Source organism: Alteromonas sp. CNT1-28, from assembly GCF_022348345.1.
Taxonomy (GTDB): domain Bacteria; phylum Pseudomonadota; class Gammaproteobacteria; order Enterobacterales; family Alteromonadaceae; genus Alteromonas; species Alteromonas macleodii.
The window spans coordinates 115343-173013 of record NZ_JAKREZ010000016.1; the positions used below are offsets into that span (position 1 = coordinate 115343).

General features: G+C 44.0%; 48 protein-coding genes and 1 pseudogene (2 of these 49 running past the window's edge). 16 read left to right on the top strand and 33 right to left on the bottom strand.

Annotated elements, in window-relative coordinates:
- Nucleotides 1-320, top strand: partial view of an alanine/glycine:cation symporter family protein gene (locus tag MHN02_RS11675; RefSeq protein WP_061485388.1) — the 3' end only. Its footprint begins 1087 nt before the window's first position; the window shows 320 of its 1407 coding nt (coding positions 1088-1407); its start codon lies off the left edge, out of view; the stop codon is at nucleotides 318-320.
- A gap of 172 nt (nucleotides 321-492) precedes the next feature.
- Here MHN02_RS11675 and MHN02_RS11680 read toward each other — a convergent pair whose 3' ends face one another.
- Together MHN02_RS11680 and MHN02_RS11685 are read right to left on the bottom strand one after the other, a co-directional pair.
- Nucleotides 493-1149: a cupin domain-containing protein gene (locus MHN02_RS11680; RefSeq protein WP_239246308.1), complete on the bottom strand. Its 657-nt coding sequence runs from the start codon at nucleotides 1147-1149 to the stop codon at nucleotides 493-495.
- A 115-nt stretch (nucleotides 1150-1264) separates the two neighbouring features.
- Nucleotides 1265-2059 carry an SDR family oxidoreductase gene (locus MHN02_RS11685; RefSeq protein WP_014976145.1) on the bottom strand — a complete coding sequence of 265 codons (795 nt, stop codon included), beginning with the start codon at nucleotides 2057-2059 and terminating at the stop codon, nucleotides 1265-1267.
- Nucleotides 2060-2164: 105 nt separating this feature from the next.
- On the opposite strand from MHN02_RS11685, the gene MHN02_RS11690 reads away from it, so the two are divergent.
- Nucleotides 2165-2509: a helix-turn-helix domain-containing protein gene (locus MHN02_RS11690; protein ID WP_014976144.1), complete on the top strand. Its 345-nt coding sequence runs from the start codon at nucleotides 2165-2167 to the stop codon at nucleotides 2507-2509.
- 11 nt (nucleotides 2510-2520) lie between these two features.
- On the opposite strand, the gene MHN02_RS11695 is transcribed toward MHN02_RS11690, so the two are convergent.
- Nucleotides 2521-3144 (bottom strand): flavin reductase family protein, encoded by a 624-nt coding sequence (locus tag MHN02_RS11695; RefSeq protein WP_014976143.1) that lies wholly within the window; start codon nucleotides 3142-3144, stop codon nucleotides 2521-2523.
- A 92-nt stretch (nucleotides 3145-3236) separates the two neighbouring features.
- Here MHN02_RS11695 and MHN02_RS11700 point away from each other — a divergent pair, with 92 nt between their 5' ends.
- On the top strand, nucleotides 3237-3794 hold the full coding sequence (locus MHN02_RS11700) for an acyl-CoA thioesterase (RefSeq protein ID WP_014976142.1): 558 nt from the start codon (nucleotides 3237-3239) through the stop codon (nucleotides 3792-3794).
- Nucleotides 3795-3863: 69 nt separating this feature from the next.
- Here the strand turns inward: MHN02_RS11700 and MHN02_RS11705 are convergent, their stop codons facing one another.
- Both MHN02_RS11705 and MHN02_RS11710 read right to left on the bottom strand, forming a co-directional pair.
- Nucleotides 3864-6428, bottom strand: a complete 2565-nt coding sequence (locus MHN02_RS11705) for a TonB-dependent receptor (protein ID WP_039225628.1) — start codon at nucleotides 6426-6428, stop codon at nucleotides 3864-3866.
- A 592-nt stretch (nucleotides 6429-7020) separates the two neighbouring features.
- Nucleotides 7021-7191 carry a hypothetical protein gene (locus MHN02_RS11710; protein WP_014949001.1) on the bottom strand — a complete coding sequence of 57 codons (171 nt, stop codon included), beginning with the start codon at nucleotides 7189-7191 and terminating at the stop codon, nucleotides 7021-7023.
- A gap of 247 nt (nucleotides 7192-7438) precedes the next feature.
- On the opposite strand from MHN02_RS11710, the gene MHN02_RS11715 reads away from it, so the two are divergent.
- Nucleotides 7439-7621 (top strand): hypothetical protein, encoded by a 183-nt coding sequence (locus MHN02_RS11715; RefSeq protein WP_014976139.1) that lies wholly within the window; start codon nucleotides 7439-7441, stop codon nucleotides 7619-7621.
- Between the two features lie 161 nt (nucleotides 7622-7782).
- Here MHN02_RS11715 and MHN02_RS11720 read toward each other — a convergent pair whose 3' ends face one another.
- Nucleotides 7783-8334 (bottom strand): carboxymuconolactone decarboxylase family protein, encoded by a 552-nt coding sequence (locus tag MHN02_RS11720; protein WP_014948999.1) that lies wholly within the window; start codon nucleotides 8332-8334, stop codon nucleotides 7783-7785.
- A gap of 149 nt (nucleotides 8335-8483) precedes the next feature.
- Between MHN02_RS11720 and MHN02_RS11725 the strand changes: the two genes are divergently transcribed.
- Complete coding sequence (locus MHN02_RS11725) at nucleotides 8484-9074, top strand: TetR/AcrR family transcriptional regulator (RefSeq protein WP_014976138.1); 591 nt, start codon at nucleotides 8484-8486, stop codon at nucleotides 9072-9074.
- Between the two features lie 77 nt (nucleotides 9075-9151).
- Here MHN02_RS11725 and MHN02_RS11730 read toward each other — a convergent pair whose 3' ends face one another.
- From MHN02_RS11730 to MHN02_RS11740, 3 genes are all read right to left on the bottom strand, one after another.
- Nucleotides 9152-9634 (bottom strand): hypothetical protein, encoded by a 483-nt coding sequence (locus tag MHN02_RS11730; RefSeq protein WP_239246205.1) that lies wholly within the window; start codon nucleotides 9632-9634, stop codon nucleotides 9152-9154.
- 77 nt (nucleotides 9635-9711) lie between these two features.
- Entirely contained in the window at nucleotides 9712-9888 is a 177-nt protein-coding gene (locus MHN02_RS11735; protein ID WP_014948996.1) for a hypothetical protein, read from the bottom strand.
- Nucleotides 9888-11087: an FAD-dependent monooxygenase gene (locus MHN02_RS11740; protein WP_239246208.1), complete on the bottom strand. Its 1200-nt coding sequence runs from the start codon at nucleotides 11085-11087 to the stop codon at nucleotides 9888-9890. Before MHN02_RS11740 ends, MHN02_RS11735 begins: the two co-directional genes overlap by 1 nt.
- A gap of 305 nt (nucleotides 11088-11392) precedes the next feature.
- On the opposite strand from MHN02_RS11740, the gene miaB reads away from it, so the two are divergent.
- The 5 genes from miaB to lnt all read left to right on the top strand — a co-directional run bounded on the left by miaB (nucleotide 11393) and on the right by lnt (nucleotide 17015).
- Nucleotides 11393-12826, top strand: a complete 1434-nt coding sequence (gene miaB, locus MHN02_RS11745; RefSeq protein WP_014948994.1) for a tRNA (N6-isopentenyl adenosine(37)-C2)-methylthiotransferase MiaB — start codon at nucleotides 11393-11395, stop codon at nucleotides 12824-12826.
- A 29-nt stretch (nucleotides 12827-12855) separates the two neighbouring features.
- The gene (locus MHN02_RS11750) at nucleotides 12856-13938 is read left to right on the top strand and encodes a PhoH family protein (RefSeq protein ID WP_239246211.1); all 1083 of its coding nucleotides are present in this window, start codon (nucleotides 12856-12858) and stop codon (nucleotides 13936-13938) included.
- Nucleotides 13935-14411 (top strand): rRNA maturation RNase YbeY, encoded by a 477-nt coding sequence (gene ybeY / locus MHN02_RS11755; protein WP_039225624.1) that lies wholly within the window; start codon nucleotides 13935-13937, stop codon nucleotides 14409-14411. The genes MHN02_RS11750 and ybeY overlap by 4 nt, the downstream gene beginning before the upstream one ends.
- A gap of 116 nt (nucleotides 14412-14527) precedes the next feature.
- Entirely contained in the window at nucleotides 14528-15385 is an 858-nt protein-coding gene (gene corC / locus MHN02_RS11760) for a CNNM family magnesium/cobalt transport protein CorC (RefSeq protein WP_239246214.1), read from the top strand.
- Between the two features lie 106 nt (nucleotides 15386-15491).
- On the top strand, nucleotides 15492-17015 hold the full coding sequence (lnt, locus tag MHN02_RS11765; RefSeq protein ID WP_239246216.1) for an apolipoprotein N-acyltransferase: 1524 nt from the start codon (nucleotides 15492-15494) through the stop codon (nucleotides 17013-17015).
- A 95-nt stretch (nucleotides 17016-17110) separates the two neighbouring features.
- Here the strand turns inward: lnt and MHN02_RS11770 are convergent, their stop codons facing one another.
- From MHN02_RS11770 to MHN02_RS11780, 3 genes are all read right to left on the bottom strand, one after another.
- Nucleotides 17111-17563 carry a DUF3592 domain-containing protein gene (locus tag MHN02_RS11770; protein WP_239246218.1) on the bottom strand — a complete coding sequence of 151 codons (453 nt, stop codon included), beginning with the start codon at nucleotides 17561-17563 and terminating at the stop codon, nucleotides 17111-17113.
- 757 nt (nucleotides 17564-18320) lie between these two features.
- Nucleotides 18321-20459 (bottom strand): phosphate acetyltransferase, encoded by a 2139-nt coding sequence (gene pta, locus MHN02_RS11775; RefSeq protein ID WP_039216253.1) that lies wholly within the window; start codon nucleotides 20457-20459, stop codon nucleotides 18321-18323.
- 50 nt (nucleotides 20460-20509) lie between these two features.
- Complete coding sequence (locus MHN02_RS11780) at nucleotides 20510-21691, bottom strand: acetate kinase (RefSeq protein WP_239246220.1); 1182 nt, start codon at nucleotides 21689-21691, stop codon at nucleotides 20510-20512.
- A 390-nt stretch (nucleotides 21692-22081) separates the two neighbouring features.
- Between MHN02_RS11780 and MHN02_RS11785 the strand changes: the two genes are divergently transcribed.
- On the top strand, nucleotides 22082-22531 hold the full coding sequence (locus MHN02_RS11785; protein WP_039216255.1) for an Hsp20 family protein: 450 nt from the start codon (nucleotides 22082-22084) through the stop codon (nucleotides 22529-22531).
- Nucleotides 22532-22659: 128 nt separating this feature from the next.
- Here MHN02_RS11785 and MHN02_RS11790 read toward each other — a convergent pair whose 3' ends face one another.
- The 9 genes from MHN02_RS11790 to dapB all read right to left on the bottom strand — a co-directional run bounded on the left by MHN02_RS11790 (nucleotide 22660) and on the right by dapB (nucleotide 34166).
- The gene (locus tag MHN02_RS11790; protein WP_039216256.1) at nucleotides 22660-23052 is read right to left on the bottom strand and encodes a DUF3224 domain-containing protein; all 393 of its coding nucleotides are present in this window, start codon (nucleotides 23050-23052) and stop codon (nucleotides 22660-22662) included.
- Nucleotides 23053-23142: 90 nt separating this feature from the next.
- Nucleotides 23143-23682: an NUDIX hydrolase gene (locus tag MHN02_RS11795; RefSeq protein ID WP_039216257.1), complete on the bottom strand. Its 540-nt coding sequence runs from the start codon at nucleotides 23680-23682 to the stop codon at nucleotides 23143-23145.
- 72 nt (nucleotides 23683-23754) lie between these two features.
- The gene (locus tag MHN02_RS11800) at nucleotides 23755-25740 is read right to left on the bottom strand and encodes a methyl-accepting chemotaxis protein (protein ID WP_239246222.1); all 1986 of its coding nucleotides are present in this window, start codon (nucleotides 25738-25740) and stop codon (nucleotides 23755-23757) included.
- Nucleotides 25741-25922: 182 nt separating this feature from the next.
- Nucleotides 25923-26921, bottom strand: a complete 999-nt coding sequence (locus tag MHN02_RS11805) for a hypothetical protein (protein ID WP_239246224.1) — start codon at nucleotides 26919-26921, stop codon at nucleotides 25923-25925.
- On the bottom strand, nucleotides 26918-27919 hold the full coding sequence (locus MHN02_RS11810) for a hypothetical protein (RefSeq protein WP_239246226.1): 1002 nt from the start codon (nucleotides 27917-27919) through the stop codon (nucleotides 26918-26920). Before MHN02_RS11810 ends, MHN02_RS11805 begins: the two co-directional genes overlap by 4 nt.
- 112 nt (nucleotides 27920-28031) lie before the next feature.
- The gene (gene greA, locus MHN02_RS11815; protein ID WP_014948981.1) at nucleotides 28032-28508 is read right to left on the bottom strand and encodes a transcription elongation factor GreA; all 477 of its coding nucleotides are present in this window, start codon (nucleotides 28506-28508) and stop codon (nucleotides 28032-28034) included.
- 117 nt (nucleotides 28509-28625) lie between these two features.
- The gene (carB, locus tag MHN02_RS11820; protein WP_014948980.1) at nucleotides 28626-31847 is read right to left on the bottom strand and encodes a carbamoyl-phosphate synthase large subunit; all 3222 of its coding nucleotides are present in this window, start codon (nucleotides 31845-31847) and stop codon (nucleotides 28626-28628) included.
- Nucleotides 31848-31860: 13 nt separating this feature from the next.
- A complete protein-coding gene (carA, locus tag MHN02_RS11825) occupies nucleotides 31861-32991 on the bottom strand; it encodes a glutamine-hydrolyzing carbamoyl-phosphate synthase small subunit (RefSeq protein ID WP_014948979.1) in 1131 nt (376 codons plus the stop codon).
- Between the two features lie 371 nt (nucleotides 32992-33362).
- Nucleotides 33363-34166 (bottom strand): 4-hydroxy-tetrahydrodipicolinate reductase, encoded by an 804-nt coding sequence (gene dapB / locus MHN02_RS11830; protein ID WP_014976121.1) that lies wholly within the window; start codon nucleotides 34164-34166, stop codon nucleotides 33363-33365.
- 403 nt (nucleotides 34167-34569) lie between these two features.
- Between dapB and MHN02_RS11835 the strand changes: the two genes are divergently transcribed.
- The gene (locus MHN02_RS11835) at nucleotides 34570-35253 is read left to right on the top strand and encodes a cytochrome b/b6 domain-containing protein (protein ID WP_275444903.1); all 684 of its coding nucleotides are present in this window, start codon (nucleotides 34570-34572) and stop codon (nucleotides 35251-35253) included.
- On the opposite strand, the gene MHN02_RS11840 is transcribed toward MHN02_RS11835, so the two are convergent.
- From MHN02_RS11840 to MHN02_RS11850, 3 genes are all read right to left on the bottom strand, one after another.
- The gene (locus MHN02_RS11840; protein ID WP_239246230.1) at nucleotides 35254-37158 is read right to left on the bottom strand and encodes a propionyl-CoA synthetase; all 1905 of its coding nucleotides are present in this window, start codon (nucleotides 37156-37158) and stop codon (nucleotides 35254-35256) included.
- Between the two features lie 189 nt (nucleotides 37159-37347).
- On the bottom strand, nucleotides 37348-39936 hold the full coding sequence (locus tag MHN02_RS11845) for a bifunctional diguanylate cyclase/phosphodiesterase (protein WP_239246232.1): 2589 nt from the start codon (nucleotides 39934-39936) through the stop codon (nucleotides 37348-37350).
- 306 nt (nucleotides 39937-40242) lie between these two features.
- Nucleotides 40243-41505: a hypothetical protein gene (locus tag MHN02_RS11850; RefSeq protein ID WP_239246235.1), complete on the bottom strand. Its 1263-nt coding sequence runs from the start codon at nucleotides 41503-41505 to the stop codon at nucleotides 40243-40245.
- 312 nt (nucleotides 41506-41817) lie between these two features.
- On the opposite strand from MHN02_RS11850, the gene MHN02_RS11855 reads away from it, so the two are divergent.
- A complete protein-coding gene (locus MHN02_RS11855) occupies nucleotides 41818-41970 on the top strand; it encodes a hypothetical protein (RefSeq protein WP_239246237.1) in 153 nt (50 codons plus the stop codon).
- Between the two features lie 116 nt (nucleotides 41971-42086).
- Here MHN02_RS11855 and MHN02_RS11860 read toward each other — a convergent pair whose 3' ends face one another.
- From MHN02_RS11860 to MHN02_RS11880, 5 genes are all read right to left on the bottom strand, one after another.
- Nucleotides 42087-42572, bottom strand: coding sequence for a cytochrome c (locus MHN02_RS11860; RefSeq protein ID WP_239246239.1), 486 nt, complete (start codon nucleotides 42570-42572; stop codon nucleotides 42087-42089).
- A gap of 311 nt (nucleotides 42573-42883) precedes the next feature.
- Complete coding sequence (dnaJ, locus tag MHN02_RS11865) at nucleotides 42884-44014, bottom strand: molecular chaperone DnaJ (protein ID WP_014948973.1); 1131 nt, start codon at nucleotides 44012-44014, stop codon at nucleotides 42884-42886.
- A gap of 200 nt (nucleotides 44015-44214) precedes the next feature.
- Complete coding sequence (dnaK, locus tag MHN02_RS11870; RefSeq protein ID WP_014948972.1) at nucleotides 44215-46143, bottom strand: molecular chaperone DnaK; 1929 nt, start codon at nucleotides 46141-46143, stop codon at nucleotides 44215-44217.
- Between the two features lie 119 nt (nucleotides 46144-46262).
- Entirely contained in the window at nucleotides 46263-46886 is a 624-nt protein-coding gene (gene grpE, locus MHN02_RS11875; protein WP_014948971.1) for a nucleotide exchange factor GrpE, read from the bottom strand.
- Nucleotides 46887-47098: 212 nt separating this feature from the next.
- A complete protein-coding gene (locus MHN02_RS11880) occupies nucleotides 47099-48004 on the bottom strand; it encodes an SEL1-like repeat protein (RefSeq protein ID WP_049586796.1) in 906 nt (301 codons plus the stop codon).
- Between the two features lie 246 nt (nucleotides 48005-48250).
- Between MHN02_RS11880 and MHN02_RS11885 the strand changes: the two genes are divergently transcribed.
- Entirely contained in the window at nucleotides 48251-51766 is a 3516-nt protein-coding gene (locus MHN02_RS11885) for a PAS-domain containing protein (RefSeq protein WP_239246241.1), read from the top strand.
- A gap of 81 nt (nucleotides 51767-51847) precedes the next feature.
- Here MHN02_RS11885 and MHN02_RS11890 read toward each other — a convergent pair whose 3' ends face one another.
- Together MHN02_RS11890 and MHN02_RS11895 are read right to left on the bottom strand one after the other, a co-directional pair.
- On the bottom strand, nucleotides 51848-52741 hold the full coding sequence (locus MHN02_RS11890) for an aspartyl protease family protein (protein ID WP_239246243.1): 894 nt from the start codon (nucleotides 52739-52741) through the stop codon (nucleotides 51848-51850).
- Between the two features lie 200 nt (nucleotides 52742-52941).
- Nucleotides 52942-53070: pseudogene (locus MHN02_RS11895) on the bottom strand (LuxR C-terminal-related transcriptional regulator); the annotation flags it as partial.
- A 272-nt stretch (nucleotides 53071-53342) separates the two neighbouring features.
- Here MHN02_RS11895 and MHN02_RS11900 point away from each other — a divergent pair.
- Both MHN02_RS11900 and MHN02_RS11905 read left to right on the top strand, forming a co-directional pair.
- Nucleotides 53343-54890 carry a S41 family peptidase gene (locus MHN02_RS11900; protein ID WP_239246245.1) on the top strand — a complete coding sequence of 516 codons (1548 nt, stop codon included), beginning with the start codon at nucleotides 53343-53345 and terminating at the stop codon, nucleotides 54888-54890.
- Between the two features lie 180 nt (nucleotides 54891-55070).
- Complete coding sequence (locus tag MHN02_RS11905; RefSeq protein ID WP_239246247.1) at nucleotides 55071-55940, top strand: trypsin-like serine protease; 870 nt, start codon at nucleotides 55071-55073, stop codon at nucleotides 55938-55940.
- A 46-nt stretch (nucleotides 55941-55986) separates the two neighbouring features.
- Here MHN02_RS11905 and MHN02_RS11910 read toward each other — a convergent pair whose 3' ends face one another.
- Nucleotides 55987-56934, bottom strand: a complete 948-nt coding sequence (locus MHN02_RS11910; RefSeq protein ID WP_239246249.1) for an alpha/beta hydrolase — start codon at nucleotides 56932-56934, stop codon at nucleotides 55987-55989.
- 109 nt (nucleotides 56935-57043) lie between these two features.
- Nucleotides 57044-57671, bottom strand: the 3' portion of a protein-coding gene (locus MHN02_RS11915; RefSeq protein ID WP_239246251.1) for a serine hydrolase domain-containing protein. It continues 842 nt past the right edge of the window; only the last 628 of its 1470 coding nucleotides appear in the window; its start codon lies off the right edge, out of view; it ends in the stop codon at nucleotides 57044-57046.

Genomic DNA, 57671 nt, shown 5'->3' on the forward strand with positions numbered 1-57671 from the left:
TGGCAAACTATGCCTATGGCGAGAGTAATCTGCACATGTTCAAGCTAGATAATAAAATAGGCCGTGCAGTTTACACTATTGGTTATTTAGGCATGATTTACTGGGGCGCACAGGCAGCCCTACCTCAGGTATGGGCCATGGCCGATATGGCGTTGGGCCTAATGACGGTGATAAACATCATTGCTATTGTATGGATGACCCCTACCATTGTGTCTATCAGCAAAGACTACTTTAAGAAAAAAGACACCGGCGCAAACATGGAATACAAAGCGGGCGACTGTGAAATACAGGGTAAGTCAGAAGAGGGTATTTGGGATTAAGTCCGGCTTTTACTAGGTTAGTGTTTTAAAGTTAGGTGTTACCGGGCTAACTTTAATCTAGTGAGATTAAACAAAAAGAAAGGCTAACCTCGGGTTAGCCTTTTCCGTTTGTAGCAATTGACCGCAAGTAAAACACTGGTTTTGATTTACCTGCAACAAATGAAGTGGCGGCCTACAACGCTACTGGCAAATGCCCTGTCTTCACCCATATTATTGTTTCCTCATCCACGTAAGGATGATGCTGACTCATATGAGGATTGCGCAACCATGTGCCTTTTGGGTATGCACCATGTTCGTCTTTAAATGTACCCGATAGCACAAAAATTTCTTCACCTCCGAAATGCTTGTGAGGCTTAAATACCTCTCCCACGGGCCACTTAACTAGCGCCACATGTTCATGCTCAAAGTTGTGGAGCGGCATCACTTGTAAACCGCCCTGCCCTTGCAGCCATTGTGCTTTATTTGTATTTACGCGTACTTCACTCAAATCGCGCTTATCAAACTGATTCAGCTTAACCAGAATCACACAGCCTTCTTTACTGAAAGGGCTATGTTTACTGCCTGGCGGGTTACGCAAGTAAGTACCTGCAGGGTAATCACCGTGTTCATCGGAAAACACACCTTCAAGCACCAAAATTTCTTCACCATAAGGATGACTATGCTGCTTAAAGCTCGCGCCAGCTTCGTACTTCACGACGCTAGTTGTATGACCAGACTCTTTTGCTTCACGCTCTAAGGGTTTACGCCATACCGTAGAAGACGGTGACGCCTGCCACTCTTGCATTTGCGTATTAATCGCTAGGCGTTCATCAAAGTTCATATTAAGCATCATTGATAATCTCGTTTTATTTAGAGCAAGCAATTGTTACCGAATAAACGTATACATCATCTCGCTTCGTGTTATTAGAATGAAGACAAAGCAAGATAATGATACGTCCTATTTATTAGTTCCTACCTGCCATTACACCACCATCAATATCTAATACGGTACCGGTAGTCCAATTAGCTCTTTCTGATAACAGATAAAGGATGCCATGTGCCACGTCTTCTGGAGTTCCTATACGTCCTATCGGATGAAACGCATTGAAACCTTCCAATACTTCATCGGTTTGCTCTTCTGGAACGAACGCATTGTAAATAGGTGTTTTAACTACCGCTGGCGATACTGCATTTACACGTATGCCATCGTCGGCAAGTTCCATGGCCAGATGCTGAGTAAGTGAATGCAGCGCTGCTTTTGCCATGGAGTAAGCAGACGAAGGAGTCGCCTTAACGGCCTGCTTAGCCCACATAGAACCAACATTAACAATACTGCCAACACTGTGCTGAGACATTCTTTTGGCTACCGCTTGGGTGATAAAAAATAGGCTTTTATTCAAATCATGATAAACATCATAATCTTCGCATGTATGCTGTAAAAATGGCTTAGGGTTAAAATACCCTGCAGCATTTATTAAGTAATGAAAAGGTACAGCTGCATCTTCTACGTACTTTATTAATTTTTGTACGTCTGCAGGCTTATATAAGTCAACTTGGACAGCGTTTATGCTAATGGTTGAAACATTTGTGAATGTACTTACCGCTTTCACTGCTTCTTCCAGTTTGGAACCATTCTTGCCCACAAGCACAACGTTAACACCTTCATTCGCCAATAACTTAGCGGTGGCAAGACCTATACCGCTTGAACCGCCTACAATTAACGCGTTACGGTTTTCACAAAAATCATTTAAAAGTGACATTTAAAATTCCCTCACTGTTTTCAATTCGTGATAACCTTACGCCTTAGATAACTCCATGAATAGTAAGTATAATTTGGTTCAGTAAGTACTTTTAGGTACATCTTTATGAATTTTAAGGAAAAACAAATCGAGCGAAAAATACCACCTCAAGAAAGCGCGCGCATGGTAGAGACGATTTACGGCTGTAAATGGTCGCTTACCGTTTACCAACTCTTGGCAAATGGCATTAACCGCCCCGGTGAAATGGTGCGTACTGTAGACGGACTAAGCACCAAAGTATTAAATCAATGCCTGAAGAAGAACACGGAATTTGGTATTCTGAAAAAAACGGTGTATCACGAGCTCCCGCCTCGGGTTGAATACCAAGTAACAGAGTTTGGAAATAGATTTTTAGCCGTACTAGAACAAATAGAGGCCTTACAAGAAGACCTCAATAATCTATCGAGATAGCATCGCCAGCTCTATCCCTCTGGTCTTAGCATTTCGAAAAAGTTATCTCGGGAAATAGTGTAATAATCGCCTCGTCCGCCACCACGGGTAACTGGCGCACTTTTCAGCGTGCTGTAAACGCCGTTCTCTATGAGTGACTTATCAATATGTACACCCACTACTTCACCCATGATAAACCAGCTATTCACCTCCTCACCTGAGGCGGTCTTAAGCTGTACCACATCAGTTAGCTTACATTCCATGCTCACCTTACTCGCTTTTACGCGGGGAACGCTTACCACTTCACTTTCTACAGTTTGAAGCCCTGCATGGTCAAATTCACTTTCTTCAGGTGCCAGAGGTTTACTTGTCGTGTTCATTGCATCAATCAAATCTTCTGATACAAGATTCCAGCAAAACTCACCCGTTTCCTGTACGTTTACCAGTGAATCTTTCTTACTGCCTACTACTGAAAATCCGATAATTGGCGGCGTGTAGTTCAACGCATTGAAAAAACTGTAAGGAGCAAGGTTTAACACTCCCGTTTTTGATTTTGTAGAGATCCATCCGATTGGGCGCGGTGCGATGATTGCGTTAAACGGATCGTGAGCCAAGCCATGACCTTCTTTTGGTTGATAAAAATGCGTTTGTGACAAAACCATTCCTTAAAATTTGTGGTAGGGTAAATCTAATACTGATATGAACGCTTATTCGGCGCTTTTCAAGGGCTTAAGATTAAAGGTTGTTTATGACTGCACGTAATGTCGCTTTTTCAAGAACAAGACTGACTGAATTAATGGTGCCATCTTTTGCTAATTTTGGCGGTAAGGTGCATGGAGGTGTCATTTTATCGTTAATGGATAAAGTCGCCTATGCCTGCGCAAGTAAACACGCAGGAGCCTATTGTGTAACCGTTACTGTTGATGGCGTCGAGTTTTTACAGCCTGTTGAAGTGGGTGACTTACTTCACCTCGACGCTACCGTTCATTATGTCGGAAACACATCCTTGGTAGTAGGGATAAAAGTCACTACGGAAAATATAAAAACCAACGAGGTCAAACATACCAATAACAGCTTTTTTACCATGGTTGCCAAAGATGATAGCGGCACACCTGTTTCAGTCCCTGAGCTAGAGTTATCTACTCACCATGAAATGCGCAATTTCGTAACGGCTATACGCCGCAGTAAAATTCGCAAGGAAGCACAAGTTAAGCTGCAACGTGATTACGACGCTTTTATTCCCAAAGAAGACTTTGCGCTTTTAAACGAACATCGCTGTGTAGTTACCTTTGAGAAAAATGACTAAGTAACAGGTACAAAAAAAGCCAGTTGCGTATTAATCAACTGGCTTTCAGCACTCAAGAACCGGTGCTAATTAGAAGCTATACGAGACTTTTCCGTAAACAAAACGGCCTGTAAAACCGTAAGGCGAAAAGCCTGAATACGGGAATAAGCGCGAGAACGTGGTTACATCATCCACAAGTTCACGGGTTGTTTCTGGGTACACATCAAACAGATTGTTAGCACCAACAGAAACGGTAAGTCCTTCTGTTAACGCAATGCGAACGTCTAGGTCTGTGATCCACTCTGACGGAATGATTTCATTGCGTGCTTCAACTGACGATGGGTCTTCCACTTCACCATAACGAGTAGTGCGTAAGGTTGTTGTGTAGCGGTCATAATTCCACGTAACACCTAAGTTAAGTTTGCTGTCAGGCGAAGCCGTTTCGAAGCGACGTAGTTCAACATCATCGAACAAGTTAGCCTGGTCGAAGCCTGCATTTTGCAACACATCAGGTGCATCGATAACATTTGTTACCTCGTTATCGTTAAAGTTAGCACCAGCGTTAAAGTTAAACGCACCATAATCTGACGTATTAAGCGTATAGGTAGAAACGATATCAACACCTTCCGTACGCGAATCTATCGCATTTAAGAAGAATCGAGCCTGATTAGCTCCCGTACCCGCAAGTAGTGCTTCTATACCCTCACCTGATAGGTTGTTAGACAGCACGATACGATCGTCGATATCAATGCGATAAAAGTCTACTGTCAGGTTGAAATCAGCAGTTGGCGAGTAGGTAAAACCTGCACTGTAGTTATTCGATTCTTCTGCATCAAGACCTGGGCTGCCCAGCGCTTGCGCAACATCACTTGACGGCGCAAATGTCCCCGTTTCAGTTGGCTCGCCATCAACAAATACCGTCGCGATTGAGGTGAAGAATTGCTGTTGTAGCGATGGTGCTCTAAAGCCGGTTGATACTGACGCTCGAAGTGCAAATGCATCACTCAGGGTTACACGGTGAGACATTTTCCAATTAAACGTGCTGCCGAAGTCAGAATAATCTTCATAGCGCCCTGCCACTGCTACGTTCCAGTTTTCTACAACGTCAGCTTCTACATCCACATAGAAGCTATAGTTATGACGGCTGTTTTCACCTGCAGATTCTGGTGTAAAGCCTGGGAATACTTGCGAACCAGCAGCACCAAACGGGCCGTCTACCGGGTCAGTCACCACGCCGCCAGGTCCAAACGTACCTTGTATGTAAGACCCTTCTTCACCTGCAGTTATTTCATAGCTCTCATGACGATATTCTGCGCCCATGGCGAAGTTCATTTCGCTGTAGAAATACCCGGTATCTACCAAACGTGACGCGTCAGCATTCACAATTGTGGTGTTGTATTCTAGCGTACCCGCGTCAAACTCAGTTTGACTCGTTGGACCTAAAGACGTGTTTAGGGTGTTGATAACACCATACTCAAGCTCATTACCACCATGTGTTACGGACAAGTCGTAATTCCAAACATCGCCATAGCCCTTAATACCAGCAAGCAGCGACATATCGGTTATGTCAGTTTGAATAGAAGGTAGGAATCCGTCTGGATAAATTTCAACTACGTTTCGTGAATCTTGAGCACGACGGTAAAAGCCTCCGCCTACCGAATCACGAGTGCTGTAGCCTGCGGTAGTATAAAACTCAACGCTATCAGTAAGGGCTTTGCCCGCGTTTATGAACAAGGCGTAATCTTCCACCTCACCATTTCCGTAAACGTGATTGTAGCGGTTGACCGTAAGCTCACGAGGGTCTAGGTTGCCGTCCGCGTCTCGCGCATAGTTTTCTCGCTGGTCGTAGTCCGAACGGTTCGCCTGTCCACGGTCGCGGTATTCACCTGATACGTTAACAAAGCCGTCGTCTCCCCATTCGAAGCCTACGTTGCCGCGAAGGGTAAAGGTTTGTCCATCGGTTACGTCTCTGTCGCTTCCTTCAGCGAATGCTAAATTACCGTCAGCACCAACACTCACACCTTCAAGGTTAGGCACACCGTCCATTGTTGTAACATTAGCACCATACGTTGCCGACACTTCACCGCCTTCGGCAGCATCTTTCAAAACAATATTAATAACACCGGCAATGGCGTCTGAGCCGTACTGAGCCGCAGCACCGTCACGCAACACCTCAATACGCTTAATCGCATTAGCCGGGATAGCGTTTAAATCTACCGCTGAAGAGCCACGCCCCACCGAACCATTTAAATTAAGAAGCGCAGAGGTATGACGACGCTTACCATTAACTAATACCAGCGTGTGGTCTGGTGCTAAACCACGCAGCTGCGCTGGTCGTACGTGGTCGGTGCCATCGGTAATAGATGGCTGAGGGAAGTTAAAGCTAGGCAGTAACTGGTTTAAGATCATGTTGGTTTCAGTGAGCCCCGTTGCTTCTATAGATGAAGCATCGATAATGTCGATAGGTACAGGGGAGTCATTGATGGTGCGACCAACGCGACGTGAACCTACAATTTGGATTTGCTCAACATCTTGCTCATCAACAGAAGCTTGCTCCTGTGCAAGCACTGACGAAGAAGAAAAAGCCATTCCTGCAATTGCAGAAGCAATGAGGGAAAGCTTGAAAGCAGAAGCGTTAAATTTTGCCTGTTGCATTGTGTTGTTCCTGAATTCTTTTAAATTTTACTTTTCGAAGTGTGTAGTTTTGTATTTCGTGAATCAAAAACGCGTTGAAATACAATATCTTCTTTCTGTTGTTGGGGTACTGCTAAACGCCAGATTGTCTGATCAGACTTATTATTATTAGAGATGAAAAGCACGCGGTGCTTGAAGGCTGAGTAAATCACAAAAAGATTCGCTCGCACAATACTAAAGTTGTAATAAATCCTTAATATCGACGACAGGCAGAATTTTGAAGATGAAGCGACGGAATCATCTATTGCACTGGTGGTAAGAGGCGGTAGGAAGGTGCCACCTTCACAAAAGGTAATTTGGACTAGAGTACATGAAACAAAAAAAGCGCTCCGTTCAGAGCGCTTTTCAAACTAAATTTGCACTAATGAGCGCCAAATAGGCGCTTATGCTTTTTTAAGCTTCTTCTTAAGCTTTTTAAGCTTTCCTTCTTGCTTAGAAATTTTCGCCTTAGTTGCTTTAATCGCTTTTTTTAACTCTTTTTTCTTAGCCATGATGTAAATCCTTATCTTTATTTGTAGTGTTCGCTTCACTCACATAACGTTTAGCAAAGCCGCTATTGATCGCCGTGTTTGGCAATAAATTCTCGAATAAAGTGTCTAACTTCACGAGCAGCAGAAGTGTCTAGGTCTTCGCATAACGCGATAAACTGAGCACGCTCTTCGTCGTTGATTCGAATAATCATCTGACTATTCTTTTTCTTCTTTTTATTGTTTTTTTCAGACACCTTAAATCCTTGCAAAAACCAATACGTGCAGTATGTCGTTCAATGAGAATCTGCAAGTACTACCACACTATTCGAATACAAAATGTATAGCCTATGTATATACATTTCAAGGTATTTTGAACTTTTCACCCTTATTTTTCATAAAAGCGTAATGCTAGCGTCACATTAGTGACTTCAGGCTAAGCCAAAGTAATTCCAATATAAATGGAAACAACGAACTTACGTAAAATCAAAAGTGAAGTAGACCATGACACAAACACAATCTATAACTCACCTATCGTGTTTCATCGAAGCAGTAGCTATCGCTAAACAAAATAAATGCAGTAATTGCGACGATTTGAAAACACTGTTGCAGCAAAAGGGATACGAAGAGTTAGTTGCAATGGAAACCGTAGAAGAATTAAGCCCGCAGCTGCCCTTGGCGTCTTAATAGTCGTATTTTGAATAGGAATAGAAAAATGCTGTTTGCGCTTTTTATCTACACACTGTGTAGCCTACTGCTATTCAGCTTTTGCGAGATTGCTCGCAAGCGTTTGAACCAGAAACAAAAAACGGAAGCCTTGCTTCCGTTTTAAAAGAGCTATCAAATGATTATTTAGGCGACCAATCAAATTTTTTGAAAGGTTCGTCTACAGGCGTATCGGCCAAATGATTGGTATAATTACTCATCACTTTTTGCGCCAATATAAGTATGATTTCTAACAATTGCTGATGCTTGTATCCAGCACTGTAAAATGCGTCAAGCTGCGCATTATCAACATTACCTCGCCCGCGAGTTACAGCCAGCACAGTTTCTTTAAGCGTATTCAATTTGCTGTCAGACAGTGTTTCATCGTTTCGCAACTCTTCAATTAGGTCATCGCGCACTTTCATACTCTTAGCAATACCCGTGTGGGCTGGGACGCAGTAATGACACGCGTGCTCTACATTCACAGCCTGCCAAACCACCGTTAACTCTTCTGCATTGAACGATGTTTCTTGCGCTAGTTTATGCAGCACTTGATAGCCTTCAAGCAAAGTCGGCGCTTCTGCCATTACTGCATGTAGATTTGGAATCATTCCAAATGCTGCTTGCGAATTATCAAGTAAAGGCTTTGCTGCTTCTGGCGCACTCTCTTTCGTGTGTAAAGTAAAATCGCTCATGTCACTCTCCTATTGATGTGATCCAAAACTGCAAGCAACGCTTTGCGCTACTCACAACTCGTATGCCAATAATAATAGGTTTACTTGAACGATCGTTCAAGTGATAATTGAACATATGTTCAAAATATTCACGTATAAGGTATGCAGCGATGAAATATGACCACGATGAGATTATAGAAAAAGCCACTACGCTTTTTTGGCAACGAGGCTTTCAGGCGGCTGGCATGCGTGATATTCAGCAGGCATTGGATATGCGTCCTGGTAGTATTTATGCGCGTTTTCAAAGCAAAGAAGGTTTATTCAAACTTGTTGTTGAGCATTATGCAGACAACAGTGCAAAACGTTTAAAGCAAGTCACAGAAGCTCAATCACCTTTAGACGCTCTTTACCACTTTTTTGAAACAGCATTAACTGGCCCCGACGAGCAACGCTACATGCGCCAGTGCTTGCTGGTTAAGTCTATTGCAGAATTAGAACTCATTGGTGATATTGCCAAAAAAGCTGTACTTGAGAGCATGCAAACCCTTAAGGCTGGTTTTAGAAATATTATTGAAGCCTGTATCGAAAAAGGTGAGCTGCCTGAACATACGCCAACGTCAACAGCCGCAGAGTGGCTTCAAAATCAGTTCGTTGGCTTACGAGCGTTTGCCTTACTGCAAGACGATAATCAAACAACTATTAAGATGATAGACAAAGTCATTATCGACTTGAAAGGACAATGGCCACAACAAACACATTAATGTAGATGAAGGCTTACAAAAACTGACGCAGTGCATTTCATGAAAATTGCCGTGAAACCAGTTGGATGAGCCCTTGTTTACTTAAATAAGCGGTTCGGAATGAACCGATTAAACCAAGTGGAAAAACCATTTTTGTCCGTTTTCATATTAATGTAGGCTCGCTTTACCTCAACCCACTGTTCCTGGTCAACAGTCACTTTACCATCAGCAAACGGTACATATAGCTGATCGCCTTCAAAGTGGGTTCTAAATTCTAAGTAAAAGTCGCCGTGTAACTCCTCAAGTAAGGCATCGGACTCCCCCAATCCGTTGGGGAGGAAGTAATGAAACCGAGTGAGAATAAGGCTTCCTTCAGCACTTAACTGGTAACTGCCTGCATAGCCATCCCAGCAGGCAGATATCACCTCAACCTTTTCAGGGTCAGGTTTACTCTTCAACTGATAAAAGTGTTTTTCGCCTTCGTCTGCTGGATGCCCTTGCCAAATATAATAAAGGCTATAGCCTTTTAGATTAACCCACGGACATTGATTGGAGAACCCTTGCGAAAATTGTACGGTCATTCCTTTGAACCTTTGAAAAAGTGAATTGATTTGAGTTCGGCAAGTGGCTAGATTTTGTTTTTAAACCTAAGCAGCAGCTAAGAGAACAGTAACCGCAACAACTGGGCGATAAGCAAAATCCCCATTAAGGGCCAAATCCACTTAGCCCATTTCGCAGCATCCTCATTACTGATTCGCATTTTAGAGCGTTCTATTAGCGGTATAATCAATGCTAGCGCACCAAATAACACCGCCAGTAAAATTAACACTTCCATTATCGTAACCCTATCGCATATTTGAGCACTTCTTGTTTAGCAGGCTCTATGCGCTGCGCCACAGAAAGAAGCTGGTTTCTTATCCATTTTATGGGGGCAACGTCATTGCTAAACAAGGTATAAAACCCATCCATTGCCGTCATCATCACCAAATTATCTCGCTTTCGTGGCTTTTCATAATTGCTGATAAGCCTTTGAGAAAATACTTTATCGGTTAGCGACAATGCGTTGTCGCGACCGAATGGCTTGAATTCAGCACACACAGAAAGAAAGGTTTCTACATCTTTAAAACCTAAATTAACACCCTGTCCGGCAAGCGGATTAATAGTGTGTGCTGCATCACCAACTAACGCACAACAGCCTTTCACATAGTGATTGGCATGAGAACGGGTAAGCGGAAAAATCGCTTTATCAATAACCGAAAAGCTATTGCCATTTCTGGTCAATTCGTCTGGAAACGTTTTAAGAATTTCACTTTCAAGTTGGCTCGCTTTTAAACTTTTAATCCGTTTGAGTTCGTCAGGCGAGTCATACCAAACCAGCGAAGCGAAGTTATCAAACATAGGTAAAAAGGCTTTAGGGCCACTCGATGTAAACTGCTGCCAGGTTACAGGTTCAACGGCGTTCTCCATCTTTATAGTGATCCCCATCGCCTGCTGCGCATATTGCCAACCTGTGGTGCCAATGCCCGCCGCCTTTCTTACCTGAGAGTTTGCACCATCTGCGCCAACAAGCCAGCTCGCTTCAATGGTTCTGCCATTCGAAAGGCTGACCTTAGCCGTATTCGTTAATTGAATATCTTGCACCGTTTGTCCGGTAATGAGCTCAACATTGTCAAACTGCTTTAATGCGTGGTGACACCCCAGCTGCAACAATCGGTTTTCCACAAAAAAGCCTAGCTGGGGCATGTCGATACTTTGTGCGGTAAAGTCTGTTCGATGGGCTGGGTCGTCCCACACGCTAAGGCCTGTGTAAGGTTTAACACGCATGGCGGCTATGTGTTCCCAAGCGCCAAGGGCTTTTAACAACGTTACCGATGCTTCGCTGATGGCTGAAACCCTTAAGTCAGGCCCCGTCTCAGCGTTAAAAGGTGCTGGTAGATACGGCTCTATCACTGCTACCTTAAACTGCTGCTGAGCAAGTCCCAACGCAAGTGCAGCACCTACCATACCGCCGCCATTTATACAAAAATCGACCATTTACTCTCCTTAAAACACGCACTTGCATTATGTCTTAAAACACAAAGCGCTGTGAAGTAAAACGTAGAACTGGCTTGCCCTAGATCAATTCTTAACGAATCGTCTCAAGATACTGGGAATATGCTTGCATAACAGGTAAAATATGCGGCTATTTTGAACATCTTCCTGTAACTGACATTATCAGTGTTTTTTACGTGGTGATTTAAGCGCCTCACGTAAAATAACATTCTGGCAGCCACCTTTTCTAAACAAGGGTGAAACTGCTCTCACTTACAGGAACACTAACAGGTTATCGAATAGTTGTTATGACTAAAAAGCTGTATATCAAAACCTGGGGCTGCCAAATGAACGAGTACGACTCGGAGAAAATGGCAGACTTACTAGACTCAACGCATGGCTACAGTGCTGCAGAAAGTGCTGAAGAAGCCGATGTTATTTTGCTTAACACATGCTCAATTCGTGAAAAAGCACAGGAAAAGGTGTTCCACCAGCTGGGCCGTTGGAAAACACTTAAGCAAGATAAACCTGAACTTATTATCGGTGTGGGCGGCTGTGTAGCCTCTCAAGAAGGCGATACTATTCGTCAGCGCGCGCCGTTCGTAGACTTAGTTTTTGGTCCACAAACACTGCACCGCTTGCCTGAAATGATCAATCAGCTTCAGGGCGGCGCAAAGTCAGTCATTGACGTTAGCTTCCCGGAAATTGAAAAATTTGACCGTTTACCTGAACCACGTGCTGAAGGTCCAACGGCGTTCGTTTCAATCATGGAAGGCTGTTCAAAATACTGCACATTCTGTGTTGTGCCTTACACCCGCGGTGAAGAAGTAAGCCGTCCTGTTGACGACGTGTTGCTTGAAATCGCTCAGCTTGCAGGTCAAGGCGTGCGTGAAGTAAATCTTCTAGGTCAAAACGTTAACGCGTATCGCGGTGAAAATTACGACGGTACAATTTGTCGTTTCTCTGAGCTGCTTGAATTGGTAGCGGCCATCGACGGTATCGACAGAATTCGTTACACCACCTCACACCCGGTTGAATTTACTGATGACATTATAGAAGCATACGCGTCTATTCCGGAGTTAGTAGACCACCTACATTTGCCTGTTCAAAGCGGCTCTGACCGTATATTGAACTTGATGAAGCGTGGCCATACAGCAATCGAATACAAGTCTAAAATGCGTAAGCTGAAGAAAATTCGCCCGAACATTAGTTTGTCGAGTGACTTCATTATTGGTTTCCCAGGTGAAACAGATGCCGACTTTGAAGCCACCATGGATTTGATTCAGGCAGTCGATTACGACCTTAGCTTCAGCTTTATTTACAGTGCTCGCCCGGGTACGCCTGCTGCCGACGCAGTAGATGACGTAAGTGAAGAAACTAAGAAGCAGCGTCTTCACCTACTACAGCAGCGTATTACGCAACAGGCTCTTCGTATTGCTCGTCACATGGTTGGCACAGAGCAGCGAATTTTGGTTGAAGGTCCGTCAAAGAAAAACCCAATGGAGCTTTCGGGACGTACTGAAAATAACCGTGTAGTGAACTTCGAAGGCACACCAGACATGATTGGCGAATTCGTTGATGTAAACATCACTGACGTATTCACTAACTCATTACGTGGTGAAGTTGTGCGCAGAGAGAGCGAAATGGGCTTGCGTGTTGCCGTTTCGCCCCAATCTATCATGGCAAAGCATCAGGCAGATCTGCCCGATGAGCTTGGCGTGGGTCAATTTAACCCAGCCTAAATACATTTTATAGCGAGGAAAAAAGTAGCTTGAGTACATTGGTTAGTAACGAATTTGAATTAGAACCGGCAGATAGCAAACGTTTGTCGAGTTTATGTGGCCCCTTTGATGACAACATTAAACAAATTGAGCGCAGGTTAGGGGTAGAAATTACCTACCGAAATAACGCATTCAAGGTGTTGGGTGAACCGCAGCAAATAAAAAGTGCCAGCGAATTACTTAAGCTTCTTTATATAGAAACTCAGCCTATTAAGGGCCGTATTCCCGAGCTAGAAGCAGAACAAGTTCATCTTGCCATTCAAGAAGCCCGCGTTATTGAAAAAGACGCAACAGACGGCTATGGCAAAGAAGTCAATATTAAGACCAAGCGCGGTGTGATTAAGCCGCGTAACCCTAACCAAGCGCAATATGTGGCGAACATTGTAAACCACGATATTACTTTTGGTATTGGACCTGCCGGAACGGGTAAAACCTACCTAGCCGTTGCCGCTGCTGTGGATGCACTAGAGCGACAAGAAATTCGCCGTATCTTGCTTACCCGCCCTGCGGTAGAAGCTGGTGAAAAACTCGGCTTCTTGCCCGGCGACCTTTCACAAAAAGTTGACCCGTACCTTCGTCCGCTTTACGACGCCCTATTTGAAATGTTGGGCTTCGAGAAAGTAGAAAAGCTTATGGAGCGCAACGTGATTGAGGTTGCACCGCTGGCCTATATGCGTGGTCGAACACTGAACGATGCCTTTATTATCCTGGATGAAAGTCAAAACACCACGGTAGAGCAAATGAAAATGTTCTTAACCCGTATTGGCTTCAATTCAAAAGCGGTGATCACCGGTGACATCACGCAGGTAGACTTACCTCGCGGTGCAAAATCAGGTCTTCGTCATGCTATTGAAGTGTTAAGTGAAGTGGATGACATTTCATTTAACTTCTTTAACGCTGAAGACGTGGTTCGTCACCCTGTGGTTGCGCGTATCGTTAGAGCCTATGAAGTGCACGATGCTGAACAAGAGCGTCTTCGCAAAGCACGTAAAGAAGAAGCGTTGCGACTTCAACGTGAACAAGCTTCTCAAGACGATAATGCCACGCAAACGAAAGACGACAACGCATCGTGAGTGCCATTATTGATGTGCAGCAAGCGTTTGAAGGTGACGAGGCCATTTTGTCGGCCATTCCCTCACCTTCGGAACTTGAGCTTTGGGCTAACGCCGTGCTCAATTACGAAGGGTTAGCTGAGCAAGAAGTGACCATTCGCTTTACTGACGAAGCCGAAAGTCAAAGCCTTAACCATGAATACCGAGGAAAAGATAAACCCACAAATGTTTTATCTTTTCCGTTTGAAGCGCCTCCAGGTATAGAAATAAACCTTTTAGGCGACCTGGTTATTTGTGCCCCCGTTATTAGTCGAGAAGCCGAAGAACAGCATAAAGACGTAAGCAACCACTACGCGCACATGACTGTTCACGGGCTATTGCATTTAATGGGTTACGACCATATTGATGATGCGGAAGCTGAGGAAATGGAAAGCAAGGAAATTGATATTCTTGCGCACCTTGGCATTGCTAACCCTTACGAATCTATTGATTAACAATTCAATATAAACCATTGTTAGTTAAGTACTTTAACACTTAATAACAATAAAACATTGACGGCCAGCAAGAACCATTTTAACGTTGGCGTTGAACTAACAATTAAACGGACATTATGAGCGACGATAATCCTCACTCTACCAACGGCTCATCAGGCAAGAGTTGGTTAGATAAACTAAAAAATTCAATTTCTGGCGAGCCGAGAAGTAAAGAAGAGTTAGTATCGGTTATTACTGATGCTGAACAGAACGAAATCATAGACCCACAAACCCGCGAAATGATTGAAGGGGTTATTGGGGTAAATGAAATGCGAGTAAGGGATATCATGATCCCTCGCGCTCAAATGACCACCATCGATGTAGAGCAAAAGGTAGAAGAGTTTTTACCTGTAATGCTTGAATCTGCTCACTCCCGTTTCCCCGTTATCAGCGAAGATAAAGACCACATCGAAGGTATTTTGTTAGCAAAAGATCTTTTAGCTTTTGCATTTAACGCGGAAAAAGAATTCAACCTTCGCGATATTCTGCGCCCTGCGGTTATTGTCCCAGAAAGCAAACGCGTGGACGTTCTGCTTAAAGAGTTCCGTCAGCAACGCTACCACATGGCCATTGTTGTAGATGAATATGGCGGTGTGTCTGGTCTAGTCACGATTGAAGATATCCTTGAAATTATCGTGGGTGAAATTGAAGACGAATACGATACGGAAGAAGATGGTACCGATGATATTCGCCCGTTAAATAAATCAACATACTCTGTTAAAGCCTTAACGCCGGTTGACGATTTTAACGAGTTTTTTGAAACCAAGTTTAGCGAAGAAGAAGCCGACACTATTGGCGGTATTGTGCTGAAAGCGTTTGGTCATATGCCTGAAACCAATGACGAAATCACCATTGACGACATTCAATTTAAAGTGACTAACTCTGATAAGCGCCGACTTATCCAACTTAAGGTTTCAGTGCCTTCGCTCGAATAGTGAAGTAACGCAAACTACGCCTGTTTCAGCATAGGGCAGCATGATTTTATTCGTGCTCACCCTATGTTGACGTAACAACTCTATTAACCACGATCAGATGACTCCTATGCTGAAACGGTTTACTCCCCACCTTCTTCTTTTACTAAGTGGTGCAAGCTTAACCCTTGCTTTTGCTCCCTTTAACATGTGGCTTTTGACTATTCCTGCACTTGCCCTAGCTATACGTCAGGTGATAAAGCTCAAACATCGCCCGTTTTTAGCCGGATGGCTGTTTGGCGCAGGCTGGTTTGGGGCTGGCATAAGCTGGGTTCATGTGAGTATTGCCGACTTTGGCGGCCTTCCTCTTATTGCCTCTGTCGCACTCATGGCATTGCTATGCGGTTATTTAGCGCTATACCCAGCACTTGCGACGAAGTTCACTGCAAAATATTTTTCGCCACAGCTGTGGCCTATGGCACTTCCCTTTTTCTGGATTGTAGCTGAGTGGCTTAGAAGCTGGATGTTAAGTGGTTTTCCATGGCTATCGTTAGGCTACAGCCAGTTAGAAAGCCCGCTGTCTGGCTTTGCACCTATTATTGGCGAAACGGGAATAAGCGCGCTTATCGTTATTAGCGCTACCCTATTTGCGTTAATACATAATAAACGAACTTTTGCCAACGCAGTGCTGGTTGCACTGTGCTTATTTACCAGTGGCTATCTGCTTAAACAGCATACTTGGGTTACCCCAAACAAAACTTATTCTGTAGGCATGGCGCAGGGAAATATTGCGCAAAGTTTACGTTGGGTGCCGGAGCAAGATGGCCCAACCATGGACACCTACTGGAATTTAACCGAAAGCTTGTGGGATAACGACCTGATTATCTGGCCAGAAGCGGCTGTTCCTAAGCTTGAGCCTTTGGCACAACCTTATCTTGCTAAAGTTAATGAAAGAGCCTTTCAAGAGAACACCGCACTTATTACCGGCATTGTTAACTATAACTGGGAAACCGACGAAGCGTGGAACAACCTCATTGTGCTAGGTAAACGCACGCCAGATGCTACGTATCCTGATTACCAATACTTCCACAATAACCGTTTTTCGAAGCACCACCTGTTACCTGTAGGTGAGTTTGTTCCTTTTGAAGATTGGCTTCGCCCACTCGCCCCCCTTTTCGACTTGCCTATGTCGTCATTCTCTCGCGGTGACTATCAGCAGGCGAATCTTGTAGCTAATGGCATTCACCTAGCACCTGCTATCTGTTTTGAAATTGCGTTTCCTCACCAAGTAATGGAAAATGTATATGAAGATACAGACATGATCATTACCGTGAGCAACGATGCGTGGTTTGGGCACTCCCATGGCCCAGCTCAGCATTTGCAAATAGCACAAATGCGCGCGCTTGAGTTGGGTCGCCCTGTTGTTAGGGCAACAAACAACGGTATTACGGCCTTTATAAACCACCAAGGCGAGGTGACAACACGCTTGCCACAATTCGAAGCGGCAAGCATTACCGCCCCGGTAATGGCCACAACCGGGTTTACGCCGTACTATCACCTACAAGATTTAGGGGTATGGATAATTGTTATTATGCTTCTGTTTGCGGCAGTAGTTTTGAAAAGTCGACGCGCGAGTAATTTGGACAGTGAATAAAAACTAAAACGCTGCCGTTTGGCAGTGTTTTTTATGTTTTGCCTTTTTGTTCACTATACCAGTGTTGCTTCTGCCATTGAATCGACCAGAATTCTCTAGACACTTATTTTGCTTTTAAATGTTCTCCCAGCAAATAGTAATAGAAGCGAAATGAGAAACATCAAAAGGGTGCTTGGTTTAACACCTTTCTCTAGCACTCCATAAACAGGATAAACAGCTGGATAAAAAACTTTCACCTTCTTGCCAGCCCCGTATTTCTTTAGCTCTTCCACGCTAAACGTTCTATTTTTAAGTTGGAGCCTCGAATTGAGTGAAACGATATCTGAAACATACTGAATGTCGTCAACGCTGTAAGTGAACTCTATTTGCGCTTCATCAACATAGCTACTTCCAGTCCTCACTCTAACTCTATCGGACGACAAAACTACCCCTTCAGTCTCAGTAAAAAAATAAGACGCTATACCTGCCAACACCCCATAAGTAGAAAGAGGTAGAAGAAACAAATTGAGGAACAAGCATGCTGTATAGAGCTTTTTATACTTAACCATCTTCTTAAAAAATAAGTTAATTAATCAGGGGCCGTGAAGCCAGAGTCGACCACGCCATGGTTTCTTTATCTAAGAATGGCGTTAAAAATGCAATTATTTTTCGTTTTAGGCAACTGTTCTTGGATACAACAAATTTGTTGTATAAAAGCCTGCTTTGCCTCTTGAGCCGTTCAATATGCTGTTTTTTTGTTAAACGACATATTCTTTCTTACTCTTGCTTTGCCCCAAGACTAATTGCATTAGGCCGCTAAAAAGTCAGTAAGTAAGCCAGCAACTAACTAAATAATTACTTGAATACCAGTATCGGTATAGATTGCCTTCTTACTTATTGTGTCGGGTAATGCCATTACGCAAAACATGAAAGCCGCGTAAAACAGTTCCATTTTCAGGCACGAAGTGTGAAACCACCTCCATATTGGAAATGCTATGGTAAGCAACAAAATGCTTGTGATATTCCACAAACAAGGAATGATGTTATGACAACTCTGGCAAACATGCTCAAACCAACATCCAAAGGCGTTTCTTTTCGACCATAGCAAGCCGTTGTGAATGGTATTGCGGTGCAGGCAAGGCACATACTGCTTTTCCATTAGGGGAGAATCACTTTGTTTATCAATCAGCGAGACTTTAGGTATGCGCTGGCCAAGGACGAGTTCGTTAAACACTTAAATTCGAAAAGCATTCAGTAAACATTAAAACAAGGGCACCACTACTGGACGCCCTTGAGTTTACATTAAACATAAGTACCGACAAAAATTTAATTACCCGCGGCCTGTATTGCTGTTAGTGCTATGGTAAAGACAATATCATCAACCAGCGCACCACGACTCAAATCGTTTACTGGTTTTCTCATTCCCTGAAGCATTGGGCCAATGCACACTAAGTCGAAGCTACGCTGCACCGCTTTATAAGTCGTGTTACCCGTATTTAAATCTGGGAAAACGAATACGTTTGCTTTACCCGCAACCGGGCTGTTTGGTGCCTTGCTCCTACCTACACTTTCAATGGCCGCAGCATCGTATTGAAGCGGGCCGTCGATAAGTAAATCAGGGCGCAGCTCTTGCGCAATTTTAGTCGCCTCACGCACTTTTTCTACGTCGCTGCCTGCACCTGACGAGCCTGTACTGTAGCTGATCATAGCTACTCGTGGCTCAATGCCAAACATCTGCGCCGATTCAGCAGACTGAATGGCTATGTCGGCTAGCTGCTGTGCGTTGGGGTCAGGGTTGATTGCACAGTCGCCGTAAACCAAAACTTGATCAGGTAGTAGCATGAAAAATACTGACGATACTAACGAGGCGTTTTCAGCTGTTTTAATTAACTGTAGCGCCGGGCGAATAGTGTTCGCAGTGGTATTGACTGCACCTGATACTAATCCGTCTACGTCATCCTGCTGAAGCATCATTGTGCCTAAAGTCACGTTGTCTTCTAGTAACTCTTTAGCAACTACTTCAGTAACGCCTTTATGACCGCGCAGTGCCACTAAACCTTCGACATAGTCATCTTTTATCTCACCAGGAGAAAGTATTTCTACTCCATCGCTCAGTACTACACCTTGCTGCTCTGCTATACGGCGAATCTCTGTTTCATCGCCAATAAGTACTGGGCGCGCTAAACCACGCTTAGCACAGATAGAAGCCGCAACAACGGTCCTTGGCTCATTACCTTCAGGTAGCACAATGCGTTTATTTACCTGCCTTGCACGGTTAGTAAGATAGAAGCGAAATGCTGACGGTGATAGCTTTTTCTGGCGAGAAACTTTTTGCGTTAGTGAATTAACCCAACTCGCGTCTAAACTCTCCGCCGTGTGAACCATCACTTTCTCAATACGCTGGCTGTCATCAACCGGTACTTCTTGATTGAACGCGTGAAGTGCTTGGGCTGTTTGCCATGTATTTGAGTTTACAAGCATGACAGGCAGGCCCGTTTCCATGGCTTGGCTGCACAGCGCCATAATGTTTTCATCGGGCTGATAGCCACCGGTAAGTAGAAGCGCGCCTAGCTTAGTGCCGTTTAACGCCGCTAAACAGCACGACACAAAAACATCGTTGCGATCGCCTGACATCACAAGTAGTGCACCTGGCCTCAAGGTGTGGGTCATATTGTGAATTTCGCGCGCGCAAAAAGTGACGCTACTTAAACGTCGCTCAGCCAACTCGCCTTCGTTAAGCAAAATGGCATTAAGGTGCTTTGCAACGTCGGTAGCGCGAGGAGACACTAAATCAGCACTCCAGTCGATGGTGCCAAGTAAACTCAACCCTTTCTTGAAAATAGGTAAGTCGCGCAGCGCCTGTGTACGTTCTTCGTCGTGCTCTGGCGCTTCTATAGCACCGATATCGGCACGAAGTCGACCATGTTCATCAAAAGGCGCGTTAACCTTATTGAAGATACAGCCAACTACTTTTTGACTTTTGTGGCCGCCATAGGTGTCTACAACGATTTCAAGACGGTGATTAATATCCGTGGTCGGCTCATTACCTGGCACCGCCACGAAGACGATGTCTGCATCAAGTGCACGACTAATTTCTAAATTGAGGCGCTCGGCATAAGGATGATGTCGCGTGGTTACTAGCCCTTCAATAACCGTCACCGCATCATGAACACTTTTTTCTTCAAAGCGCTCAATGATCTCTTCTAAAAGCTCATCGGTGTTGTCGCTACTGATCATTCGCTCAACGTATTCAAGTCCGAACGGTTCGATTGGCGATACGCTGGCGTGATGCGCAATTATTGCGGTAGAACGCTCTTCCCCGTTGTCACCTTTGCGCGGTTGCGCCACGGGTTTAAAGAAGTTGAGCTTTATGCCTTGTTCTTCGATAGCACGAACAAGACCCATGCTGACCGTAGTTAGGCCCACACTGGTACCTACGGGGATCAACATAATTTTGCGAGACATAGTTACTCCTGCTATTGCCAACACCTACGCATTGGCATTGCTAATTGAATTTAAGCGAAGGTTGCAGCTTCAGCCGCAATTACCCATTCTTCATTAGTTGGTACAACATATACGGCGGTTGATGATTTATCGGTGGTTATCTTTCCACCTCGACCAAATCGCGCGTCGGTATTTCTTTGCTCATTTAGGCTAATTCCGAAGTGAGCGAAATACCCCATAGTCGTTTCTCGAATAAGCGACGAGTTTTCTCCGATACCACCGGTGAAGACGATAGCGTCTAGTGTTGGCACGGCTACCATATAACCTGCAATGTACTTTGCTAAGCGATAACAGAAAATTTCAATTGCCAGTAATGCACCTTCATGGCCTTCAAGCGCTGCATCTTCAAGAGTTCTGCAGTCGTTACTTAGCTCTGAAATACCGAGCAAACCAGACTGCTTGTTTAATAAGTCGCTGATTTCATCTGCTGTCTTCCCAAGCTTTTTCTGCAAAGTGCCAGGCAGGCTTGGATCTAAATCACCACAGCGTGTGCCCATGACTAAGCCTTCAAGGGGAATGAACCCAAGACTTGTGTCTACCGCTACACCCTTTTCTATCGCCGATACACTGCAGCCATTGCCTAAATGCGCGCTGATTATGCTGGTATCTGAAACTGGCTTTTCAAGTATTTTTGCCATGCTATCAAGTATGAACTTGTGGCTGGTACCGTGGAAGCCGTAACGTCTAATGCCGTGCTCACGATAAAGCGACATAGGCAACGCATAGATAAAGGCTTTTTTTGGTAATGTTTGGAAGAAAGACGTGTCAAAAACGACTACGTGAGGCAGGTCAGGGTAAGCCTCTTGCGCCGTGACGATCCCCTTTAGGTTCGCCATATTATGAAGCGGAGCCATGCTTGCATAATCTTCAATTGCTTCGAGTACGCTATCATCGACAAGTGCAGCCTGCTTAAACTTTTCACCACCATGAACAACACGATGCCCTATTGCGATAGGCTTAACGCCCGTACTAGCGATAACTTCTGAAATTGCGCTTAACGCTTCGGTATGGCCAGCTTTTTCAGGTAGTGCACGTTTTTCTTTTTTGCCGTTTAACTTGTAAGACAAACTAGCATCACTATTACCTAGTGCTTCAGCAATACCAGACAGTCCAGCCTCTCCAGTGTCAGCGTCAATTATCGCGAACTTTACGGACGAACTGCCGCAATTTAAAACTATAACTTCTTTCTTCATTTTTTAAATTTACAAATAAAAGTGGTAAGACATTTTGCTTAACCAAATTGTAGCATTTATAAACAACCGGATTGGTTAAACAATTGCTAAATGTTTTATAAAAATTATCGCATACACTTATTTTCTATAGGGTTTTATAGCAAACTTTCGCTAACTCACGGCGTTCAATCTCTACCAAAGAAATTTTCATCAAATATAATTTATTTTTTTCAATAACTTAGATTAAATATGCAATTATTTTCTAAAAAATTCACCTTTCTTCCTTGAAAAGTATTTAGGCCATTCCTATATATGTTTTGTCGGCGCTGAAAGGTCAGGTCGACAAAACCGCCGCCGCAAAGTCGGGGCATTTAAATTTTAAACATATTGCTTAATTTTGAGGATATGACTATGCGTACTATCGATCTATCTCCACTTTATCGTTCATTCATTGGTTCTGATCACCTAGCATCACTTATAGATGCGGCATCTCGTGCTGAGAAGCAAAGCACTTACCCGCCATACAATATTGAGTTACTTGGCGACGACAAATACCGTGTAACCATGGCCATTGCAGGCTTTAGCAAAGACGACGTATCAATTCAGGTTGAAGAGAACACGTTGACCATTACTGGCACGAAGAAAACGGAAGCGGAAAATAAAGAAAACACAGAGCGTAAGTTCTTACACAAAGGCATTTCAGAGCGTAACTTTGAGCGTAAATTCCAGCTTGGCGACCATGTAAAAGTACTGGCCGCGGATATGGAAAATGGCCTATTACATATCGATATGGAGCGAGTCATTCCTGAAGCCAAGAAGCCTCGTCAAATAGAAATTGGCTCTCGTTTACTTGAGAACTAATAAGTAGTTTCTTGGTTTGTTTCCCAACTTTTAGCGGCGCCTTAGGGCGCCGTTTTTTTGCCTTAACACGTAGCAGTAAAGTTACAAACGCTTGCATGCTAAGCGTTAGCTACCTAATCACTAACTACTTAGGCATCAACTACCTCAAGGGTGTAATTAGCTTTACCCGACTCTCCTGACTGAAAGCGTCCTAGAAAGGTCTTCCCCGCGAGTTCTCCCGTTGCAGAGCCTTTGATAGATTCGAAATTGCTGCTAGCAATACCGCTTTCAAACTTACCGTTGTGCTGAAAAGTAACAGTACCACGCAAGCCGTTGATCACGCCGATAAAGGTTTCAAAACCCGTAAATTTGGCGGACATCTGCGATTGATAAGACATCAAGAACTCAACACTTGACTCACCGCTCATGTCACCAGAGTACACCTGCTTAATGCTAGCGTGTGACAACTTAATCCCTTCAGCTTTTTCACTAAGTGTGTCTTCATCCCATTGGGTAATGGAGAAACTTCCTTCAATTGTCATCAATATCCCTTTTTTATTAGCGTTGTATTAAATTTACCTACACTATCCTCTTGTGCAGAAAAAGACAGCCTGAGAATTGTAACAGTGCATTTAAATAAACCCTTTAAGCATGGCTAAACCCAAAGCATTACAGGTACTCGCGTCCTTAATTTCGCCAGTTTTAATTTTCTCTTTTAATGTATTCAAAGAAAGTGAGACTACGCGCAGGTCTTCCTCTTCTGCATCTAGCTTTTGTGTACCTTGAGTCAGGCCTTTTGCCACGTAAATATGGTATCCCTGGTTACAAAAGCCGTATGCAAGATATTGGAATCCAACATACTCCATTGACTCAGCGGTTAAGCCGGTCTCTTCTTTAAGCTCACCTTTTGCTAGCTCAACCGGGTCTGCGCCGGGATTGTTTTCCCATGCTCCCTGAGGAAGCTCTAGTTGTCGCTCTTTGATGGTATAGCGGTACTGCTCAACCATATACACGGTATCGCCTTCAATCGGCAAAATAATGGCAAAGTCTGGCTTTTCAACTACGCCGTAAATACCCTCGTTTCCACTACTGCGACGAATTTTGTCTTCCCTTACGCGAAGCCATTTGTTTTCATAAACTACTTTTGAATCAAGCGTTTCAATATCTGCCATCGTCATCCTTATTAATGAACGCAAGTATGTTAATAACGTCACTCAATAAACATAGTGGCCGATGAAAAGTACTCAGTCAATTGTGAAATTAGCAATCGTTCGACTAAGTAAAAGATTATTCTCTTTCATTGAACTAGATAATTTTGATAACGCTTGAGACAACTCCACTTCATGCTTTGCTGCAGCTTCAACATCAACAATGTCTTTTGCTACTTCTTGTGTTGTGACTGACTGCTGCTCTGCAGCCGCAGACATATTGTTGGCCATAAGCTCGACGTTAGATGCGGCATCTTTTACTTTTTCAGCTGTCTCTCGTCCCCTTCCAGTTATTTCAACCGATTTTTTCACTGCCGAAGCGCTTTTATTAACGTCTTGGACAACAACCAAACTTGCTTGTTGAAGCGACGCGAGCAGTGTAGCTATTTGAGCAGAAGCATCTCGACTATTCTGTGCTAGTTTGCGAACCTCATCGGCAACAACCGCAAATCCTCTACCATGCTCTCCAGCACGTGCCGCCTCTATTGCAGCATTCAGAGCCAATAGATTCGTCTGATCTGACAGAGTGTTAATAGTTTCGAGTATGCTACTAATGTCAGTCACTTGCTTTTCCATAGCCGCAGCATTCACCTCAACGTGTGTCATATCATCTTCTAAGAGCTTCATCGCCATTCTTATTGATTCATTAATATCAAAAGCCTCTATTGCCAATTCATCTAACGATTTACTCGCAGCTAATGTGTCAAAGGCTGACTTCGCAATATCGGTACTGGTTACCGATATTTCTTCTAGCGCTGACGCGATATTAAGTGACCGTTGTTGCGTTTTACCTGCATCGTGTACCATTTCAGTGCAGGATGCTTCTAATTCCGATGATAGACGCGAGCTCGCTTCAATTGATTGCTCTAACCCTTTGATTACATCTTTTAGTGCCAATATCGTAGTATTAATTGCTACAGATACCCTTCCCAACTCATTTTGCATCGGCATCTCTACATCAACTGTTAAATCCCCATTTTCGGCAATTTTCGAAAGATTTTGAGTAAGGCGCGTTAGTTGAGTATTGAGAATGTACAGCAGCGTACGGTAGATAATTGCAATGACCACAATGCCAACAGAAATAATGATTAGCGTTAGCACTAGGCTTAACATGGCGTTCCTGTGCATTCGTTCCGCATTCTCGTTTACTTTTTCCCAGATATTATCAAGTATCGCTTTTACCTCTTTAATTTGCGACGTTGCAGCGCTAAACCAATCGCTGCTTGTTGGAAGGGAGTTAAAGTCGACTGCCCCCGAGCTAAGCTTTTGTAAAGTACGCTCAATCGTTTTTGCATTATTTGATGTCATAGCTTTTGTGAATTCAGCATTGCTCTCATGAGACAAACTATTTTCTAGCTTTCCTGCAAGGTATTGCGCCTCTTGTTGATACCCCCTCAGTTCACTTATTGCAATGTCACTGGCTTCACGTTTCGCTATCGCACCATTAACTTTCCCTCGCAGTTGCCCTAACCGCTCTTTTAATTGGGCTAAAAGAATAGCATTAGACAACTGTTCTTTTGAAGCTAAGCTATTGACATATATAGTTAATGCATTTGCAACGTTCAGCGCAGATGCATTAAGTGAACTGTAGAACGCGAAGGCTCGAGAACCTTTTTGACTATCTACCTCTCTTCTTAAGGCGTCTTTTTCACGTAAGTAACTGATGAGTGGATTAACGATTTTAACTACTCGCTCGCTGTACACATCAGTATTTTGAAGCAACGACATTACCTTTGAGGCAGCGTCATCTGCATGTTGACGCTGCGTATACACTTTTTCTTTCCCCTGTACCGTTGGGTTACCTAAGAAACCTGCTGTCAAGCCGCGCTCTACCGCATGATGATGGGCCACTGACTCTACAGCAGCAATAAGCGTTATAAGATGGATATCAGTTGCGGCCGTATTGGTAACATCTAATGACCGCTTGATATCTTTGAAAGATAGGTATGAAACACTTAATAAGAGAATGCCCGCGCCCAACACAGACAGTTGTAATATAGAAAATCGTTGTAGCAAGCGCACTGATAGAGCTCCATGTAAACCGTACTGCTCAATAGAGAGGATGAGGAAGGATTTACCTCCCGTTACTGCCTAATAAATAGACTGCTCACTTCAGTATAGAAAACAATTAAATAAGCGCAAACAGACATTGCGTTCAGTGCCTTTCTCGGCAAATACATGTAGATCACGACAAGCGGTATGAACTAAACCATCTTTGAAATTTCAATTATTTCTTGCAAGTACTTATCCACCAATGCCCCAATTACCCATGAAAGCGGCACTGAAAATACAATTGCGATAGTCTTCATACCCTGCGGAATATCGATCGCCCATTCAGAAACAGCAGAAATTTGCTGTTTTGAATTAATTAACGAACTCAATTTGCGCAGACGGACAGGATCGTCGGTTAGGCGCCTTTTATGTTGCTCGTTAAGCAGAAACAACGCTTTAATCGAATCATTTATGCGCAGAATAGCGAGGGATTTTTTCTTTGCAATACATCTTTGCACTTTATGAACAGGTAGATACAGGAAATAAGTAAGCGCTACAAATACGCACGATACGATGACTTTATCGATTATTGGCACGTTAGTGCCCAGCCAAAAAATGGGGATTAAGCTTAGGGACAATGCGCTTACAATCGCATTGGAAATAACCAGATCAGACAAATGCTTAAATTTTTCTATGCCAAAAAGGTCAATAAGCCTTTCATTCAAAAAGTGCAATAGTGCAAAGCGGGTTACAAACAACAAACAAAAGAGTGTGCAGATAGCATAACGCCAAAAAATTAAGCCTAATACACTTAAATACCACGACAATGGTTCTGCATCAAACGACAATAAACCTTCAGATAGCAGATAGAATACTGTTACCATCCCCCCACCGATCCAGCTGAATTTTCGGCATTTTGAAAAACCATTTTGTAGTCGCAACATCATTGTTTGGTGTTTCATTTCACCAGGGTACTTACTTAGGAATTCACTAAAGCACTTAACTGCACGCTGGTATAGATATCTATTGATATATATAAAAAAGACAATCATCAACCCAAACGCAAGCGCAGCGTTTCGTTGCCTAACCCCAAGTGGAGTGTCTAGTCGCGCCAAGTCAAATGCACCAAAATAATGTGCGCAAGCAAGAATACCAATACCTGTAACAGCACAGGTTGCTATAGTCGAATATTGCCGCGCTACTATATTCATAAAATAACCTTTATCAACTGACTCATAAGACCTGCGCCCGTCCACGACAGCATTGGAAGCAAAATAAGAACAAGTATTTTTAGCGTAAACGGTAGCGTTAATGGCCAGCTTGGTGCCCGTTCCATTTCAGTTCGTACCGTTAACAGATCTGAAATAAATTGCAGACGAGTATCGTCATCGACTAAACGTCTAGTTTCACTAACACGCTTTTCAGGTGAAATTTCTGTTTTCAAACTGTCGTTAATTCTAGCTAGCGCCAATGAGCGCCTTTTCGCTACTACACTGTGTACTTCCCAAATAGGTTGAAATAAAAGCAAAACTATTAGTAGAGATATGACCGACAACAGCACAGCATCAGTGACGGGAACTTCAACAAACAAAAATGTTATTGAGTATAACGCCAGTAAAATCGACGAAAGGCAAAAATTGTGCAGTACCAATTTACACAGTGGCATCATTTCTTCCATTTCAAACAGTCTTACTCTGAAGTGCTTTTGCAAGTGACGCTTAATAAACCGTAATACGATGATGTTAGAGCTAAATAGTGACAACCCCGTCAACCACATAGGAATTGCCTGTAGAAGTAAAACGACTCTTTTGGGCTGCTCTGTAATTTTATCGGCGATACCTTGGGAAAATACGTAGCCGCTTGAAACAAGAAGCGCACAAACAAAAATATAGGGGAATGCTTTTAACAACTGAGAAAGAAAGGTAAGTCGTAACGTTTCTGCCAGTCTCACTCTTGATTTTTTTCTACGGTGAGACAACAGAAAAGACAAGTAAAAAGCTGAACTATATAAAGTTTTGTAAGAGGCCCACCATGCAAAGGCGACGAGAAGTGGTGCGATCAACGCGGTTGCTGCGTCTCGGGCAGCTAGAGAAGTAACCTGAAAATCAAACGAGATGAAACCAAGGTAGTAATTTACGCCCAGCACTATAAATAAGTACAATATGGGTAATATAAGATGTGCTTTGTACAAACGTCCGTGTTGTAGCATGCTTGTAGATATTTTGCGCCAGTCAATGTGTACATTATTTATACAACACTCCAGCTACTTACACAAATAAAAACGCCGAGCAGTTGCTCGGCGCTTCTGTGTAATATGAGGGTTAAATATACTCGACTTCGATGATTTCAACTTCAACCGCGCCGGCTGGCGTTTGAATAGTTACCATGTCATCAAGCTCTTTGCCTATTAGACCACGAGCGATAGGTGAATTAACCGAAATCAAGTTGTTCTTAATATCAGCTTCGTCATCACCAACAATACGGTAGGTGGTTTCTTCATCGGTATCGACGTTTAGAATGGTTACGGTAGTACCGAAAATAACCTTACCCGTATTTTCCATTTTGGTAACGTCGATAATCTGTGCATTTGATAGCTTGCCTTCAATATCTTGAATGCGGCCTTCACAGAAGCTTTGCTGCTCACGGGCCGCGTGATATTCAGCATTTTCTTTTAAGTCACCATGTTCACGTGCTTCGGCAATAGACTCGATAATACGTGGGCGTGTTTTGGTTTTTAGCTCATTTAATTCGTCACGCAGCATTTGAGCGCCGCGCGCTGTCATTGGATACTGACTCATGAATACCGTCTCACTTAGCTAGTAATTTAAACAGAAAAGTGCGCCGCGAAGGCGCACTTTTTATTCGTTCACACAAATGTAATATTGCTAGGATACCTCGTATCCTAGCGTATGTCATTAGTGTTTGAGTCTAGCGTGTAGTTCTTGAACTGACGCCACTTTATTGCGGTCATCAGCAGACTTAGCACGGATAGTTGCGAACGCTGCGTTCATTGTCGTGGTGTAGGTTACCTTGTTTAGCAAGGCTTCACGACGAATGTACACTGAGTCGGTGATGGCTTGACGACCTTCTGTTGTATTAATCAAATACGCGTATTCGCCATTTTTGATTGCATCAACAATATTAGGGCGGCCTTCAGACATCTTATTAACCACAGTACTCATGATGCCTGCATCATAAAGCTCGGTAGCCGTACCGCGGGTAGCTTCAATGCTGAAGCCCGCTTCGACTAACGCTTTTGCCAGTGCGATCATACGAGGCTTGTCGTTATCACGTACTGAAATAAGCGCTTTACCTTGCTTAGGTAGTGGCGCACCCGCACCTAAGTTAGCTTTAGCATAGGCTTCTTCGAAGGTATCGCCAACGCCCATTACTTCACCCGTAGAGCGCATCTCTGGGCCTAGCAGTGGGTCAACACCTTGGAACTTAGCAAATGGAAGCACCACTTCTTTCACAGAGTAGAAAGGTGGAATCACTTCTTCTGTTACGCCCTGCTCGGCTAGGCTCACGCCAGCCATTACACGTGCTGCAACTTTAGCAAGAGGGACACCCGTAGCCTTAGAAACGAATGGAACGGTACGTGCTGCACGAGGGTTAACCTCGATTAGGTATACTTCACCATCTTTAATCGCAAACTGTGTGTTCATCAGACCGACTACGCCAAGTTCAAGCGCCATGGCTTTAACTTGCTCGCGCATGACATCTTGAATCTCTTTTGAAAGCGAGTGTGGAGGTAATGAACACGCAGAGTCACCAGAGTGAACACCCGCTTGTTCAATGTGTTCCATGATGCCGCCAATCACTACGTCTTTGCCGTCGCAAATAGCATCGATATCAACTTCTATAGCATCATCCAAGAAACGGTCTAGCAATACTGGCGCGTCGTTGGACACTTTAACCGCTTCATTAAGGTAACGCTTAAGATCTTTGAGGTCATACACGATTTCCATCGCACGACCACCTAGCACGTAGCTTGGACGAACCACTAGCGGGAAGCCAATCTCTTCAGCCATAGTTAGCGCTTGCTCAACGTTAGTTACCGTGGCATTCGCAGGCTGCTTGAGGTTAAGCTTGTTCACCATTTGCTGGAAGCGCTCACGGTCTTCAGCACGGTCAATCGCTTCTGGTGAGGTACCGATAACCGGTACACCCGCCGCCTCTAGTGCACGAGCAAGTTTAAGTGGCGTTTGACCACCATATTGCACGATAACGCCTTTCGGCTGCTCTTTAGCAACGATTTCAAGTACATCTTCCAGCGTTACTGGCTCGAAGTACAGACGGTCTGATGTGTCGTAGTCGGTAGATACTGTCTCAGGGTTACAGTTAACCATAATGGTCTCGTAACCGTCTTCACGCATTGAAAGCGCCGCGTGAACACAGCAGTAGTCGAACTCAATACCTTGACCAATTCGGTTTGGACCGCCGCCCAAAACCATGATCTTGTCTTTGTCAGTTGGCGCTGCTTCACACTCTTCGTCATACGTTGAGTACATGTAAGCTGTACTGGTAGAGAATTCTGCTGCACAAGTATCTACACGCTTGTAGACAGGAGAAATACCAAAGTCACGACGGGTTTCACGAATATCGCTTTCTGCCACTTTGGTTAGCTCAGCAAGACGCGCATCAGAGAAGCCTTTACGCTTAAGTGCGCGCATAAAGTCAGCATCAATACCCGGTAAACCAAGCTCTGCTACTTTAGCTTCAAGAAGAATAAGATCTTCAAGCTGTACAAGGTACCAGCGGTCGATATTGGTAAGGTTAAATACCTCTTCAACCGTCATGCCCATACGGAATGCATCACCGATGTACCAAATGCGCTCTGCACCAGGCTGACGAAGTTCATAAACCACTTTATTGCGTGATTCAGGGTCTTCAAGGTCAACCATTGGGTTAAGGCCTGTCGCACCTACTTCAAGACCGCGAAGGGCTTTTTGCAGTGATTCTTGCTGGTTACGGCCAATGGCCATCACTTCACCTACCGACTTCATTTGAGTAGTCAGTCGGTCGTTAGCACCGGCAAACTTCTCAAAGTTAAAGCGTGGGATCTTAGTCACTACGTAGTCGATAGACGGCTCGAAAGATGCTGGCGTTAGGCCACCTGTAATGTCGTTTGCTAATTCATCTAGCGTATAACCTACCGCAAGTTTCGCTGCTACTTTCGCAATTGGGAAACCTGTTGCTTTCGAAGCAAGCGCTGATGAACGCGATACGCGAGGATTCATTTCGATGATTACTACACGACCAGTTTTCGGATCTACACCGAACTGTACGTTTGAACCACCGGTTTCAACACCAATCTCGCGCAGTACAGCCATCGCTGCATTACGCATTAGCTGGAATTCTTTGTCAGTCAGGGTTTGTGCTGGAGCAACTGTGATTGAGTCGCCGGTATGCACGCCCATAGGGTCGAAGTTTTCGATAGTACATACAATAATGCAGTTATCTGCTTTATCGCGCACTACTTCCATTTCGTACTCTTTCCAACCTAGCAACGATTCATCAATAAGCAGCTCGTTGGTAGGAGAAAGGTCTAAGCCACGGTGACAAATTTCATTAAATTCATCAATGTTGTACGCGATACCGCCGCCGGTTCCACCCATGGTGAAAGACGGACGAATGATACAAGGGAAGCCGATGCGGCTTAGTACATCGTGCGCTTCATCCATGCTGTGCGCGATTTCCGCACGTGGACATTCAAGGCCGATGTTTTTCATTGCTTTGTCAAAGCGCTCGCGGTTTTCTGCTTTATCGATTGCATCTGCCGTTGCACCGATGAGCTCACAACCGAACTCTTCAAGTACGCCGTGCTTGTCTAGCTCTAGCGCACAGTTAAGCGCAGTTTGTCCACCCATTGTAGGTAAGATGGCATCTGGACGTTCTTTTTCGATGATCTTGCGAACCACTTCCCAGTGAATAGGCTCGATGTAAGTCGCATCTGCCATTTCTGGGTCGGTCATAATGGTTGCTGGGTTAGAGTTAACCAAAATAACACGGTAGCCTTCTTCTCGAAGGGCTTTACACGCTTGCGCGCCTGAATAATCGAATTCACAAGCCTGGCCGATAACAATAGGGCCAGCACCAATGATAAGAATACTTTGTATGTCGGTACGTTTTGGCATAGCGGGCTAATTCCTACTGCTTGTGTTGTTCAATAAGTTCGATGAAGTGGTCGAATAACGGTGCCGCTTCATGAGGACCTGGGCTGGCTTCAGGGTGACCCTGGAAGCTGAACGCAGGCTTGTCGGTGCGGTGAATACCCTGCAGCGACTTGTCGAACAACGAAATGTGAGTTACTTCTAGGTTATCTGGCAAGCTAGACTCATCAACTGCAAAACCGTGGTTTTGGCTAGTGATCATAACTACATTGCGCTTAAGGTCTTTAACCGGGTGGTTTGCACCGTGGTGACCAAACTTCATCTTCACTGTCTTCGCACCACTTGCGATAGCAAGTAGCTGGTGACCAAGACAAATACCAAATACAGGCGTACCGGTTTCGACGATAGTTTTGATTGCGGTTACTGCGTAGTCACATGGCTCTGGGTCGCCTGGGCCATTTGACAAAAATACACCATCAGGATTCATGGCTAGTACGTCTTCAGCAGGCGTTTGCGCTGGTACTAACGTAACTTTACAACCGCGGTCAGCTAGCATGCGAAGAATATTATTTTTAACACCGTAGTCAAAAGCAACAACGTGATATTTGAACTCGCTTGGTGTTACATAACCTTTACCAAGTTCCCAACTGCCTTCTGTCCATGTTTTTGGCTCAGTAATACTTACTACTTTTGCCAAATCCATGCCTTTAAGGCCAGGGAAAGCTTTTGCTTGCGCTAGTGCGCTAGACTCGTCTAATTCATCAGAGCAAATAATGCAGCCGTTTTGTGCACCTTTGTCTCGCAAGATACGCGTTAAGCGACGTGTATCAATGTCGGCAATACCCACAACGCCTTTCGCTTTAAGGTATTCAGACAAAGTTTGCTGTTGACGAAAGTTACTAGCAACAAGAGGTAGGTCACGGATGATTAGACCTTTCGACCAGATTTTATCTGCTTCGACGTCTTCTTCGTTAGTGCCGGTGTTGCCAATGTGTGGATAAGTAAGGGTGATGAGTTGTTCAGCGTAGGATGGGTCGGTGAGAATTTCTTGATAGCCGGTCATGGAAGTATTGAAAACGACTTCCCCAACGGCGGAGCCTGTAGCGCCTATCGCCGTACCTTTAAAAACAGAACCATCCTCTAACACCAAAAGGGCAGAATTAGCCAAGTCAACCTCCAGATTAAGGATAACTATGTGTTTGTGCAGTTTTCTGCACAAACCCCACAAAAAACGGGAGTTATTGATAACAATACATCCCGTTTTACGATCTTTGCAGCTAATAAAACCGCACTCTTCAGCCATTTTGGCGGCCTCAGAATACGAAATTCTGGCAAATTCCGGCGAGTATACATCACTGACCGAAAATGGCAAATTTATTTGTAATAATTTACTAAAATACCGCTTATACCACGATTTTTGCGCAGAACCACCGAAAGTACGGCTTATTGCTCATTTAAAGTGCAACTTTAGTTTAACACTTTGATAACGCCCTCAAGCTCGCCTGCTAATTTAGCTACAGCATGCTGGCATAAAAACGCCTATAGCTTTAAATCAAGTACATCAACCATGGAGTATAGACCAGGTTCTTTTCCATACAACCACTTCGCTGCATGCACTGCGCCTTTCGCAAAAGTAAGTCGACTTGATGCCTTGTGCGTAATCTCCAGGCGCTCACCAATATCTGCAAATAAGGCTGTGTGTTCACCGACAATGTCTCCGGCTCGAATTGTTGCGAAGCCAATAGTACCTTGGTCGCGTTCAGGCTCTTTTCCTTCTCTGCCGTATACAGCGCAGGTTTTTAAATCACGGCCCAATTCGTCAGCAATGGCTTCACCAATGGCCATGGCTGTACCAGAAGGCGCGTCTTGTTTAAATCTGTGATGTGCTTCTGTTATTTCGATGTCAGCCGTTTCACCCAGCACACTTGCAGCTTGTCGAACTAGGGAAAGCATTAAATTTACGCCCACACTGTAATTAGCCGCAAATACGATAGGTATATGCTTTGCTGCTTCGTCGAGTGCCGCTAACTGTGAATCGTTTAATCCAGTAGTTCCAATAACAACAGGCATTTTATTTTTAACGCACCACGTAAGATTACTTTCAATAACCGAAGGCAGGGTGAAATCGATCATTACATCTGCATCATTACCACTTAAATCTGATAGCGCAGTACAATCAACGTCTTTTTTGCCAATGCCCGCAAGTTCGCCCACATTTAGTCCAACCCAAGGTGAATCATCGCGTACCGTTGCCACGCTAAGTTGTGCATCGTCACTTAAATCTAGCGCTTCAACTAAAACCCGTCCCATACGCCCGTTGGCGCCAAATAATCCTACTTTCATTTTTTCGTTTTACACTTTTATAAACCTTCAACTGTGAGGCATTTTGCCAAATGCCGTCACTATTGCAATGTGAGATTCATATTAAATAGGCATAACAAGGAATCGGTAAGATTTAACTACTACCAATCTGCATAGTTCTTTGCCAAAACTTCAAGCTCGGATGTAAAAAAATTCAGTACACGATGCTTAGGACATGTTGAGCTTTACTGCGCATTTTTAATGCAAAGATCAACATGTCCTAATTGCAACACTAAGACAAACAGAGGTTTTCTGCCGTTGGGCCTACTTGTTTTATAGAGTAAGTTAAGCGACGCTATGGCAATTAACAGATGACCGAGTACTTATTCGTCACCGCTGAACGGCAAGTGTGGATAAGTCAGAATACAACCCAACTAAATTTACTATGCAAAAAACTCTTATATGGGATATTCCCACCCGGCTTTTTCACTGGCTTATTGTAGCGAGCCTTTTAGCGCAATATGCAACAGTTGAATGGCTTGAAAACAAAGTGCAATGGCACTTTTACATTGGGTACTTCACCTTATTCCTTATCGTTTTCCGCATAATCTGGGGATTTGTTGGTACGCAACACGCGAAGTTCAGTAGCTCTATTACTGGTCCCAGAAAGGTTTTCAATTATATAAAAACCTTATTTAATAGGCAGTCCGAACCCGCTATTGGCCACAACCCTTTAGGCGGATGGTTTGTCGTCGTTATGCTAGTGTTGCTTACCATACAAGCGGTATCGGGATTGTTCATGACCGATGATATTTTCTTAGACGGTCCCTATCGCCAGTTAGCCGGAGAAGAAACATTAGCGCTAATGAACACTCTGCATCACCTTGCCTTTGATGTGTTACTTTACGTTATCGCACTTCATATAGGCGCGGTAATATTTTACAGCGTGTATAAGAAGCAAAAATTGGTTCCTGCCATGGTGCATGGCAATAAGGAGTCAGCAACAGCAGGTATTACTGACTCGCGAATTCTACGTGCTTTTGTTGTGGCGCTCATCGCCGCAGCAGCTGTATATGTGGCTATTGAAGTATACCCGCCAGCTCCACAGGCAGATGAATATTACTACTAGCTAAACAGCCGTGGGCTTGTTGACCAAGCCCTTCTCTCGCATGAGCGTCTCAATCTCACTTACGCTTGACGGATCATCGATGGTTGAGGGTACGGCAACAGATTCATTGGCTGCAATTTGACGCAGCAGTTTGCGGAGTATTTTACCTGACCGGGTTTTGGGTAAACGATTGACGACGATGGCTCGCTTAAAGCACGCCACTGGCCCGATTTTATCTCGAACCCGTTGAACCAAATCTTGCTCAAGTGCCTGTTCATCAACGGTAACGCCGTCTTTTAGCAGTACCAATCCAACTGGCAATTGCCCTTTCAGTGCATCATGGATGCCTATTACACTACATTCAGCAATGGCAGGATGTCCTGCAAGCACTTCTTCCATTTCACCGGTAGATAACCGGTGCCCGGCAACGTTTATGACATCGTCGGTGCGACCCATAATAAATACGTAGCCATCTTCATCTACGTACCCGTTATCTCCGGTGCTGTAATACCCTTCAAATTCTCGTAAATAGCCATCAACAAACCGTTGATGGTCTTGCCAAATCGTTGTCAAACAACCTGGGGGAAGCGGTAACTTGATAGCAATAGCGCCTTTTTCACCGGTTACTTGCTGTTCATCAGCACCTTGCAATACCTTTACGTTAAATCCAGGCGTAGGCACGCTTGATGAACCGGGTTTCGTGGCCAATGGTTCAAGCCCCATCGGGTTTGAACAAATTGGCCAGCCAGTTTCGGTTTGCCACCAATGGTCGATAACGGGAACACCAACCTTCTCGCTCGCCCAGAAATATGTTGGCGGATCTAGACGTTCACCCGCCATAAATAAGGTACGCAAGCTCGACGTATTGTATTTAGATAAAAACTCAGCATCAGGGTCCGCTTTTCGTATCGCTCTAAATGCTGTTGGAGCTGCAAAAAGCACATTCACTTTGTGAGACTCTATCATACGCCAAAATGCACCGGCATCAGGAGTGCCAATGGGCTTTCCTTCGTACAGTACCGTCGTTGCGCCTTTTATGAGCGGGCCATAGACAATATATGAATGACCGACCACCCAACCAACATCCGATGCAGCCCAAAAAATATCGTTCTCACTAATACCGTAAATCGCGCCCATTGAATAATGAAGAGCAACCGCGTGCCCGCCATTATCTCGAACGACCCCCTTGGGTTTACCGGTTGTACCTGAAGTATAAAGAACATAAAGCGGGTCAGTTGCATCGACGGCAACAGGAGAAGCTGGCACGCTAGCTTCAACCAGAGAGAGCCAATCGTGGTCAGTTGCTTCATTTAACTCAGCAATTAGCTGAGGGCGTTGATACAACACGCATGCCTGTGGTTTGTGCTCTGCCAATGATATTGCTTCATCAACAAGAGGTTTGTACGGTAGAACTTTATTGCCTTCAATGCCACATGACGCAGTAACAATAACTACCGGTTTTGCGTCATCTATTCGTACTGCAAGCTCATTTGCGGCAAAGCCACCAAACACCACAGAGTGCACAGCCCCCAAACGAGCGCAAGCAAGCATCGCGATCACTGCTTGCGGGATCATGGGCATGTAGATAATCACGCGGTCGCCTTTCGTCACACCCAAGCGGGATAAGCCGCCTGCGAGCTCGGCAACACGGTTCAGTAGCTCTTTGTAAGTAAAGTGCTGAGTGGTTTGTGTAACAGGTGAGTCATAAATAAGCGCGGTTTTATCGCCACGACCATTTTTTACGTGATGATCAAGCGCTAAATAGCTGGTGTTAAGCTGCCCTCCCCTAAACCAGTCGAAGTAACCATTATCTGTAGGTTGGCATCCTTTTTGAGGAGGTTGAAACCACGCTAGCTTTTGTGCTTGTTCTAACCAAAACTCATCGGGGTGCTGGGTCGAGGCAATGTATTCATCTTTATAAGTCATAACCATGTCCTGAGTAGGGTTTATCTTCACCCTACGATAGTTACATGACATCTACTAATAAGACTTCAGGCGTAGATCGACTAACAAATTGATTTACATAAATTTAAACTTTACCTCCCTATTTGATAACAAGAGGTATCGAAGCGGTTGTTTCAACGCATACTTGAATAAGCCCTCAACTGAGTAAGGTTAACTACCTTCTTTATATTGCTTCTCACTAATTTTACTTTTCCAATCATCTACACTCATGGGTTTATCTAAGTAATATCCCTGAAATGCTCCGCAACCACATGCCTTAGCTTGATCTAATTGACCCGTTGTCTCTATTCCCTCAGCTACGGTATTTATGTGTAACGCTTTGGCCATGTTGCAAATACTTGTAACCAATAATGTTTTTTCCTGCGAGCCTTCCATCGCTTCGACAAATACTCTGTCTACTTTCAGTTCGGTAATTGGCAAATCTTGAAGATAATTTAAATTTGAGTCACCAAGGCCAAAATCGTCGATAGACAAACTAAACCCTTGTTCCGCTAACTCTCTAACGCGACGTTGAATAACGCTCACCCCTCTTATCAATGCACCTTCAGTGAGCTCTAGAGTTAAATTTTTGTGTGACACGCGCCACTTATTTACTATTGCGACGAACTTCTTCACAAAATCAGCTCGCGCTAAGTGCTTTGCACTGATATTAACAGACAACTTAGTGTTAATTTTCTTTGACTGGCATTCACTAAGTAACCCGCAGGCTTCGTTACACACCCACAGCCCGAGTTCAGCAATAAAATCATTCTCTTCGGCAATAGGAATGAATTCAGAAGGGCTTACTGTACCCATATGAGGATGCTTCCACCTTAACAACACCTCTGAGCTTATAACGTTCTTCGTTGCATCGTATTGAGGTTGAAGCTCAATATATAACTCGTTGTTAGAAATAGCCCTGCTCAGAGAGTGTTTAATGTAATTGTACCGCTCGATATCAATTGCATTAACATGAAAATACTCGTGCTCCGACTTAAAAGTAGAAGTATTTTTTACCTCTCTTAAAGGTTTTCTCGACAATAGTTCTTTTATCTTTTTAAACGAAAAATGCTTCGTTGGAACCGTGCAACTTATGGTTTGCGTTTCAATACTTAAGAGGCTGTTGTGCAGGGTTATTGGCGCTAGCACGTGATCGTGGATAAGAATAGCGCAATCGTGTGCAGCATTTAGAGACTGTGCTTCTTCACTAAAATATTGATGAAGATGAATATAAAAAGCACCTCTCTCACATTTGAATATACTGGCTGAATTGCGCTTGTTAATTTCGAATATGCGAATGAAGCGACTGGCCAAAATTCTCAGAATATAGTCTATCGTTGGCTCCCCAAACGCATTTTCGTATTCTTTTATGTTACAGATAGCAACGCGCATAAACGTGGCAAATGGTTTTGATGACTTGTCGTCATGAGCTTTATCGCCAAGGTATCGCTCAAATTGGTGTAAGTTCGGAAGACCTGTCACCGTATCGATTAAAGCGAGTTGTTTGTAATGCTCAATTTCGTGGTTTTGATTAGTGATATCGCGCACTGAGGCGATAATTAATTGTTGATTATGTACAGAGCATTTCGACAAATTAACTTCACAGGCAATACGTTTACCATTTTTATGGCGAAGACATTCGTTTACCGAGCCATTTTCGCTACACCATGCTAAACCCGCTGGTATGTTTATGAAACAAGAAGGCGCATCGGTATTTTGCACCTTGGTTGATATTAATTTTATATCTTGCCCAATCAGCTCTTCGGGCTCAAAGCCTAATATAGAATAAACGCGTTCATTTGCAGTTAAAATAGTGCCATGTTCATCTATGCTTAACACCACGCTATCCACATTATTCAATAAACTGGTCAGATAATCTGTGTAGTTATGTTGTGAATCCGATAGACGCTGTATTTCCGTTTCATCCTGCACTGCGCCATAAAGCCGGGTTAATTTAATTCCGCTAGCATTTCCTCGCTGAACCTGTAAGAACACGGTTAGTTTTATACTTTTTCTGCGACCTTGCTTGTCGTGAAATTCAAAGTGCTTTACGAACTCTCTATCTTCTTTAAGCGCTTTAAAAACGCGCTGCTTTAAGTCTCTTCTATCACTCGAGGTAAGCATATCGAGCACTTCATTAAGGCCGACGCTTTTTACACGAGGTAAGCCTAATAAGGCTTTCATCACCTCAGTCAGAGAAAGTACGCCTGTGAATCTGTCAATCTCCCACGCGCCCACTTTAGAAATTGAACTCACCTCTTCTAACAAGGCAAGCTGTTCGGATAACTTGTCTGAATAGGGATGACGCGCCAGCTCATATTGGTAACTAAGCTCTACTTTTTGGCGCGTAATATCTATCAATGTATGTTGTAGAGGGCTCAATACACTGTGGCGTACAAAAGTGAGAACAACACCCATTACTTCATTTTGCATATCTCGCACGGTAGCAACTACTACATAGCTATCAGCATAATGTTCGAGTGAAGGGGGAAAGATAAAATCTTTGCAAGGTATTGGAGCGCTCAAAGGTGTAAGCGGGAGCATGAGCAATACATGTGAAGGAAAAACAACACTCTCGGCTTCTAATGATAGGTGGTTTACGTCGCAAGATAATACCGTTGCTCTTCCATTGCTAGGGTTTACCGAGGCAAGTAATATACACAGAGCCTCTGTTTTCGTTCGACTTTCATTGAGCAACACAGAAATGTTTTGCTGTGTTGTGCGCATGGTTGACAACATGCGTTCACTGCGTAAATCCATCTAAGCAAACCTTTTGATATCTCTTCGAATTCAGCACAAACGATAGCAGCACGACAATAAAAGGATGAAAAGTTGTGTCGTGGTTTTAAGCGCTTTACAAGTTTTGCTGTTTCAGTTGTCTACGAGCTGTTTTATATTTTTTAAAAGCAGGACCTGCGAAGATTGGGTACCTAAACGCGTACCTTCAGTCGAAGAAAATTATCGCCAAGCCTGAGTGTTTAACATAGCCAAGAATTGTACAAATTTCCAGCAAAAAACCATTGAAACGTTTCGAACCCGTGGAAAGTTCTTATTATTACGAATTAACTATTTGAAATCCGGGATAGTACTTGCGAGCTCTTTTATCTGAACAGGATCTAACACTACTGAGCTTAGCGCGCTAGAAACAGTTTGCGTGGGAAGTGGTGTATTTTTGCTAAAAAATTCACGGTCACGCAGCTTGAATTTACGCGTTATTGTCGGATACAAGTAATTTTCTGTCAGCCAAAGGACTGCCGCTACTTCTGGACCCGCCGCCATAAGCCCCGCAGCAAAAAAGCCTACGCCAATAGCGACCCTCGCGACTGCAGATTCCGATTGCTTTTCACCAAACAACGATGACAACTGCTTCGAATAGGCACGAGCCTCAGCAGTTAAACACTCTTCTGTACCTTGCCCAGAAAAATAGTCATCTTGAGCTTGACGGTATGCTCTCAACTGTTTGCCGACATCGCTAAACGGAGATACTAGTTCCGCCCATTTTGGCCCGCTATTCATTGATATATTTTGCGGTACACGCAATCCGGGTATTGAAACGTGCTGCATTTGTAACTCTTGATCTACTTTGGATAAATCAGCAAACGTTGAGCTAAACCGTGTTTCGACCAAAATTTGCTGTTTCGACAAAGATGTCTGGCTGCCCAAGCAAACACCGAAATTGTAGTGATACGCCTCACAGGCCAGGTGCATCATAGCTAGACGCCCTTGATGGTTATCAGCTAAGCACTCAGTGACCGCAGACTCCCAACGGGTTCGGGTAGCCTCTTTGTCGTATCGATTTGATTGTTCATACAAATCAAACACTCGTCGCCACTGGTCATGACTGACACTGCCAATTGATAAGTCTTCTGGTGTGCGTTCAGCCAACCGCATGATCATTTGATCAAAGCCATGACTGATGTGTTTTTCTGGCCAAGGTATAAAATTATCCGTTTCTTCTAACAGTGGCTGCCACTTACGTAATTCTCGCTTCAAACTTGGCCATTCGGCAGAATTTTTCAAAACGTTGAAACTGGCAACACCTTGATCCGCCATTTTCTCTGGTAAGGAGACTAAATCGGCGTTCCGCGATAAGATCCTTACAAAACCTTGCTCGATTAGTGACGTGAGCGGAGAACAACTGGGGTTTAGAATAGCTTGCCTTGCCGCACTATTATTAAGTAAATACCCATCATTGATAAGTATCTTCTCTCCTAATATAGCCTTCCTCACTAGCAATTGATTAAAGTAGTTTATATCAGCGTCGAATTGCCAAGGAAAACGCTCTACAACATCGTCCAATGTACCTACATACGTTGGCGAGGGTCGCATCTTATCTCCATATTAAAAACCTGTTGTTATACCAATCCGCATAGATCATTGCCCACTCAGAAGGCGCTGGCAAGTTTCCTAGCAAAGCGTGGGAATGCAGGAATGGCTGTTCCCTTTCAAATTCCCAGAATGAAGCTAGGAAGCTTTTGATGTAGAACCACTATACCTGCGGTAACACGCCGCGATTACGAACATTTTAACTCTCGCTGAGTGGGTAATGATCTATGCGGATTGGTATTAAGCACTTTCGAATATACCACAGCGTATGGGTCTTAACGATGTACTCTTGTAGATACGTTCTACAAGGCAATAATGAAGTCAATTTCTGAGGTGGCTAAGTGTGTGGCGATGCCTGATGCTTATTACCTACAAAGCCCTGGACGAAAAAGTACACTGCTGTTTGAGGAAGGTTGCGAGTCTGCGCTTCAGCGCCATTCTCAATTTATCTATATGATTGAATTATAAAATACTAATTAACACATCGAAGTATTAATCGAGGTTTTGGGTCAGTAAAATGCAATAGGCACATTCTTACTGACCCGATATTAGAGCGCTTTCACGTGTTGAAAAACAAGCTTGGGCTAGTCCTTCTTATAGTCGTCATGGCATGATTTACAGCTTGCACCAATTTTACCGATTGCACCTCTGTACGCGCTTTCATCACCCGCTTTAACAGCTGCTTGAAGCCCTTGCGCTGCCGTTTTAAGTGCCATCACTTTCTTTTCTACATCTGAGAAATTTTCCCAAATTTCATCTTTTGCGCCAGTTTCAACCTCAAACTTACGGGTATCAACTGATAAATAATCGCCCATCATGTCAGCAAGTTGTTCTAGACGTACGGCATTTGTTTCCATAACGCTTTCGTCAAATGGTAGAGCACCTTTTGCCATGCCACCTAACGGTCCCATGTTACTGCGTACTAACTGAAAAACGGCCTGGCGATATTGTGTTGCAGCTCCCGCGTGTTTTTCTGACGTTGCTTCTGTCACGTCAGCAGCTAATACCGAGCCTGATAAGATTGCGCCTGCCGTGGCAGCGCTCAGTAGCAATTTACTTGAAAATTTCATGCCTGTTCCCTTGTTAGGTAAATATTATTCATTGGTCTCAAACGGGCTTTTAAGCCTTGTAATCAACAAGCTAAAAGTCCCGATACTTGGGTTATCGTGACGAATAGTCGGATGATGCGCAAGATTTTTAGCGGTAAAAGTAAGTAAAGAAAAGACTAACTCCCCCTTTCCTTCTTAAAGTGAGCACTTTCTATTACAAATACCAATCTGCATGGATAATTGGCCACTCATAAGAGCGCGTTTAAGTGCCTTTCAAAAATAAAAAAGCCCTCAACTGAGGGCTTTCAAATGAAGTATGTACTACTAAGCAATTAGTTCGTTAAGTCGTCAAAGAACTTTTTAACGCCGTCAAAGAAGCCTTGCGCTTTCGGGCTATGCTTACTTGACGCTTTACCCATCGACTCTTCAAGCTCTTGAAGTAGTTCTTTTTGGCGAGATGATAAGTTTACTGGTGTTTCGACCACAACCTTACACATTAAGTCGCCCATGGCACCGCTTCGCACTGATTTAACACCTTTACCACGTAGACGGAACATTCGGCCAGTCTGCGTTTCAGGGCTGATTTTCAGTTTTACTTTTCCATCTAGCGTTGGCACTTCTAGCTCGCCGCCAAGGGCTGCCGTAGTGAAGCTCAACGGTACTTCACAGTACAAATTGTTGCCATCGCGCTTAAAGATATCGTGCTCACGTACGTGGACCTGAACGTATAAATCACCTGGAGGTGCACCGTTCTCTCCAGCTTCACCTTCGCCTGATAGACGAATACGATCACCGGTATCTACGCCAGCTGGAATTTTAACGTTAAGGGTCTTAGTCTTTTCTTTACGACCGTGGCCATGACAGCTGTTACAAGGATCTTCAATGATCTTGCCTTTGCCCGAACACGTAGGGCAAGTCTGCTGAACAGCAAAGAAACCTTGGCGCATTTGAACTTGGCCATTGCCGTGACAGGTTGGACAGGTCTTAGGTGAAGAGCCTTTCTTCGCACCAGAACCATCACAGACTTCACACTCGACCAAAGTTGGTACGCGAATATCTACGCTCTTGCCACGAACCGCTTCTTCAAGCGTTAGCTCTAAGTTGTAGCGGAGGTCTGAACCTTGACGTGCGCGAGATTGACGACCTCCTCGGCCACCGCCGAAGATATCACCAAATACATCACCAAAAATATCGCCGAAATCGGCACCACCACCGAAGCCACCGCCACCACGGTTAGGATCTACTCCCGCGTGGCCATATTGGTCGTATGCTGCACGTTTCTGCGAATCTGACAGAATTTCGTAGGCTTCCTGGATTTCTTTAAATTTATCTTCCAGGCCTTTATCGCCTTGCGTACGGTCAGGGTGATATTTCATCGCCAGCTTCTTATACGCCTTTTTAATTTCGCGTTCGCCTGCGCTTTTATCTACCCCGAGTACTTCGTAGTAGTCTCGTTTCGACATATCGTTTACATATCCTACTTTTTGTCGATAAGCATTTTATGCTCATCGAATCTACATCTGACTGTTGTGAAAATAACCTGAACACACATTCAATAAAGCCAAGTCATTTACACAACAAAGGCGCAACAAGAAATTCCTGCTGCGCCTGAACTGCTTACACGGCCCGCTAACATGCTAAGTAACGGGCCTGACACAACAGTTTACTTCTTGTCGTCGTCTTTCACTTCTTCGAATTCAGCGTCAACAACGTCATCGTCTGCTTTACCAGAAGATGCTTGCTGCTCTGCACCTTCTGCGCCACCGGCTGCAGCTTGCTGAGCTTGCGCCGCTTCCATCAGCTTGCTAGATGCTTGGATAAGCTCTTGCGTTTTCGCTTCGATGTCCGCTTTGTCTTCGCCTTTAACTGCAGTTTCAAGTGCTGAAAGTGCTTCTTCGATTGGCGCTTTGTCTTCTGCACTTAGTGCATCGCCAACTTCTTCAAGCTGTTTACGTGTGGCGTGAACCATACCGTCAGCTTGGTTACGCGCTTGAATCAGCTCTTCAAACTTCTTATCAGACTCTTTATTCGCTTCCGCGTCAGCTACCATTTTTTCTACTTCTTCATCGCTTAGGCCTGAAGAGGCTTTGATAGTGATCTTCTGCTCTTTACCTGTGTCTTTGTCTTTCGCAGACACGTGTAGGATACCGTCAGCATCAAGATCGAATGTTACTTCGATTTGCGGTACACCGCGTGCTGCTGGACGAATACCTTCTAGGTTGAACTGACCAAGAGACTTGTTGCCACTTGATTGCTTACGCTCACCCTGTAGTACGTGTACTGTTACCGCAGACTGGTTGTCTTCAGCAGTTGAGAACGTTTGCGACTTCTTCGTTGGAATTGTCGTGTTCTTCTCGATAAGCACAGTCATCACGCCACCCATAGTCTCGATACCTAGAGACAGAGGTGTAACGTCTAGAAGTAGTACGTCTTTAACGTCACCTGAAAGTACGCCACCTTGAATTGCTGCGCCTACTGCAACTGCTTCGTCAGGGTTTACGTCTTTACGTGGCTCTTTACCAAAGAATTCAGTCACGTACTTCTGTACTAGCGGCATACGAGTTTGACCACCAACTAGGATGATGTCGTTAATGTCGCCTACAGAAAGATCTGAATCAGCTAGTGCCTTCTTAAGCGGCTCAAGTGAATTCTTAACTAGGTCTTCAACCAAAGACTCAAGTTTTGCACGAGTAAGCTTAATAGCTAAGTGCTTAGGACCTGTTGCATCAGCAGTGATGTATGGCAGGTTAACTTCAGTCTGTTGTGAAGAAGAAAGCTCAATTTTTGCTTTTTCACCGGCTTCTTTAAGACGCTGCATAGCAAGCGGATCTTTACGAAGGTCGATGCCTTGGTCTTTCTTAAACTCTTCAACTAGGTAGTTGATAACACGGTTATCGAAGTCTTCACCACCAAGGTGAGTATCACCATTAGTTGCTAGTACTTCAAACGTGTGTTCGCCGTCTACTTCATCGATTTCGATGATAGAGATATCGAACGTACCACCACCTAAGTCGTATACTGCAACAACGTTGTCGCCTTGCTTTTTGTCCATGCCGTAGGCAAGAGCAGCAGCAGTTGGCTCGTTGATAATACGCTTAACTTCAAGACCAGCGATGCGACCCGCGTCTTTAGTTGCTTGACGCTGAGAATCGTTGAAGTAAGCAGGAACAGTGATAACTGCGCCAGTAACTTCTTCACCAAGATAATCTTCAGCTGTCTTTTTCATTTTCTTAAGTACTTCAGCAGAAATCTGCGGAGGCGCCATTTTCTCGCCTTTCGCTTCTACCCACGCATCACCATTATCAGCACCTACAATTTTGAAAGGCATGATGTCGATGTCACGCTGTACTTCTTTATCTTGAAAGCGACGACCAATTAGACGCTTAATTGCGAATAATGTGTTAGTCGGGTTAGTTACCGCCTGACGCTTTGCAGACTGACCAACTAATGTTTCTCCATCGTTTGTGTAAGCGATGATTGAAGGGGTTGTACGATCGCCTTCCGCGTTTTCAATTACGCGAGGTTTGTCGCCGTCTAGAACTGCGACACATGAATTCGTTGTACCTAAATCGATACCAATGATTCTACCCATTTCGTGTCTCCGAAAAAGTTTCTTAATTCTGTACTTTTAGTGGGGTTATTCCCCAGCCTTTTCAATAGATGTCAGTAAAAAAACTGACATTTTTGTGTGTTTATCGCAAAAAGCGTGACTTACGCTTGCGTGTCCACACCACCACTTGGCGCACGCGATACCATAACCATGGCAGGGCGTAACAAGCGGCCGTTAATTTGATAACCTTTCTGCATAACCGCCATCACCGTATTTGGCTCGTGGTCTGCACTTTCTTGCATAGACATTGCCTGATGCAAGTCAGGGTTGAAGGTTTCGCCCTGCGGATCAATAAGGCTTAATCCAAATTTCTCAATAGTGCTTAAGAAAGTTTTGTGGGTCATTTCCACACCTTCTAGAAGCGGCTTAACCGCTTCATTGTCGCCATCGGTCATTTCGATAGCACGCTCTAGGTTATCGATAACCGGAAGCAACTCGCCAGCAAAGCGTTCAAGGGCAAATTTACGCGCCTTTTCTACTTCACCTTCAGCACGACGACGTGCGTTGTCAGCATCTGCACGCGCGCGAAGCACGCCATCTTGCTGCTCTTTGATTGTGGCTTGCGCCTCAGAAAGTGCCGTTTCTAGCTCGTAAATGCGTTGTGCATTTTCATCAAGCTCTACGCCTTCTGCTTGTGACGCTTCTACTTGCGCTTCTTCAGCATTTTGTACAGTTTGATCAACTGTATTTTCTTGTTCTGCCTGCACGTCGCGATTATCGCTCATGCCTACCTCCAAACGTTTTTCTTAATTAGGCATTGCCCAATAACATTAAAATTATTGGGAATAAGTCTGTTGCGCTTAGTTATGGGGCTAGATTTAAGGTGATCAAGGGTATCCACATTATTTTTGTGGGTGATTTTAAAAAAATATAAAAAAAGCCAAACTTCAATACTAAGTTTGGCTTCCTAACGCTTTAATGAGTTTCTTTAATTTAGTTACCTAGTGGTACCAACTTGCCAAAATGTTGGCGTTCGTATTGAACCACTATCTAGGATAACACACTGAGGGTCACCTCTTTTGCAACCATTCCCTTTTATCCTGCTTCCCGTTTGCCCATGGTGCTTTCTGAGTTCACTTAGCATCAACCCGTGAACATCGCCCATATTGATACTAATTCCAGTCACCGTAATAGTTTCAATGCTGCTATCGAGACCAGCAGTAGACTTAGGGTTCTCATTATCCTGCGCTATAACTTTCTCTCCACTTAATTGTTGAAGTAGCTCTACCGAATTGGCGTATTTACCTGACGCTGGAAATGCTAATAGAGACTTCGCTTTCACCATATCCTTTTCCACAAACTCTCCATTGATATAAAGAACGGCTAATACATAGTTAGCGAGGTAGCTCATTCCTTCTTCAACTTCGGCTTCCAAAAATTCAACCGCAGTCGCTTTTTCTTCGTCGGTAGATTCATTATCAGAAAAGACGAGAACAGCATATTCCTCTGCCGTTCTATTAACGCCTTCATCTGCAGCAAATTTCATCAATCGCTTGGCTTCAGCCATATTCTTTTGTGTACCAATTCCCTGTGCAGCCATCCCCGCTGCTTGTCGGTAAGCTGGCAGGAAGCCCTGTTTGGCAGACTTATCAAAATAATAATAGGCATTTTCTAAATCTGTCTTTACCCCAGATTCAGGGTTCATAAAGATATGGCCAAGGGAGAAGCTGGTTTGTTCATGACCTCTGGACGCCAAAGCTCGAAGTGTATTCAGCTTAGCAAGTGAACAATCTTCGTCTGCGCATTCAGGTTGATTCGGAATAGCCCAAACAGATGCAGATATTATAGTTGAAATTAGTAGTGAGATTCGAAGAATACGTGTGCTTGCTGAGTTTTGTTTCATTAAATTCCCTTTTTATTATTTTGGTCATGGCTAAGACCGACTTATGTGTAAATCCTACTGCTCAAAAAGACGTCGCCTTGTATAAAAACCTATCACTTATAGTTCAAATTGCAAATAATTAACTCCGAAATATTGCTTGTGTACCAACAGAAGATACCTCGCATGTGAAAACTATGTTAATGTAAATCAACAATAAAACGCGCTTTCAATTGCGCTAATAAATGCGTTCAACTACACGGAATATCTATGCTAAGTATCTGGACGGTTGGCACTATTGTTGGTTGTTATCTCCTCGCGCTTTTCGCTTTAGCATTTTGGGGCGATAAGCGTTTACGTGACAACCGGCAACACCCAATATTGTACAGCCTTGGATTGGGCGTGCATTGTACATCTTGGGCATTTTTCGGCACTACCTCTCAAGCAGCACAATATGGCTGGGCAGTTATCCCTACTTATTTAGGGATTATGCTGACTATGGCATTTGCGTTTCCTGTGGTGCTTCATATAAGCAGACTGTGTCAACAACACAACATCAGCTCTTTAGCAGACCTCATCTCACTTAAATACCAGCACTCCCACTTGATTGCCGCGCTTATCACTTTACTGTGTTTTTTCGGTGTAGTGCCCTACATCGCCCTGCAGTTAGACGCCATTACGAAATCAATAAATTTGTTGACTGACGACGCGCATACAAGCACGCCATGGTTAAGTATCTACGTAGCTATCTTGCTCGCATTATTTGCCATTATCTTCGGTACCCGTACACTCAACTTGACCGACAAACACCCCGGTCTGCTACTTACTATAGCGTTTGAATCGGTTATAAAGCTTGTTGCCCTGTGCGCTGTAGGTGTTTTCGTTTGCTTCTATCTGTTTGATGGTGTGTTGGATTTGGTGTCTAACGCCGCTTCAAATGCCAGTGCTCGAGAAGTCATTTATGCTGATAGCGCACCCTGGGTTTATGTATCACATGTTGTTTTGGGCGTTTGCTCTATGTTCGTTTTGCCACGACAGTTTCATATGAACTTCGTTGAGCAGAACGGTGAGGGGGAGCTTAGAACAGCAAGGTGGCTATTTCCCCTCTATTTATTTGGCATGACCCTTTTTATTATTCCTATTGCACTTGCAGGAAAAATGCTGCTGCCAGTGGATACGAGCTCTGATGCGTATGTGCTTGCCCTACCTTTACATGCTGAAAATATCGCGCTGTCGTCATTTGCTTTCATAGGAGGTCTTTCTGCAACCACCAGCATGGTGATTGTTGCAACCTTGGCGCTGGGAATAATGATCTCGAACAATGTTGTCACGCCACTTTGGCTAAAAGCGAGACTAAAGACTTCGCCCAATCGTTCAATGCAGCCAAACAAAATACTGTCTATACGTCGTATTACCGTTGTGGTCGTACTTAGTATTGCGCTCTGGTATCACTTGAATATAAGTCAGGCTGCACCTCTGGTTAAAAGCGGGGTGATTGCTATAGCACTATTAGCACAGTGCATGCCTGCACTTATGTTTGGTCTTTACTGGACGAAAAGCAACAAAGCTGCAGCTATTTGCGCCTTGTTGGTAGGGTTCACATGTTGGGCAGCATTCCTCCTCTACCCAAGCTTACTGTCGAGTTATTATTTCAACCCAGCACCCACTGACCAAGCGCTTGGTTTGGGCTTTGCCTTTTCCTTATTGGCTAATTGCCTAACATTCGTTACGGTTGCATTGATTACATCAAGACGTGGCATGAAGCCAAATGATACGCTCCTCACAGATCACGACACACCTCGTTTACTGGTAAAAGTGAGGGACTTAATTGCACTCACCGAACGTGTGCTCGAAAGTGCCACGCACTCTCAACTGGTTAAGCAGCTATCAGTTGACGTCAATCGCGCCGCTAGCAGTGGTTATGCCAGTCAGGCGCTTATCGACAGGGTAAATAAGTTGCTTGCTGCACAAGTAGGAGCACCTAGTGCTCGTATATTACTGGGTGCCATAGCAGATACAGGCAGCGATAGCTTTCCAGAACTGGTTGACTGGGTAGAAGAAGCTTCTCAGTCATTTCAGTTTAACCACGAGGTACTTCAATCGTCAGTGCAAAACATTGAGCAAGGCATAAGTGTGCTTGATGACAAACTGCAGCTACTGGCGTGGAACGAACGTTACGTGGAGTTATTTGCCTACCCTAAAGGATTTCTAAAAGCGGGCATGCCCATTACCGATATACTTAGCTACAACGCAAACCGGGGGTTGTTTAGCCCCTCATCTATCGAAAAGCGCGTTAGCTACATGCTGGAAGGCACCCGTCATAAACATATTCGCAAACAGCCTGACGGAAAAGTGATAGAACTTAACGGCGCGCCGCTGCCTGGTGGCGGCTACGTGACTACCTATAGCGATATCACTGAATACATAGCAATTCAAAAAGAATTAGAAAGTGCAAAAGAAGATTTGGAGGCAAGGGTTGCGCAGCGCACAGCAGAATTAGAAGAGGCCAAACAACGCGCTGACAAAGCTAACGAGAGCAAAACCAAATTTCTGGCCGCGGCTGGGCACGACCTCATGCAACCCTTCAACGCAGCAACATTATTTGCCAGTATGCTCAGCAAAAAGACGCAAGGCAGTGAACTGGCAACACTATCTGAAGGCGTGGTGAATTCTTTGGACAATGCTCAGAGCTTACTTTCAATGCTACTTGATATGACGAAATTAGACGCTGGCGTACTTACCCCTCAAAAGACTGAATTTCCAGTCAGTGATATGTTGTCTTCATTAGTGCAGGAATTTAGTGTCATTGCAAAGCAAAAAGGTATTGAGCTCAGGTATGTACCGACCAAAGTTATGGTGTACTCGGACAAAGTGCTACTGCGACGGGTGCTTCAAAACTTGCTGTCCAACGCAGTCCGCTATACCGCAAAAGGCCGTATTTTGGTGGGCGTGAGACGCACAAGAATCACAAATACCGAGCAGGTTATAAAGCTTTGTGTTTACGATACTGGGCTAGGTATCGCCGACCACCAACAGCATGAAATATTTAGTGAGTTCCACCAGCTAGAGAGCAACAACAAAGGCGAAGGAATTGGATTAGGCCTGACTATTGTAGATAAGATATGTCGACTACTCGGTCATGAAGTCGGGCTGACTTCATCGCCAAAAAAAGGAAGCTGCTTCAGTGTGGCTGTATCTAGAGCATTTCAAAGCGAAGCCTCGATACTCACCGCGCACGTAAGTAACACTAATCATGTTGACTCCCCTTTTAACAAATCGGTATTAACGAAGAACTCAGCAAGTGCGCCAAATAATTCAGTAAGCGTTCAAAAAAGCGCAGTAGACAGCCGTTCTCGCCCTGTCTCCTCGCACTCCCATCAAATGCCCTCTTTAGACTCAGCGAATAAAAACAACAATGCATTTTTAAAAGACACCCGTTTTCTACTCGTAGAAAATGACGAGCAAGTGGCAAATGCAATGTGTACCTTACTGAGAGATTGGGGAGGGAGTACAACATTGATAGCGGGCGGAGCAGAAGTGTCGAGTATTTCACAAGAACACTTTGATGTGCTCGTCGCCGATTATCACCTAAATTATGGCGAAACCGGTTTTGACGTTGCAGCGATTCTTTCTGAAAATAACGTGAGTTTTGCCTTAAAGATTTTAGTCACTGCCAACAGAAGTAACGATATAAGAGAAGAAGCGGCGGAGCAACAATTTAGCTACCTGCCAAAACCCTTAAAGCCTGCGGCACTTAAGCGACTGCTAAAGCAATCGCTTGTTTAATAGAGAACTCGTGATCGCATTTGTAGTACGGCAGTAGGTATTTCGCCTTCTTTTGGTAGCTGGTTTGCATCAAGATACGTTTTACTTTTGCGGTAACGCGATGTGAAGTTTCCCGTAACGATAATCAAGTGTTACAACGAAGTCTTTCAACAAATCATAGCCTATTAAGCCAACTACCCGCTTTCCACCTATCCGGCTACCCGTTCTTTCATACTGACTTTCTAAGTTTGTCTTTTGCCCTTCAGCAGGAAAGCTAATCTTAACGTCACTAATCTCGAATGGACCAAACTTCACGACATCAGACGTAGCGAACTCATTGACCCCAGAACTATTGGCACCAAATGACGTGCTTGCGCCTTCCACTTTTTCAAGCAACCCAACCTTGGACGCCGCTCGACGGTTAATCAAAATTGTACCGGCGTTACCAGTATCGACTAATAGCCACAAAGCAACACCGTTAATTTCTACTTGCGCGATAGGCATTCCACTACCCTGTTGAGAGCTGGCTCGAACATTTGCCACCTCCCCAATATCTATCGAATCACGCGTTACCAAACGAATTTTTCTGTGGGGATAGTCCAATTGAACGATGAAGTTATTGAAAAAACCTGCCCCCAGTAACATACCATTAGAGTGATGACCTAAGCTGGATTCGACAAGTGAATCCAGCTCGAAATCACTACCAAATATTTCAACGTTTACATTGTTGTAAGCGTTACGCCTTTCAACGTCGTACACTCCTTTAACGGTCACGGGGCGCCCTTTATCAAGGTCTAAATCATGCTTCCCGATAAACGCGCGATTGATACTGTTTATTTGTGCTCCTGAATCCAGCATGACCCGAGATTCGATGCCTTCTATGGTAACAGGCAAAAAAACGTGACCGTTGTCCAGGGTGAAATCTGTCCATGCTGTAACGGCACTAAACGCATTGAAAGAACTAAAAAGAAGGGAAAATAAAATAAATCGCGTCATAAATATCCTTTTATGCCAGTAAGTTAATCCTTTTAACTTTTACGCTAACACAAGAATGTAAGGAGATCGATTGAACACGACGAGCTGCATTGTAAAAATGCCTTTTTAAAAAGAAAACAAGGCAAGTACGGGTGACTAACCGCGCACTCCTTCTCAAAAAATATGGGCTGTCTCGGCTTACTTCATGTTTTGTACTGAGCTCAACTTAAATGCATTGCATTTTTGAATGCGATACCGGCCTTGGTTCTGTTAATAACACCAAGCTTTCTCAATACTGCAGATACATGCTGGTTGACGGTGGACTCAGAAATGGCCAGTTCGTAAGCAATAAAAAACGAAGTGCAAATGGAAAATGTAACATGAACACTACTGAGCAACTGCGAAAGGGAAAACGAGATTGATTGCGAGCGGAGGCGCCTAGCATTTCTCAAAAACACCTTGACGCAATCAATTGTCGCGACATTGAAGCCACTACTATCTGAAAATATCAGATTTAGACGTTGCCCATATACTTACAATTATTGGCCACTTTCTGACATTTTAAACACCATCAAATATTTAAACTGTCACAGTTCTTTTATTTAATATCCAAGGTGAAAAAATGTATTTTTATAATCGCAATAGTCTGCGAGTATCGGTTTTTATGTCAGCTCTTATATTGTTTGGCTGTGGGAGCAATGACAAAGCGTTACCGAGTCCTCCACCAAATGATCCACCTCCGAACCAAAATCCACCGATTGTTAACATCCCCGATGGTGCCTGGGAGTGGGTTGGATTTGGAAGAGCAATTAATGTCTCGGGTGAAAGTATCGACATGTATGACTTTACACGTCAAACGTGTTTGTCGGTGGGGATTACCACGCAAGAGGAATTTGCTACTACGTTAACGATAGACTCAATTGAAGCGGATAAATTTGTCGCAACTGACGATGGCGCTAAGCTTGTATATTCTGCAAGAGATTCCATTCCGGCGGCTTGTCTTGACGATAGATTGATCACTGACAACGGCCCTGTATCAACCCTTGAACATACATTACATAACTTCAACGACTATTATCCATTTTTTGAGAAACGAGGAATAGTAGACTGGGAAGAGCGTATGGAAATTGCGCGATCTCAAGTGAATAGCCAAACAACAGATGAGGAGTTGCTAGCGACACTTATCGAACTTATTGCTGACTTAGGCGACGGTCATGTGAGTTTATCTGTAGGCGATGATTTCGAATTTATTCCCCTTAATCAAGAAGGCAAATTAGAGGACATTTTGGCGCAAGGTTTTCAGAATCAATCAGAAACTACTGATTTTGATACTTATGTAAATGGCCAGATTGCGCGAATGATTGCAATTCGTGATAGTTATTTTGATCTAGGAAGTTTTGCGAATGCTGGTGGTGAAGATCAGGATATAATTCTGTGGGCCACGATTGGGAACGGTGTTGCTGGCTATATTGAAATCAATAGTATGGGCGGTATCTCTACAAATTCAGCGGTTAGTGATCTCACAGCAACACAAGACCTAATGGACCGAGTGCTTGCTGATCTAGCGCATACAGAAGCGTTAATTATTAACGTTGCAGTAAATGGCGGTGGTGATTTAGCGATTGCTGATGCAATTGCGAGTCGATTCTCTACAGAAACCGTAACAGTTAGCGCGTATGAGGCCTTTGGTTATGATGATTCTAATACACCACAACAAAGTCCTCGAGTTCAGCGCGAACTAGCGCCTACCGATCGCGTTTCTTATAGCCGTCCAATTGCCACAATTTCCGGACCGAATACCTATAGTGCTGCTGAGCATTTTCTACTATCAATGCGAGCGCTAAGGCATCCAGTCTGTTTTATTGGTGAGCGATCAGACGGGATCCTGTCAGCACCTTTGGATAAACAACTACCTGCAGAAGGGGCAAGATTAGGCTTATCTAACATGGTTATCTACGATCACACCGGTCAGTCTTTTGAGGTGGTAGGTGTGCCTGTTGATATCGAATCGACTACTTTTGAAGTTGTAGATTCGAGCTCAGATAACAATCAAGCCATTGATTCAGCACTAACCGCGCTTGGTTTTGGATATCTGGTGAATCGTGGTACCCCTGCTGCCGATTGTGCGTTTAAAGAAGCGAGAATGAGGTTTGAAACTACTGCGCCGTAAGTTGAAAACCGGACTGGTTAAATAACGAAAGCACGGCAATTCCGAGCTTGCTCTCAAGCTCTGCCGTGCGCTCAATCGTGGATGCTTACAAATTGATTCCATATTCTTACAATTCCACACAATAACGTCGCTAGTGATTCTATATCCTTGTTGTAAATCAGCGAAGACAAGACATACAAGATGATAGACAAAACGAAATTTACTAGCATAGCGATGGGAACATTGATCGCATTCTCTGCAATTACTGATGCATCAGGCATCGTTATACGACATGACAAACCCGCGGAAAACTACTTAGCCGATTTACATGATTTCCCGCCCCTAGCGACCTTTTACAATATAGGTGTTCATGGAACACTAATCGCACCTGAATGGATATTGACCGCCACACACACTGTTTTTTGTTTGAATGCAGGTCAAACTATCAAGGTCGGCAATGAATTTGTAGAGGTTGAGTCTACCTTTAGTTTTCCATCCTATGAGTTAGGTGGAGAAAATGATTTGTCACTGGTTAAACTGAGTCGACCAATCAAGAGCGCTAAGCCTGCCAAGTTGTATCGTTCCAACGATGAAGTTGGAAAAACTGTGTGGTTTATAGGTAGCGGCGGTACAGGAACCGGATTAACTGGGCAAACTGTAAGTAACGAAGAAAACAATGGCGTGTTGCGCAAAGCCCAAAACCAGGTGTTATCGGTGACTGATTCTGACCTTAAGTTTATTTTTGAGCCTGGAAATGAGGGTTTAGAGCTTGAAGGTGTATCTGGAAACGGCGACAGCGGTGGTCCAGCTTTTATCAAAGATGGAAGCGACTATATTCTATTAGGTGTTAGCTCCAGAGCAAATTCTGAAGATAGAGATGTCGGTGAATATGGCGTTGAGGAGCTATACACAAGAGTCTCAACGCACACCGGCTGGATTGAACGTGTAATATCTTCCAATGAATCAGAAGGAGCGAAGATAAGCTCATTAGACTCATTTCTACACCCAGGCATGACAGATGAAAATATTACGGAAATCTGCCAATCAATATCTATCAAACCGGAAGGTTAAAAATGAAAGGGAGTGTTTTAAATAGCACTCCCGCTCTTAAGTGCTTTTAATGCCCTATCTCATGCAAAAAGACCAAGTAAAGATGAGCGACTAATTCTGCCTTGTCCAGCATTGGCAAATGTCCACATTCATATAGTATTTTGCGACTGGAGTTAGGTAATTTTGCATCTAATACATCCGCACCTGAAACGTGAAAAATACGATCTTCTTTGCACCAGATAATTAATGTTGGCATCTCCAGCTGAGGTGCTAACTTCATTAATGTAGGTGTGTCGATAAAGCTGTTAGCTGCATGCCAGATGTTTTCATTCTGCTCTGGCGTACTAATTTCTTGCTTCATCCACGTTTTTAAAATCGGAGATGGTAGTGTTGGCGTGATTGGAAATAGCCACGCATTGCGTTGATTGAACTCGCTCTCTGTGCGAGCCAAAAGTGGTATATGTCCATTTTCTATAGCAATTTCCATATCGCTTTTGACTTTCCCTTTGACCCCAAGTGGACTGCCAATAAACGCAAGAGACTGAAAAAGCTCAGGTTGCTCAATTGCAAGCAGACCTGCAATTTGTGCTCCCATCGAATTTGCACCAAAATGCGCTTTGGATATTCCGAGTGACGCTAGAACACTGCGTAGATTTTGCGCTTGATTTTTCAACAGGTAATGGTCAGGACTCAATGGGTCGTTATCACCGAAGCCGGGAAGGTCCAATGCGATCACATGGAAATGTGGAGTGAGTTCTCGCGCCAAATCAACCCAGTGTTCTTTTCGCGCGAAAACACCATGTAATAGAACCACTGTTTCAGCTTCATACTGCGTGCGTCCACCTTCTAGATAATGCACTCGACCAAAGGGTAAATCTATCGATTTCATAGTCAGCCCTGCTGACATATTATTTATCGTCAATAAGATCGTCTGCACTTTTTGTGGCAGTGCAAACCAAGCAACAACGAGCATAATGGGAATAATTATACAGATAGCCACAACTGTGCGTTTCATAAAGCCTCGCTTTCCTAGCATTTTTATTATTAAGATGAAGCGGTTACCGGCTTAAAAGTGTTACGGAAACCGCTTGCTATAGGTTGGGGTGCGTTACATTGAAATAGTTTTAATAACCGTCTTTTATCGCTACAAGCTCTCTATTTCTTATATAAACGGATTCACCATCTGCTTCGATTGGAATAAAGGTTAAATTAGATACCTCGCCACCAATCTCTGCAAAGAACGTATCATCACCGAAGTGCGCAAGTTCTCTCTCATAAGGGATGGGCTGTGGCATAGAGTCGAGCTCTGGAATAGTTATTGTTAGGTTGTTACCTTCAGCTTCGATAATAAACGTAAAGTTGTCGGTTGTATAAATACCCTCATGCTTTTCATATTTCGTTGGATCGTTTGGTATAAGTGGTAATTCAGTAGATGCAGGCAATGTGGTTACTGCATCTAGTGCCGCTAAAAGGGTCGGTGTTAATTCGCTAAAAGCACCGCTACTCATAATTGATATTGCAATATCAAGGTCAGGAAAGACATAAAACACACTGGTGTATGAAAGCGTGTTTCCGCCATGATTCCAGTTTCTTATTGGGTACCATGCTTCATCATTGTTAAAGCCTTCATTAACATATATGCCGTAGCCATAATTCACGGGTAAACCACCAAAATCTTCGCTGACATGAGCGGTTGTTAACTGTTCTCTAAATTCATTGCCTAAAATACTCTCGTTACCATTTAACAAGAAC

Bases quoted from the DNA above. Each gene is read 5' to 3' on its own strand.
- MHN02_RS11680 (WP_239246308.1), bottom strand. From the start codon at position 1,149: ATGCTTAATATGAACTTTGATGAACGCCTAGCGATTAATACGCAAATG.
- MHN02_RS11685 (WP_014976145.1), bottom strand. From the start codon at position 2,059: ATGTCACTTTTAAATGATTTTTGTGAAAACCGTAACGCGTTAATTGTA.
- MHN02_RS11690 (WP_014976144.1), top strand. From the start codon at position 2,165: ATGAATTTTAAGGAAAAACAAATCGAGCGAAAAATACCACCTCAAGAA.
- MHN02_RS11700 (WP_014976142.1), top strand. From the start codon at position 3,237: ATGACTGCACGTAATGTCGCTTTTTCAAGAACAAGACTGACTGAATTA.
- MHN02_RS11705 (WP_039225628.1), bottom strand. From the start codon at position 6,428: ATGCAACAGGCAAAATTTAACGCTTCTGCTTTCAAGCTTTCCCTCATT.
- MHN02_RS11715 (WP_014976139.1), top strand. From the start codon at position 7,439: ATGACACAAACACAATCTATAACTCACCTATCGTGTTTCATCGAAGCA.
- MHN02_RS11720 (WP_014948999.1), bottom strand. From the start codon at position 8,334: ATGAGCGATTTTACTTTACACACGAAAGAGAGTGCGCCAGAAGCAGCA.
- MHN02_RS11725 (WP_014976138.1), top strand. From the start codon at position 8,484: ATGAAATATGACCACGATGAGATTATAGAAAAAGCCACTACGCTTTTT.
- MHN02_RS11730 (WP_239246205.1), bottom strand. From the start codon at position 9,634: ATGACCGTACAATTTTCGCAAGGGTTCTCCAATCAATGTCCGTGGGTT.
- MHN02_RS11735 (WP_014948996.1), bottom strand. From the start codon at position 9,888: ATGGAAGTGTTAATTTTACTGGCGGTGTTATTTGGTGCGCTAGCATTG.
- MHN02_RS11740 (WP_239246208.1), bottom strand. From the start codon at position 11,087: ATGGTCGATTTTTGTATAAATGGCGGCGGTATGGTAGGTGCTGCACTT.
- miaB (WP_014948994.1), top strand. From the start codon at position 11,393: ATGACTAAAAAGCTGTATATCAAAACCTGGGGCTGCCAAATGAACGAG.
- corC (WP_239246214.1), top strand. From the start codon at position 14,528: ATGAGCGACGATAATCCTCACTCTACCAACGGCTCATCAGGCAAGAGT.
- lnt (WP_239246216.1), top strand. From the start codon at position 15,492: ATGCTGAAACGGTTTACTCCCCACCTTCTTCTTTTACTAAGTGGTGCA.
- MHN02_RS11770 (WP_239246218.1), bottom strand. From the start codon at position 17,563: ATGGTTAAGTATAAAAAGCTCTATACAGCATGCTTGTTCCTCAATTTG.
- pta (WP_039216253.1), bottom strand. From the start codon at position 20,459: ATGTCTCGCAAAATTATGTTGATCCCCGTAGGTACCAGTGTGGGCCTA.
- MHN02_RS11780 (WP_239246220.1), bottom strand. From the start codon at position 21,691: ATGAAGAAAGAAGTTATAGTTTTAAATTGCGGCAGTTCGTCCGTAAAG.
- MHN02_RS11785 (WP_039216255.1), top strand. From the start codon at position 22,082: ATGCGTACTATCGATCTATCTCCACTTTATCGTTCATTCATTGGTTCT.
- MHN02_RS11790 (WP_039216256.1), bottom strand. From the start codon at position 23,052: ATGACAATTGAAGGAAGTTTCTCCATTACCCAATGGGATGAAGACACA.
- MHN02_RS11795 (WP_039216257.1), bottom strand. From the start codon at position 23,682: ATGGCAGATATTGAAACGCTTGATTCAAAAGTAGTTTATGAAAACAAA.
- MHN02_RS11805 (WP_239246224.1), bottom strand. From the start codon at position 26,921: ATGAATATAGTAGCGCGGCAATATTCGACTATAGCAACCTGTGCTGTT.
- MHN02_RS11810 (WP_239246226.1), bottom strand. From the start codon at position 27,919: ATGCTACAACACGGACGTTTGTACAAAGCACATCTTATATTACCCATA.
- greA (WP_014948981.1), bottom strand. From the start codon at position 28,508: ATGAGTCAGTATCCAATGACAGCGCGCGGCGCTCAAATGCTGCGTGAC.
- carB (WP_014948980.1), bottom strand. From the start codon at position 31,847: ATGCCAAAACGTACCGACATACAAAGTATTCTTATCATTGGTGCTGGC.
- dapB (WP_014976121.1), bottom strand. From the start codon at position 34,166: ATGAAAGTAGGATTATTTGGCGCCAACGGGCGTATGGGACGGGTTTTA.
- MHN02_RS11835 (WP_275444903.1), top strand. From the start codon at position 34,570: ATGCAAAAAACTCTTATATGGGATATTCCCACCCGGCTTTTTCACTGG.
- MHN02_RS11840 (WP_239246230.1), bottom strand. From the start codon at position 37,158: ATGACTTATAAAGATGAATACATTGCCTCGACCCAGCACCCCGATGAG.
- MHN02_RS11845 (WP_239246232.1), bottom strand. From the start codon at position 39,936: ATGGATTTACGCAGTGAACGCATGTTGTCAACCATGCGCACAACACAG.
- MHN02_RS11850 (WP_239246235.1), bottom strand. From the start codon at position 41,505: ATGCGACCCTCGCCAACGTATGTAGGTACATTGGACGATGTTGTAGAG.
- MHN02_RS11855 (WP_239246237.1), top strand. From the start codon at position 41,818: ATGAAGTCAATTTCTGAGGTGGCTAAGTGTGTGGCGATGCCTGATGCT.
- MHN02_RS11860 (WP_239246239.1), bottom strand. From the start codon at position 42,572: ATGAAATTTTCAAGTAAATTGCTACTGAGCGCTGCCACGGCAGGCGCA.
- dnaJ (WP_014948973.1), bottom strand. From the start codon at position 44,014: ATGTCGAAACGAGACTACTACGAAGTACTCGGGGTAGATAAAAGCGCA.
- dnaK (WP_014948972.1), bottom strand. From the start codon at position 46,143: ATGGGTAGAATCATTGGTATCGATTTAGGTACAACGAATTCATGTGTC.
- grpE (WP_014948971.1), bottom strand. From the start codon at position 46,886: ATGAGCGATAATCGCGACGTGCAGGCAGAACAAGAAAATACAGTTGAT.
- MHN02_RS11880 (WP_049586796.1), bottom strand. From the start codon at position 48,004: ATGAAACAAAACTCAGCAAGCACACGTATTCTTCGAATCTCACTACTA.
- MHN02_RS11885 (WP_239246241.1), top strand. From the start codon at position 48,251: ATGCTAAGTATCTGGACGGTTGGCACTATTGTTGGTTGTTATCTCCTC.
- MHN02_RS11890 (WP_239246243.1), bottom strand. From the start codon at position 52,741: ATGACGCGATTTATTTTATTTTCCCTTCTTTTTAGTTCTTTCAATGCG.
- MHN02_RS11900 (WP_239246245.1), top strand. From the start codon at position 53,343: ATGTATTTTTATAATCGCAATAGTCTGCGAGTATCGGTTTTTATGTCA.
- MHN02_RS11905 (WP_239246247.1), top strand. From the start codon at position 55,071: ATGATAGACAAAACGAAATTTACTAGCATAGCGATGGGAACATTGATC.
- MHN02_RS11910 (WP_239246249.1), bottom strand. From the start codon at position 56,934: ATGAAACGCACAGTTGTGGCTATCTGTATAATTATTCCCATTATGCTC.